Here is a 57,671-nt window from a genome sequence, read left to right on the forward strand (position 1 = left end):
TTACCAAAGGGGTCTTGTTTTCCGGTTACAGATTTGGGGCTTGAAGCAGGTGTGGTTGTGTTTTGCATGTCAGTTTCCATTCTAAATTCATCTTAGGTAATTCAAATAAGGCACTCTCCTGAAAAACAAAAGAAATGGCCTGCCAATCCATAGGTTCTAGAAGTGAACTGGCCACCAGACATTTGGTGTCTATGTAAGGTAAGGTTCTCTGTTGCTTTGCGAGAGCCGGAGATCATACCCAAAAGAACTAAGATATGCGCACCATTGAACCTCACGCCTACGGGGAAAGTGGCGACGGAAATGAACTCCTAAGGGCTTTTCAAATTGCATGATCACATGCTGATCCTGGGCATGATTGGGACCTCTTTAGATTAGACCGGGCAAAGTCCGTCCAAATTTTGGATGATCATTTTGAGGGGGGCGGCTGCCAGTACATCAAAGTTCTCTTCATCAATTCGATGAAGAGCTCCCGATTGCCGAGAGCTATTCCTACTGGTGATGCGCCGGAATTTTATTTGATACTTAATTCCGTCATCATCTATGGCGTCAAAGTCTTTCGCTGAGTTTCCTGCTGCATTCCATGAGAATGCCCTGCGGAACAACCATTCCGCATAATCCCATAGAAGGGCGTTGGAAGTCGTTAAAACTTCGCGACGGCGTATCTCTTCTATTGTCTCTGCGTTCAAACGCAGTAACTCAACAATTGATAACTTCGATAGCTTCATGATCAGGTCACTCCAGCATTTGCTCTATAACTCTGCTGCCCTTCAAGGTCTTATCGATTAGGAACCCTTGTGGGATCTCTTGTTTGACGAGATCCACATGAGAAATGATGCCTACAGACCGGCTTCCAGAGGTGAGTTCTTGAAGCGTTTGCAAGGCTTGATCAAGCGAGACTGGGTCTAGGCTTCCAAAACCCTCATCAATGAAAATGGTATCCAGGCGAACAGCGCCACGGGTATTTTGTACAACGTCAGACAAGCCTAGGGCGAGAGATAGCGCGGCTAAAAAGCTTTCTCCGCCTGAAAGGGTTTCGGTTGATCTTTGGCGCCCAGTATTGGTGTCAAAAACTGCAATGCCGAGGCCTCGTTTACCTCGGCCCTTCTCTTGTCCTTCTTCACTTCGCTGAAGCAAATAACGACCTCCACTCATCGGTGTTAGGCGGAGGTTGGCAGCCTCAAGAACATGATCGAACATAGCCGCAATTGCATACGTTTCGAGATTGATGTTGCTGCTGTTGTTGCCACGGAATTCATCCGCAATGCGTCCTAATATCTTGAACCCTTCTTCAGTCGCATCAAGTTCTTTGAATTTTTTGCGAACATTATCATCAAGCTTTTGCATGTCTGTGAGTTCTTTCTGTGCACTTGAAAGCTGAATGATTGCCTGCTCATTATTGGTTGCAGCTTTTATTTTTACATCCTCAAGAGCGGTTAAATCAGGCCGGGCGCGTCCAGCAATATATTCTTCAGCGGATTTAATTGCATTTGTAGATGTGGCAATACCGTCTTCATGGGCACGAATGCGCTCGTTATACATCTCGATTTGGTCAAGAGCAGCCTTGCCGCTCTCATAATTTCCTCTATCAATACCAAGCTCGACCAGTCGATCCTCAAAATTCTTTTGAGCAGCTGAACGGGATGCCTTCGCTTTTTCAAAATTGGTGACCGACGATGTGTGAGTGGCATTGGCTGCTGCAAATGCAGATTTTGCTTCCACATCTTCCTGATTTGCCAATGTCATTTTGGACGTCAAGTTATCAATCCAATTCTGACACTGATCTATTGCAGCAGTAATCCTGTCTTGGTCATGGTATTCTTGGGGTATTGCTGCCATAGCTTTTGCAAAGTCGCTTTCAACTATCCTGAATGCGACCTCAGCATCAGAGCAAGCTTTTCGCTGTTCAGGTTCAATGCCTTTCATTTCTTTGAAATTCTCGTCCGCGGCATCAATCTGAGCTTGGATCGCATCTGGTTCTTCGTAGACAGGCAAAGCACCCAGTAAGTCTTGATTGATATCGAGACGATCTTGTAAAGCATCTAGTGCCTCTTCAGGTGCATCCATTTCAGCAAGAGCTCTTTTCCGCTCCTCGAGAACGCCTTCCTTGGCACCGAATGCAGTGCGGGCATCCACGAACTCTGCATGAACACTTTCAACATATGCCTTCGCTTCCTCAAAGGCATCGTTTAGCCCATGCCCATGAAGGTCCTTACTGTATGGATCGGGATGGTCCTTGGACCCGCAAACGGGGCAGGGTTCCCCATCGACTAAGCTTTTAGCAAGGTGGTGGGCTTGAGCCGATGCAAGTTCGGATTTTGCTTCATCATAGGCTCCACGCGCAGCAATCAGTCTTGCCTCGACCTCAACGAGTATTTTGGAACTCTCGCTGAGATCCGCCTGGGCTGCGTCACGGTCTGAAACAGCCTTTGCATAGGCTTGTGCTTGAGTTAAAGCAGATTGGGTTTGATCGCGTTCTTTCTCGAGTTCTGAACGGCGGCGTTCGGTGTTCGTAGAGTCTTTGAGCTTGGTGTCGAGCTGATCCTTTTGTTCGTCCTGAGCAATAAGAGCACTTTCAAATTGAGACACTCTTGCCCGCGCCTCATCAAGTTTTGCGCGGGCCTCATCCATGCGAGTTTTTTGTTCAATGGTGCCATCCAAAGCCTTCTGATACCCATTTAGAAGGCGGAATTGTTCTTCTTGCTTTTTCAGTTCCGGCTTTTGGGCCTCTAGTTCCGTGAAGGTGTGCTCGGCATCATTAAAGCGCCGCTGTGATAGATCGACATTTGCTTTCGCGCTGTGGACTTCATCTATGGATTGATTGAGTGCCGTTTCAGCAGTTACACATGATTTTTCCAGGTCAACGGCTTGGCGAACCTTAAGGCCAAGTGTCTTTTTGTCACGCAGTTGATTAATTTCCTCCATCTCGTCCTGGAACTCGTAGAGCCGCGCTTCAGCATTAGCTTTTGCTATAAAGTGGGCATCCAATGACCGCGCTTCAGATAAGGCGTTTTCCGCAGCCGCCAAAATCTTAGAAGCCGTTTCTTTGGCTGTTCCCAACCTTTTAATTTCTCCAATCTTGGTGTTGGTGTGTGCAGCCAAGTCATCTAGGTCCGCGTATCCATTTTCTGTTAACAGCCCTGCCGTCACTTTGCGCTCATTGAGAATTTCTTGGCGTGCAGTTCCAGCAGAATTTTTAAGCTTCTCTGTGAGGTTGCGGAACAAAGAAACATCAAAGAGCTCTCGGAGGATATCAAGGCGCTCTTCCGTTTTTGCGGTTAGGAAGGTTTCGAACTTACCCTGGGGTAAAAGCACGATCTGTCTGAATTGATCGGCGCCATAACCAAGCAAGTCACAGATGGCCTCATTCACTTGTCGAATTTTTGGTCCAGCAATGATTTTACCGGTGTTTTTTTCTGTAATGTCATCAGCCGCCATCCCGGTGACGTCAAATAGCGAGGCAGAATGATTATCTTTAACCATTGAATCGCCACGCTTTGCCGGCCGTTCCTGTTCAGGGGTCCGGCGAATCAGATAACGTTTTGCACCAATATCAAAAATGAAGTCGACCTGGGTAAATGTTGAGGCATCTGCATGATGGGACCGAAGTGATTCTGTATCCTGTCCGCCGCGGGCAGTTTCCCCAAACAACGCAAAGGTCATCGCACTGAAGATCGAGGATTTACCGGACCCGGTGGATCCGTAAATCCCAAATAGCCTAGCACCAAGAGCTTTTTCGAAGTCGATAACTTCTGTGCCGGCATAGGGACCAAATGCACACATAGTCAGTCGAAGCGGTCTCATTGCTTTGCCTCCGCATCCTGAAGTTCATGAAGCTGTGCATCCACAAATGCCATTTCTTCATCAAGCGGGGGGGCACCACGAATCTCCGTTAGGAATGATTTGATGACGTCTTCCGGGCTGTCCAGATGAGCCTCGATGTCATCACCTGTCTCCGGGTCGGCAGCTTTCTGGTCTTGCTCATAGCGAAGCAGAAGTGCATTTGGATAATATTCACGGACTTTCGCCATGGGGTCGACTAAGGCACCATGATCGCTAAGGATTAGCTCAATGAAGTCGTCTGAAGGTGACTTACTTGCATTCTCAAGAAGCTCCTCAAATGCTCCTTTGATCCTGCGCATGTTTCGGTGTGGTTTGAATGGGACCCTTTCGATATTGACGGCGCCATCACCATCAATATCGACCAAAGACATGGTCTTGGTCGTATTGGCCTCATCAAACCCGAATGCTAAAGGGGAGCCGCTATAATGAATGTGGTCAGCCCCAGCGGATTGGGGGCGGTGCAGATGTCCCAACGCGACATAGTGAGCACCCTCGAAAGTGTCCGCAGGTACGGTTTCTACTCCGCCCACGGAAATCTTGCGCTCTACTTCGCTCGTCTGAGCGTTAGTAACAAAGGTATGTGCGACAATGACCCAACGCGCACCGTCTGGTACAGACTTCCTAGCTGCATCAACCTGTGCCTTCATTACATCTGCAGGGGATGCGATGCTGGTGTCATCGAACACTTCCCGTGCCATGAATTCATTCGCAAATGGAAGTGCCGAGAAGGCAACTGGACCATGCTCATCTTCTAAAACCAATGGCGCGTTATCGGCGCGTAAAGGGCCGCTAATCAGGGTGCGATGTTCATCTGCGAGAGTCGACATTGCATCGATCCGGTCGCCTGAATCATGGTTGCCTGCAATTAAAATGAGAGCAGCTTCCGATTGCTCGCGAAGCTGACGGATAAAACGATTAAATTGTTTAACGGCTGACGCCGGTGGTGCAACTCGATCGTAAATATCACCAGCCAATACGATTGCATCTGGTTTATGTTCATAAACGGCTTCGAGAATTTGTCCAAGAATAACCTCATGGTCCTCTTCGAGAGATTGCCCATGCAGAAGCCGACCGATATGTAGATCACTGGTATGAAGCAGTTTCATAACTATTCTCTCTTTGTTACATGACGATCGCCGAGCTGTCTGATTTCTGTGTTTACAAGACGAATATGAGCGCCAGGTGGTCGGTGCTCGTCATGTTCCAGGCGTAACTGCAATAGAACGTAAAACAGCATGGCGCGACGTACTGAGAGAATGGCAGTGCCATTTTCCATTCTGTATTCTTGTTCGATTGTTGCCGACTGCGTTTCGGTTAGATCAGGGTGCGGTGCAAATTTAACATCGGTAAATTCATGCCACTCACCATCCTCCTCAGGATCGATATGGCGTGGTTTTAAGTCCCCAACCTCTGAAATTCTTCCAAGAACAAAATCCAAAAATGCTTCGCGGTCTTCACAGTACGCCCTGACATGCCATCGACGTCCGTTATGGCCAAAGGCATGAGGAGAGATCCACCGCCATCGAGGCTCTGGACTACTCATAGACTGGTAATGAATTTTAATTGCCTGTGCCTCACGGGTCGCCATCAAAATCCAACGCATAATCTCGGGATCTACCTGACGCAGGGGGGATGGCACCGATTCTACTTCTGGAAGTGTGCCAAGGAAGCCGTCATCAAGAAGATGATGCCCGACGAACTCATCCATCGCAGGATCTTTAAAAATTGGCGAGAAACTTTCATCTGCACGGTATGTTTTGGCTGATGAGTCGTATATGGCATTGCCGGGAGCAAGCTTCTGATACAGCTTCAGGTCTGTTGAAGCTTGAGGCTGTGACACACCAAAATGATTGATGATGTCAGCTCGATTGATCCGGCCACTCCAAAACAATCGCGCCTCAATGAAGCGAAGTCTGAATTGGGCTTCCCATTTCTTTGGCACATCCGTTAAGAGAGTGGTATTGTTTTTCATCGCACCATGCTTGACTAAAGTTACTTTATGGGTATAGTTACTTTACTGGAAGGTCTCCGGCTTGTAAATGGGTAACTTTCCTTTTGATTGTATGGTTAAGGTTTAAAACATGGCCCTGTTCAGCATCCTTCATGACGACATTTTTCTCCCTTTCAGTCGGGGGAACAAATATCTTTATGCTGATGCTCTGTGCGACATCTACAACACGTTTTTCAATCAAGAAATAAAAATGCCGCGACGCGGTGATGTCGTAAAATTGATATATGTACGGCTGAAGAAAAATGCCGACCAATGGGTCGATGAGGGGGAGAAATACCTTACCTTCGATGACATCTCCGTTCGTGGCAAGCGAGTGAAACGCCGTCTCGGAATACGAAAGCGTAAAAATGAGGCTGATGTAACAGACGCGGCCTTGCAGAGGGCAAACCATATGTTTGTCCGACTGACCAATTGTGGTTGGCTAGAACAGACTGGGCGTGCAGGTCATGAAACTGTAGATATGCCCATAGGCGCTATGCGGCTTATCAAAAGCCTAGTTGATATCCGTAAAGGTTTCTCACCTCAGCTCGGTGGTTTGCTGGCGCAAGCTCGCACCACGCTGGAGGGTGTTGCCGGAAATCCGGTCGAGCTCGGTTCCTCTTTGAACAAATCGGCGAGTGATATCGTGAATTTTTCTATGTCCATGCGCATGGTTTTGACTGTCCTTCGGGATATCGAAAAGGAAATCCTTCAAAGCAAAACCGCCAAGGAACGCGCCGGCCTGTTTTTTGATAAATATGTTGGCATGGTGCTGAGGGATTTTGAAGCCCTCCACTCGACGTCCCATCCTTATGCCCACCGGATGAAGATTATATCGTCCGTCAACAAGCTCGAAGCCGATGGCATGGCCCTTCGTCATATTGCTCAGGCTTATCTGGAGACGCGCGTAGTCTCTACTGAAACAACGGAAGACGAAGCTTTAGAGGCTGTTTTGGAGGACATTGCACAAGTTCGCCTGGGCATTGACCGTATCGAAGAGTTTTTTCAGGAAATCCAAGGTTTTGGACGTTCGTTAGCTGCGCGCCTGGCGAACATGGCACGTTATTCCAGTTCAACAAGCAACAAAAACCAGGCTGAGCTGGTAAAGCTCATCAACCGTATCGAGCAAGCATCCGATTCTGGTGCACTGAAGCATGCTGAAGTCAACTTTTCAATCGAAGCTCGTCCACCTAACATGGCGGCATGGTTGATGTCAGAGCCTCGACATAACCGTACTCCTATTGGAAAACGGAAGATCTCAGAGAAGCCAAAAGATCCAATCGTCGAGTTTCTTGATGATTTGCTGACGCAATTTGCTTTGAGGGTGAATGTCACACCCCAAAAAATGGTGAGTTATCTCGATATGCGTGTCCGTCCAGGTGAAGAAATCGACGCCAGGACGCTGTCGGTGCACAGCATCGACGATTTGTTGGCGGTTTTGACCATTAACGACCGATCAATCGGCCGAACAACGGATAAGCCGTCATCTATCTCTGATGAATTCTTCATATACCGCACGCCGGAAAATGAAAATGAATTCGTGGAGAACGATTGGGCCCGATATAAAAATTTTTCCGTTCGTAGAAAACAGGTTCAAGCTAATGATTGAAGAACTTCCCGTTATTCAACAGCTCTCGGAGGCACGCCAAGAAACGCTTCGCGACATCATCGCGACGCTTTTACGCGATCAATTCATCTTTATTGGTGACCGGGGAACGCACGGTTATGACGATCTTCTGGACAGTATCAAGATTCAAGATTTTCTGGATTCATACTTCTATATGTCCGGGCGCACCTTCCATTATCACGAAGGTGAAAAATGGGCGGGTGTCATTCCAGACGAAACGTCTTCGAAATGGCAGAAGATGAAACTGGATGAAACTCAGCTGCTTCTCGTTCTAGCGGTGATGTACAACGAGCTCATTGAGAAGGGGAGTATTGATGAGCGCGCTGTGGCCTTCACCATCTACAGCGATATTGTCGATCGTTTTATTGAGATTATTGGCGGCAAGGAAGCTCCGGAAAAGTGGCAGCGTCAAATCATCAAGACGCTTGAGCTGTTTCAGACGCGACGCATTGTGAAGCTTGTGCCGCATGAGGAAAGCGAGGATTTCGACGTGGAGATCCGCGGTATGGTTCCCATCTTGTGCGCCGGCGAAACACAGGCGCGTTTAAAGATGTTTCTTGATAGCGCTGAAGCCAAAGCGTCTCAGGGACAGCAAGCTCCCGCCAATGACTTGAACGACAACGCGGTCCCGAATCATAACCCGGCCGAAGCACAGGAGATTGATCAGCAATGAGCATGAGCCTATCCCGGATTTCCTCACTGAATTGGCATTCCTATGGTCCAATTGATGTCGATTTGTATGGCTCTACAGCCTTTCTCGGTCGCAACCAAACTGGTAAATCAACTATGCTTGATCTGCTGCAATTCATCATTGCGGGCGGTGATGAGCAGCTGTGTCGTTTCAACGCCGCGTCAGGCGGTTCCAGCGGCGGGTCCGGTCGCGGGCGAACGGCGAAAAGCTACATCCTTTGCGAAGTGGACGACCAAAAATATCTGCGAGATGAAGACACTATTTCCTATATGTCGGCCACGTATATGGATCCGGAAAATAAGCGGCACCCCATTTCTATTGGTTTGGTTGTCGAAGTGCGCCTTTCGGGGCCGAAAGATATTGTCGGCTTATTCATCGCTGAGGGGCACGTCGTCAGTAAAGATGATTTTATGGAGCGTGACGAAGAGGGGGATCTTGTCGTTCGCGCACCAGATGAATTCTTCATGGATGTCGAAAGGAAGTGCCTAGAGGGCGGTGGGCAATATCAGCAATTTGATAAGTCCATGCCGTTCATTCGTTCCTATATGAAAGTCTTGTCAAACGGACGGAATTATAGGGAGCATGAAATCCGCCGAATTTTTCGTGCAAATCGGCAATCGATTTCTTACGAGAAGATCCCCAGCTCGACGAAATTTGTACGCGATTTTATGTTGGAAGAACGCCAGATGCGCATTGGTAGCTTGCGTGATCACATTCAAGATTGGCGCTTCATTAAAAAGAACATCGACAGCGTCATCGCTCGATTGGACGACCTTAGGCCCGTTCAACGTGAAGGCGTGAAATTCTATAAAGCTCTAGAAGATCTCAGCGTATTTTCCGTTATTGGCCCGCTGGCCAAATATCGGTACCACCGCCATGCTTTTCTGAAGACCCGGGAGGATATCCAGCGCCACATAACGGCGCTCAATAACATCAGTCAGGAAATTGAAGATTATGACGAACACATAGGGAAACTCAGGGAAGAAGAAGAGCGTATTCGCGTCCTTATCAACGCCGATGGTGTCGAGGACAAGAAAAACAACCTTTACCAACAAATAAAGCTGGTCCAGGCTGAAGATGCAAACAGCCGCCGTGTATTAAGCGATGTTTACCAGTCCGTCGCTGCTGCGGTAAATCTTATTCCACAGCATCCAGATCTTACTGGGTATGGTGATTTGATTGCGATTATCCAAAAAATCAAGTCCGCGACCCACGGAATGATCGTTCCTGAATGGCCACAAAATCCTACAGAAATGCAGGATTTGTTGGTCGAGCTTGCTCAATCAGCGGCTAAGGTTTCAGAAGGTCTGAAAGCAGCATACCAACAGTGTGCCGGTGATGTTCACACCATCACTCGTCAAGTAGAAGACTTACGTTCAGATTTATTCAGTGCACGCGCAGGCCAAGTATCGGTCAACAAAAGCGTTCAGTCATATCTAGATGCCCTTAACGACAAGGATATTCCATATCGTCTTCTGTTTGAACAAACGGAAGTTCTTGATCCTGAGTGGCAGGTCAGTGCAGAAGCCATTCTGGGATGGGATCGTGAGGCGGTTTTTGTCAGCGATGAAGATTATCGTCTCGCTCTTAAAATCTTGCGCCACGACCATCGCCGAGGATTTAAAATGGTCAAACTGATCAGTATCCGCAAACTTGATCTGAATAATCTCACGCCACGACCAGGAACGTTAGCCACCGTTCTGAGCAGTGATGATCCATATATCATGGCTTACATCATTCGCTCCCTGGGCGGTATTCATATGGCCAAGATGCAAGATGAAATGTCCAACTATACGCGCGCTGTGACCCAGACCGTGGTTGACGGTGACATTGTCGTTACATTCGATGATGGGAAAAGTAACAGCAACCGCTACGTAGATACTCTGAAACTCGGCAAGGGCGCTGCTGCAAGTAATGCCAAACGCCTTGAAAAAACGCTAAGCGGCCTTGAGGCCCAGGAAGCAGATTTCATATCCACCTTGTCCGATCTGGACGTTGCTCGCAAACATATCGACCACTTGATGCCCGGCGTGGCCCCTTGGGAGGGGGTGGATCTCTATAAAACACAAAGCGAAATTATTGAAGCTGATGAAAAGATAAGAGGTCTTGAAGCGCAAATCACAAGTATCGACTTCACCATCGACCCGAAGCTGCAAAATGAACTCGAAGATGCCATTGCACTGAAAGACGAGGCAAAGTCTGAACGTAAAGTCCTGGAGGATAAAGCTAAAAAAATTGAATGGGAGGCCGAAAAAGCGGAAGAGGCTTTGAGCCTAGGTCCGAATGCGCCGGGAAGTCTTGCAGCTTTACGGATAACGCGGGCAGGCATGTTCGAGGCCGTCGGCAGGTATATGGATGATTTTTCCACCGCGATTGCGGACATCAATATTCGTTATGCCATGTTGATCCCGGAAGCTGAGCGTGGAAAGCCCAGGCACAACACTATTGCTGAAAAGGCGAGCGGGAAAGCGATACAGGCAAAACAAGACTATGAGGTTTTGAGCGTGGATATTCATAACGCTGTCACCAATTATCTGTACCATTACAAGATTTCCGAAAGCTTCGACCGGGAATCCAATGTCAGCAAAATCCTCGAATATGTCGACCAGCAAATCGAAGACCTTGAGCAAAACGTGCTGGTGCAATACCAGGAGGAAGCAAAGGAAGCTGAGATCAAGGTTTCTCAGTTCATGCGAAACAACTTCCTCAACGAACTGCGTGATGCCATTGACCGTGCTAAGGAAAGCATTGGTGATTTGAACACAAATCTGAAAACGCGGCCATTTCTCAACGAGAACTACTACCACTATACGATGGAGTACAATCAGAGTTACCGGCCAATAATTGACTTGATGAACTACGTCCGGGAAAATATTGATCTGGATCTTCCGCTCTTCGGGGCCGTACAAGATGGTCATCCCTATGCAGAGGCATTGAGGATTGTGGAGGAAATCTTGCTGGATCCGGACGTGGATTTCTCTCTTTACGAAGACTATCGCAACTATCTCGAATTCAAGATTGAGGTGGTGGACCGCGTAACTGGCCGCAAAAGCGATATCACCAGAGCGAGCAGTAAGAAATCTGGTGGTGAAAACCAGACACCATTCTACGTATCGGTCGGCGCTGCTCTGGTTTCCGCATATTACGGCAGCAGCGCTGAGCGTTTTGACACGTTTGGGGTAGCCCTATTTGATGAAGCCTTCTCCAAAATGGATGGTGTTGTTCAACGTCAGGTTTTGCGCTTCTATGACGATATTGGCCTTCAAGCCATCATCGGTGCGCCGGAAGACAAGCGAGCTTCGATAATGGAAGTTATGGACGGCTTCGTGAGTATTCAAAAGCGCGGAGACGATTCATATGCCAATTGCATGGCTGTAAGCGATCGTGCGCGTGAAGCTTTTGCTATAGCAAACCCTTCCAACATACCCGAAGAGGAATTGCGGACGATGATGGGGGATAGGGAGGCTGTTCCCGTACAATGAGTAGGAAGGTCTTTACCCGCGTCAAGGCGGCGGTATCCGATATCTTAGACCGGCTTGATGCAAATCCGGATGCGTTTGCCCTATGGGCAACGCTTGATTTCAAAGGACTCAGTATCCGTGACAATGATCGCGAAGTTCTTATTCTGGAAGGTCTTGAAAAAAGGGATTTGCTCGTCGTCAATACGCGCGCTGATCAAACAGTGCGCATTAAGCTCAAGAATGCTGCTGAAGTTTATCAATACATGAATAGGTCTCCGGCATCGGTGATGGCCGACGATCAGATTGAGATGGTCAAGGGTACTCATGGATATGAGCTTTTCGCCAAAGCATTAGAGAATATGTTTTCCAATTGGCGAAAAAACAAAAAGGGGAAGTTCAATAAGTCTCCAAGATTTTCTGCCAAAGATGCTGAAGATCTCGTTCGTGCTATTACGCTTGCTAAAGCCATTTCTTCTAACGATCTGCAGACCGATTATAGAACCCTGTCTACGCATGTAGGATTGGACTCTAAGGCATTGGAGCAATGTGAAAACAGTGTTTCCGCGTTGTTGCATGTTATGGATGATTTTCCAGATGATATCCCTGCACGCGAGCACATTGGCATGTATGGAGTTGAAAAGCTTCCTCATCCCATCGTTATTTCAGGAGAGACCAACTTACAAAACCCAGATAAGCAACTTCTATATGTTGGTTATCACCCGGATGATGCATTTCACCTTTCTGCGCCAAATGCGGAATATATCCTGACCATTGAAAACTGGGTGTCTTTCGTCCGGTATGCCGACGAGGTAAATGACGATGCTCGTGGTTTGATTGTCTATACCGGTGGGTATCCAAGCCCTAGTCTCACTCGTGTTCTTGAAAGCATTTATCGAATGCATGACATACCGTTCTATCATTGGGGTGATGTCGATAGCGGTGGATTATATATTGCGCACTCAATCCAACTCGCGATTAAAAGTGCTGGTGGCATGCTCCGCCTCCACCTTATGGATGAGGAGACTGTCCGCAAATATGGACGCCCAGGAAAGCCTTCACGTTATCCACAAAAAGTTGATGATAATCCCGATATTGCGGATGCCTGGAGGCGTCTTGCCGACAAAGAACCGCTTGTCCTCGAGCAGGAAATGGTGGCGCCAGTTTCTCCTCTATAATGCACTCACTTAGGATTTTTCAGCATCTTCTTTCTACAAAGTTAGGGCTGCTATGCGGTCGAAAACATAGTGTAAGTAATTCCTGAAGAGGATTTGGAAATCCTCGGCCATTTGGTGCAAATTCTTGAGAACTTTCAAAGCAGAAATTCTTCACAAAAATAGTGCGTGACATCCGGTACGCCATTCAAAAAACTCATTCAAACACGTTCAAAAATAACGCAGGTAAGCACACCAAGAGGGTGCGCAATACGATTCTCAGAACAATATCTTCCTTGCACGGAGGCGAAGCCGACAATGCAAGGGCCCCCGGAGGGCGCAATAGGACCTTTAAGAAAACGAGTATCCTTTTCTTAAAGATTGCGCGCTTCCAGCGAGGCCCCACAGGGGGAAGAAATTGAACATGAGAACAGTCGAAGCACACGTCGATATCAACCATTACAGCACTTGCCAAAAGGAGTTTGGCAAGCCTTTAAAGGGAGAGGCGTGTGTCCGTGCTATTGCCAACATCAACTATTCCATCCGTGGTGCAAATGGCGCTGAAAGTATCGAAGTTGGCGTTCCTATGTTCGGCATGACAGTCACCGGTACGATGAAAATGCGCATCGGACTAGACGTCAACAGGTCCCAAAAACGTGTCATGGAAAAATGGATCGTTACGTTCCCAAATGAAGCTTCAGAAGATCAATGCCGCTACATAGCAAAAACTTTTCTGGAAGAATTCATTGTAGACAGTGAAGCTCTGGGTCGATGTGATTTTCATTTTAAGCCCGGAAATTATCATGGCCATATGCACTTGATCGACGGTTTGGAAACTCTTGCTTCAGCCAAAGCACGAGCAGCAGAAAGAGATGCCGAAAGAACGGACGGGAAGAAAACACGTGTGCGCAGACGAAACCAACTTCGGTTTAAGGAACTGTACTTTCGAGAACCCAGAACCCTGAGTCCCGACGATCCAGGTGTTAAAATGAAAAGCCATCTTAAGAAAAAATGGGCAGACCACGTTAATGCGTGTTGCCTAAAATTTGGGATAAATGTGCATTTTGAACACCGGTCACGTAAGGAACGTGGGCTGCCTGGAAAAGGCACAATTCACCTTGGCCCACAAAATCATGCGATGATGACAAAGCTACATAACGCAGAGATTCATGAAATGTGTACTGGGGTTATATCTGACATTAATCCTCGATTAATCGACGCAGCGGAACGTGCAATGTGCATGATCGACAAGAATAGAGAAATTCTTGCCGAACGTGAACGCATTCAAAAGGAATGGTCCTCGTCGGAGAAAATCACCACCGAATGGATAAATGATGCACGGCGAAACATTTCCGTAACGACGGAGCACGTTAACGAAAATAATCAGCATTATAAAACAAAAGCAGAGAACTCAGAGGAAGTGATAATCCAAATGGATTTGTTTGATGAAAACCGCGAACACAATGTCTCAGAGAATGTTTTGGAAGCCTTTGGCATTGACGCAAAGCCGAAATCGAACGGATCAAAAGCAGCTCACGTTCCATCTGTTTTTGAGAATATTGAAATCCAGAAAAAAGCCCAACAAGTTATAAGGCCCTTAAAGGGTAAAAATCGTGTTGATCACAAAAAAGGGTTTTATGATGCAATCCATTTGCTCGGGAAATCACTTATCAAACGTGATCGGAGAAATGCAAGAAAAGCACTCCTGCGTGCTTCGTATCACTGCAGTGGCGCATATGGAATCACGGAAATACACGATAAGAAGAACTTTATCCGTAACCGTCTAGCGGCTCCGGTAAAAGATCTACTTGATAAGTTTGTCGCAAGACTCCGGAAGTCTACTCGCGAACGAATATACCGCGCAAAACCACGTTAACGAGGTTAAGGTCTCGGTTCCCACCTCCCGCGTCATTCTTTGAACGCGGGAGGCGGTTCTCCCTCGATATATAAGAGGGAGGAAAAATGACATCTTCCAAAAAAATTGAAGTGGGTGACATAGTCCTTTGCCGGTTTCCGTCTGAAGAGAGACCGGGGATGCCCGGGGCAAAAATGCGCCCATGTTTAGTCGTTAAGGTACGTCGAAAAACCCAGTTTACACGTGGCGCCATTGAAGTCGTGTATGGCACATCAGTTTCTAAGAAGAAACCTGGCACTGCCATTCGCGTAACTTCTCAGCAGGACCTAGAGTCTGCTGGTTTGCGAAAACCATCGAAATTTCTCATGGGGAAAAGAGCTCATGTTCCCATCAAAGGGAACTTCATGGGTTCACGCATTGGTCGACTCCCTGATCATTACCTCCCGCACATTCAAAAACATCTAAATCAAGAAACAAACTCTGAACGGCTAAGTGCACGGCGTTTTGGACGAAAGCAGCAGCCGTCTAATTGGACAACTTCGTCCGAACTATTGAAGGAATTTCAACATGCTTAATGAACTTAGTCTTGCCGACATTCTGAACGCTGCTACTCAGCTTGCTGTAGCAGATATTTCAAAGTCGCCAAGCGTACATATCAAGACAAGCGTTCACGACGCTTGTGAAGCATTGATCGATGCTGGACTTGTTCCCATCGATGTCGCCCCTGAAGTGTGGCGGTGTTGTGATGAGACACAGCAGCACACGATTGATGCCTTGCGCACATATCTCAACAGCCAGTGATTTCAAAACAACCCCTGCAGTTTTCTGTCGGGGTTGTTCCTTTTTAATACATCCAATTAGGAGAAGAATTATGAATTTCGAAGATCTAGAAAACTTGACACTTGAAACTCTTATCACCCGACACCGGCAGCGTTTTGATCTGCGGTATTCAATACAGAGTGACCTTAAAAGTGTGGAATGCGATTCCTCTGACCCTGCTGATGGTCGAGTAGTCAAAGACGAATTCGTCAGCTGGGTGTTTATTACATTCGAGGACCGTGAGCAGAATATTTCACAAGTGATCCTAACAGGCGTTCGGCCTGACGGCTATGTCGGCACAAGCCCTGTTGTTCATTACAATCGAGAACAAGGCTGGGTCGTCACTCAAAGCGGTTCTTTTTATATGCTCAGTGGTGCAGCCGGTGAGGTGCCTTCGGACATCTCTAGAGTTATGTTCATCGCAGGGCTCTTTAATGCCTGGGGCATCGGCCAAGTCCTCGGCATGCCTCCAGTCTTTTTTTAAACACAAAAACTAAACTCTTGAATCTGCAATATGCGCTGATTGAAGTGATACGTGACTGTTCCGTGTTGGCACATCATTGAGCTGCCAATGCGGAACTAGCACGCACAGGGTTGTTGAAATAATAGAAATGACAGGGTGTTTAGCTTTCATTTTTTTTGTTTTTTTGACAATTCGACTTCTTTGCATTTCGGCAGATTTCTAAACCAATCTGCGGACTTGCTTGTCAACAAATTCTGCTTCTCCCATCTTCCAAATAAAAAAACACCTGACGACGTTGGTTTTATTTCGAGCGGTCATATAACTAACCATCAAACAATTTCATAAACTACACGGAGAATGTAGATGTCCCCACAAAAAATCTCTTTATATGTCAAAGCAACATACACAGCCCAAATGACAGGAGTAGACACAAAAACCGTTGTGTCTTGGATAAGGCGTGGAGACTTGCGCGGTAAAAAAATGGGGGATGTATGGCAAGTATGGAGGGAAGATCATATACGATTAATTGACCCTAATGACACTTTTGGAGCACGCAATACAACACAAAACAAGAACCTAGATGCTGTCCGAGCAAAGCAACACTTGGAACAACTTTTATCAGAGGTGGCATAATGGGAATCTATAAGCGCGGTAACATTTGTTACGTTCGTTTCCAAGTGAACGGAAAGATTTTTAACTTTTCTGCAGGCACTACCGATGAAGAGGAAGCTCGAAAACTTGAGAAAGTTATTAAAAAACGAGAGCAAGATAAAATACGTGGCATTGTCGAGGACATGCCGCTAGCAGATGCTATCGCCATCTTTGTTCGGCACATGAATGACGGTCGGACAAAATACAAACAAAGCTCAATCACACGCTACAAAACATCTTTTAAACAAATTGCCTGTTACCTTTCTGATGAGATGCTTAGTAGCGTTGATAAAGATTGGGTCGCTGGGTATGTAGCTTACAGGCGTGCGGAGAAAGAGGAGATCAGTAATAGAACGCTGCGACGGGACCTTGACGCTCTGAGTCTTGTCTTTCAGCACATGAAAGATGAACACGGGGCAATCGAACACAATCCTGTTCGCAAGTATGATGTGAACAAGTGCTTGCAAACAGCTAAAGTAGAAATCCGCATACCTTCCCACAGTGAAATCCAGATGATCATCGACGACATAGGACCGATGCTAGGCCGGTTAACGGCATTTCAAGCTTTAACCGGATTGCGCCAACAAGAGGCTTTGCAACTAGAGTGGCGTGATGTCCTCCTGGATCGAGGACGGATCATTATTCCAAAGAGCAAAAGTTCATCGCCGAGAACTGTTTTTTTGTTCAAATCAGCCAAGAAGATTCTTCAAGACCTTCCAAGGTCGCCGAAAGGTGATTTTGTTTTCTGGCATGGAGATGGGCATCGTTATAAACGTTTTGCCAATCAATGGAAAAGCTTTACGAAGCGACTAGGTTTGCCTGTGCGAGATCACGATCTCAGACACTTTTATGCTCATCTATATTTGATGAAGGGCGGGACGCTTCATGGCCTTAAAGAACAGTTGGGTCACAAATGGTTTGAGACGACCCTGCAGTATGCACACTTGAGCAATGAGCACATTGAAAGTGAGATGGAGCGTATGGGTGAATATCAACCTGACAAGAAGCCCAACGTTGATGTGAAGTTTGAATTTCCCAAAAAATGGAAATACAAGCAGCAATATCATCCAGGGTGGCCGAAATGACCAGCCTCTTCTTATAAAACCTACTCCAAAAGCCCTCGCTGATCTCATCGGGGGCTTTTTTATGTCGGCACGTGGTTGTTACAAAGTTGATACACCCCTGGCTCTGACTAAAACCGCAAATTATCATGTGTTTCCAATGCACTTAACCTGGGCAAGGGGAGTGCGCATGGGAATAAGGGAAATTGGACCCGCTACATTGTTGTTACACTACAAAAGGTCCTGAAGGTTTCATTCAGTTTACGATTGTTTCAACGTGCTGATTTTTAAGGAGAAATGGCGGAGAGAGAGGGATTCGAACCCTCGGTACCCGTGAAGGCACAACGGTTTTCGAGACCGATTAAAGTGCGTTGTTGGTCAGGCCTGTTGTATTAAAATATAATGAAAACAACACTTTGTATGGTCTGCGGTGGTTGTAGATGGTAAAAGGTAATGTATTATTTTTGCATGAAACTTGCACGAAGCGCGTCCCTCGATTGCATCAAGTGCATTCACCATCTTCAGCCTCAAACTGCCATCGGTCAAGTGCTGAGTGAGGTGGCGGATAGCCTCAGAGGAAGTGGGACGGCGAGTTGGGCCGACCTATCCAGGGGCGTTGCGCGGGGGGGGGCGCATGAAGGGGGAGCGGAAAACCGGAAAGACCGGGTTGCGGCGAATGGAAGGCCTTCCACTACTGCCGTTCTTTCTTGGCCGTATCAATCACCGCATCAACGCGACCAATAAGTTTTTCAAGCCCATCCACGTCGGGCATTCCGCCTGCAAACTCATCTGAGTTTGAATGCCCTTCAAGGAAACGGGATGTGTCGTCCTGTAATGCAACGATTTCATCCGCCAATTCGTTCGACCAGTTAACTTTGGTCAGGGCACCGAGGCGAACTTGCTCATCCCATCTCTGAACAACGCCTTTAAACAGGTGAAAAATGACCACCACCTCAAGTGTTCGACGCAACGCTCCCGCGCCGCTTCTGACGTAATCGACGCTCTCGCTACCCGTGACCTTTTTTGCCTTCGCCAAGAAATCCTTGGCCTTCGTTGTTTTGCGGTACTCCCTGGTATTGGCCGGGATATCCCCCAAATTCACATACCCAGGCACGCCCACTCGGCGTTCCACCCAATGCCGCTCGAAGGGTATCGCGGCATTCTCCGCATGGTCAGAGAGAAGCGTCAAAAACACGAGGTCATGGGTAAAAACGATCACCTGCCTCCTGGTCGCTTCATCGGCCAAACGGATGGCAATTTTTCGCTTCCGTTGATGATCCATCGACGTGACTGGATCGTCAAGAATGACGGCGGCACTGTCCGGATTAAGATTTACCTCCGTCAGAAAATCGGCGAGGGCCAATGCCCGCTGTTCACCTTCACTGAAAATGTCCTCGGGACGGTGCCCACCTTGAACCTTCAGCCCCCGCAAGGTCTGTCCGGCACTGCCTCTGGTTTTCAGTTCATAGGGCAGTGAACAGTCAAGAAGCCCGCATTCGTGATCCAGGCGCTCCCGATACGCCCCTTCGACATGCGTCTGAAACAAACTTCTTTGCTTATCGGTCAGGAAGCGCGTGTTCAGGCCTGAACGCTTTTGGGCATTGGCCGCCTTTAGCCATTTCAAATCCTCAACGTAGGACACGACATCCGCGATATTTATGCTCAGGACTTGGCGCTGTCTCAACTCGATATACTCTGCCTTCAGCTTTGCCAAGACCTCTTCAAATTTTCCATCACGCAGGGCCTTTTCCTGGTCCTCTATTTTTGCAACGGCATCACTCAGCAACTTGGCGGGGGGCAACAACTCCTCATTCGGCATCGATCCCGCCGAGTTGGTATCCAAAGCGGTTACAATCCCATCTCTGCGCTTGGTCAAGGCATCCGACACTTCATCTAACGCTGCGACAAGTTCGGGATCGATCTTGGAAAGATCGGAACGAATGCGGCTCTCTGCTGGCAGTAACGTCAGATCCAACTCGCCGAGGGACTTGATCCGGGCGTTGATCTGATCGTCCACGGCCAACATTGCCTGCCTAGCCGCATCATCCAGGAAAGCCCACATTCGCCGAATCAAAGTAGCAGAGGGCTCGTCCAGGGGGCGGTGGCACAACAGGCACGGCTCTCCCGACTGGGGGTAGGTTTCCTTTTCTGCCTGTCCTAAGTCGCGGCTGGCCTCGACAAAGGCATCCCATTTCTCCGTCCCTGTTTGTTTTAAATCCGAATGCTTTACCGCCTCGGCCCCGGCTTCAACTGCCTTGACAGTGGTTGCGGCCTGTTCGGCCAACAGCCCAAGTCCTGACTTGCAAGCCTCCTCGCTGATTTTTGGTAAGAAAGTAGCGATACTGGATTGAATTGAAGCGATGTCTGCTTTAGCAGCCGACAATGACTTCAATGCCTCGGCTGAGGATTTGGCCGCAGCCTCCTTCTCTTGCCGGGCAACCTCTTCCAGACGCTCCAATTCGGCTTTGCCGAATGTCGCACGTCCTCTCAGGGGGGCTATCTCTGTCTCGGAGCTAAGCTGTGCGATTTCATCCGCTACTGGGCCTGACTCAATAAAGAGCTTTCCAAAGTCGTTGGGATTTGTGCGTGCCTCTATTGCCGCATCAAGTTTCTTGCTAATAAGACCGATTACACGCCCCATCTCATCAAAAACATCAAACCCGACGGGTTGAAAGCCCAGAGTATTTTCCTGCGCGAGATGAATGCGAGCTGAGGAGGAGTCAAAAACACTTATTCTCTGAAGATCGTCATTTTCATCCTCAAAAGCAAAGTGAATGGTTTCGGCGCTTCCCCCTCTATCCAGGATAATTTCCATCGAAGCTGGAGAGTGAGTAGGAGTTGCGTCGTAGACGTTTCCGAATATGTTTTGATTTGAACGGCTGAAACACGCTGCGGATAACGCCCTGGCAAACCCGCTTTTCCCTGCGCCATTGTGCCCATATATGACGGTCAACCCCGGCCCGAAAGTTAGGGCCGATGTTTCCGGAATTGCATTTACACCTTTAAGAGCCTTCATCTCTTGAAGCTGAAGCACTCCAATGGCAACGGCATTGGCCCGCCCCGTCACCGAAGACGGAATGGCTGGCAGCTCCTCGGTCCCTTTATCGAGCTTGGCGGCGCGCAGAAAAAGTCTGTATGCTTCGTCAATCCGATCATCGCTAAGCTCACCATCCCTCACGGCATGTGAAACGGCAAAGCGTTGCCAATCAGGCAATGCCTTTCCCCAGGCCTCCAGCTCTTGCCAAATCGTGGATGCCGCAACGTCCTCAGAGATAACCTCTGCGTCCAGAAATATATCACCTGGATCTACGACATCAGCCACATCTGCCCCCTTGGTTGCCCAGTCATCAACATCTTGAATGTCTTTGTGAGAAGCCGGGCTCCCTCAATACTCCCTACCATTGGGGTAGCAACATACAACAAGGCAGTCAACGATAAGATGTGCAGTATCTCCAAGGGGCATGTAATGTCACGCCCCGAGAATTGACATTTACCCTGAACATCATGGCATCAGCGCCTGCGCCACAGCCTCCGGCAACACAAAACTCCCTGCCGCGATCAAGCGAACAGGGAGTCAAGTGTCGGTGGTTGCGGGGGCATGCTAGCATCAAGAGCCTACAATTATCACTCGAGTATAAGAACGGCTAAAAACTCTCGGATTCCGAACGTTTTTACGTATTTCTGGAAACCAGAAATTCAATGCCAGCTTTGCCCTTAGTTCCGGACATGTTGGCAAGGTGAGTAATATGCGTAAAAATAGCCATTTTTGCCCTTGATGCATTACGACAGTAGATGCGTCCTGGAGAACCTTTCGCAAGCGTAGTGATGGCTGGATTTCTACCGATCTGTCTAGCTATGCCCGTTTTTGTCGAGTTTGAGCTGTCCCGTCGAACACGGTGTCGAACATCAGGCTTAAGAGGTCCATCAAGCCCAAGGCATTTCCAGTCGTAGCACCTTTGTTTTTGACAAGTGCTTGTTTGTAGACGTCTGCCGGAAGGGAGCAGACCACACAATTGGAATTCGCAATCACGGATTTAACGTGTTCAGCCCCCAAACCAACGGCACGGTCCACAAATCCATCGCCGCACTCCAAAGGGGTGATGGTGGTGCTGTCTAAGTGGTTTTGAATACCCACGGCTTGGCCACTAACCAAGAAGAAAATGTCGTCGCGTCGCCCTCCGCCCATGCGGATGGTCGAACCTGACATGATTAAGCGGCACGTCATGCGCTTTTGCAATTCACGCTTCAACGCGTTGGACATGTCGCGCATGGCCGGGACTTTGATCGTTGCCAACTTGGTGAACGAATCACGTTGTTTGATGACTTTTGCTTTGCCGTTGATCAGTTGGGCCATGACACCCTCCGCTTGTCTAAATGATCCACTCGTGAGCCCTGCGGCCCTCTCTTGAATCTATTTAGCGCCCAATCCGGGGGAACATCAACGGTGCTGCGATTTCTGAGATGTTTCTGAGTTTATGGTTAAATATCAGTAAGTTATAGAGAAAAATAATGAGGCTTGCAGGTCTGCCCAAGCCTGTTTAAGAACACTCACCCCGAAACAAGGACCATTCCTCGCAGATCGCGCCGTTCGGCAGGTGGCAAAGTGTCACTTCATCTTTATCTGTCGTTTTGGTTTCAGTCTTCCCACCCAGCTTTGCGCAATTCATGGAGGCTGGGTTGGCCATCCCGATGGGTGATGATGCAAACTTCAACGTGACGATATTGCCGCCCTCACCGACGCGGACGCGGTCTTCGGTAATATCGATACGCGGCGCTTTGGCTCCGAACAGAGGATAGAGGCGCACGATGGACATCAGCAATCTCTTGGAGGGTTTCAGGCCATCACGATCATAAAGCTGATCCGTGTGAAAACGCACAAAGGTGAGGGTTTGAAAGATCCCGGTTCCGCCAGCCGGTTTGTCTTGAGTATGAAGCACATGAATGTCGTTCGCCACGCGGCCGAGATGACGATACGCATACCGCCCTGTGTCCTCTGAGGCGACTGAGACCCAACCGTCTTCATTCACATTAACGGCTCCACCAAATTGATTGCTTTCAAACGCAGCGCCGACGTCCATGGTAACCGTCATCGGCGGACGATAATCGGCGCTCCAATTTTGAAACGCTTTAATCAAAGTGGGATGGATCGGTTGGTCTTGATATGTGAAACGGGCATTTGCCTCGAACAACCCCACATCGCTACTGAGTGCAGGAGCTGACCACAACAAGATCAGGGCGAGAATGTAGCGCAGCGACAGCCTAGTCATGCGATTGACCTTTCACAGTTTCCACGATGATCAAGACCACCCCAGTGACAACAGAGAGAATTGAAATTCCGCCCCCCAAGGGCACGGACATGTACAGCAGCCAGTGATAGGTCTGCAGCTCCATGCTTCCCACCGCCATTCCGATGAGGGCGATCACCAGCGGACTGATCGCAATCGCGAAACCGACAGCGGCAACGATCCACATGCGCCGTGCCCACATACGTAAAGTCGGTAGAGAAGCTTTATCCATCCGACATCTACTTGGTATCAAAAACCCAGACACCATCCCAATCTGCGGGCGGTGGAGATTTGCGCAATTGAGAAATGCGGTTGAGATAAGCTTGAGCAGCTGTATCTCCGCGCGTTTGGGAAAATACAGTTTCAGCCCCGTCCCAGTCCTGGGCACGATAGGCGAGCAGGCCCGGAGAGAAGTCCTGTATGTCTTGCTCATCCGTCAACAATTCAAACACGCGAACGGGTTCTTGTTTGCCTTTGACGCGGATCAGATCGATTTCGCGCATGGGTAAATCTTTGCCAACCAATTCATGCGTCCGGTCCGACACCAAGATGTGTGTGCCATAGGCTTTGTTGGCCCCTTCCAAACGTGAACCTAAGTTGACCGGGTCCCCCATGACGGTAAAGTTGCGGCTGGCCGTGGAGCCGATGGTGCCGACAATCATGTCGCCACTGGATATGCCAATGCGCAGATCAATTTCGAGCCCATCTGCAGCCGCGCCAAGTTTAGTCCGCACGTCTTCGCGAAACGCATCCAGTCGACGAAGGGCCTCCTGTCCCGCTTTGCACGCCAGTGTGGCATGTGCGTCCGCGTCGCAAAACGGCGGTCCCCAATAGGCCATCACAGCATCACCCATAAACTTATCGACCACACCTTGGTGCATGGAAATGGCGTCCGTCATATGGCCGAAAAAATCATTGACCATGAACACCAGTTCATCTGGCTGCAAGGCTTCGGATATCGACGTAAAGCCTTTGAGGTCGATAAACATCACCGACATTTCGCGCCGCTCGCCGCCGGGGTCGGTGAACTCTGGATGGTCCAAAAGCCCAGAGACAATGCGCGGATCCATATATTTACCGAACGTGTCTTTGATGCGTTCTTTCAAACGCAGCCCGCCCACCATGTCGTTGAAGGCAACGCTCAACCGCCCAATTTCATCTTGGGTGCTGATCTGCACTTCTGTGTCAAGTTGACCGTCCTGGACAGCCTGCGCACCTTGCACCAATTTGCGGACATTGCGCACAATGATGCGGGTCACAAGACCGGCAAATAAAATCGACAAAACCGTCGCCAGAACCGTCAAGGCTGAGTTTACGATGAGCAACTTTTGCTCATCACGATTGACCTTCTGCACAGCTTGGTCTGTGATCGCGGCGAGATGATCGTGCAAGGCCCCAATCGCTGTGCTCAAGTTGTCTTGCTTGGTTTCCAAGTCTGCTTTTAGGCTTTCAAACACGTCATGGTCTTGCATGCCGTGCGCCGTCATCATCCCCACACTGTGCGCTTCAAACGCTTGGTAGTGTGTCTCAATGATGTTGAGGTGCTTGGCGATGTCCTCTTCTTTGGCAAGGCGCAACATTTCGCGAGCATGGTCAAATTTTGCAATGACCTTTGCCACCAGCTTTTGATGACGCCCTTGTTCCTTCGCAAGGGCTTGACGGTCATCTTCATCATCGGGGTTCATGGCCAACACACGTTCCAGCACGACGGCTTGGTCCAAAAAGGCCACGTTGATGTGGCCGACGGCCTGGGTGATGGGCAGGTCGCGTTTGGCGATGACGCGCAACTCTTCACTGATGGTCGCCGTCAGTTGAATGGAATATACCGACACGGCCACCATCAAGGACAAGACGACAGCCGCAATACCAAAAATTTTCTGACCGATGTTGAGATGCATTGTCGCCCCCGTCGCCTAGGGTTGGGCGTAACAGGCGTTGGACATTGTGCGCAATGCCGTCACACGCTGGTTTAAATCGCGCAGCCGTAAAGTGCCGATGATGATGCGGTCAACCAAATAAACTTTGTACTTATCCAACTCATTAATTTGGTCGGCTTCTCGCAAACGGATCTGCACATCCCATCTGCCACCAGGAAAATCAACGACATCCATTTGGATGTCATACCCTCCACCATGATCGACTTCGATGTTGGCATCCGGGTTGGTGAGTTGAAGGCACGCGATAAAATCGTAAACAGGCAGCAGATCTTGGTCCGGCGCATTGAGGGCATAGACGGTATCGTTGGGGACTTTGTAAAACCTCATATCCGCAAAGATGGATGAGGTCTCCTTAATGACTTGGACATCCCCTTTGGCGCTGTCCTTTACCGTCCAAGCCGCTTGGGCTGGGGCAATGCTGCCCACCATCAAGGTCACAGCGATCGCAAATGATCGAAACATGGCGTGCTTCCGATCAGGCCTAGAAGTACAAGAACTGCAAAACGCGTTCGGTCATGCGTTCCAAGCGCCCTGGGAAATTCCATTTTTCCATGCGCACGTCGCCGGACCGGAACTCGGTAAAGAACTTGCCGTTTCTCAAGTGCCAGAACACCGCATCCAAGTTCGACGCCGGTTTGTGCCAAGCTTTGCTGGCTTTCAAATCAGCCAAATGCTTTTGATCCATTTGGGCGTCCGCAGGGTTGGACATATCGACTTTGTCCGATCCATCTTCATAGGTGTAGTTCGGCTTGCGCGGCGTAACCAAGATCAAGACGGACTTGGTGTAGTCCAAAGTGTTTTCGGACGAAAACAGATACTGGACAACCGGAATGTCTTGCAACAGCGGAACACCATCGCGCAGGTTTTCCGTTTCTTTTTCGCTGAGACCGCTGAGCACCAAGGTATCGCCGAACTTCATCGTCACATTTGCGGTGACCGTGTTCTTCGTCGTTTGGGTGAAGTTGTTGAAGCCTGCGTTTGAAGAGCGCCCTTCGATGAAGGCGCGGGCGGCAGTGACTTTCAATTCCACTTCATCCGCGCCCCAGAACTTCGGCGTCACATCCAGCTTCACCCCCACAGGCACGGATTGCACCGCACCTTGAGAGCCCGAAGAGCCAGTGAGTTCGACGTGCAGAACGGCACCGGAAAAAAATTCGGATTTTTTATTGTTCAACGCCACCAAAGTCGGACGGGCCAACACTTCGTTTTTGTCGAAGTTGTCATTGAAGATGTTCAATGAGTAAGACGCCGACAGGGAGAACGACGGATTGACCGTAAACACCGTGGTGCCGGAGTTTGCGCCATAGTGGTTGACGGTGCGGCTGTCGTTCATGCTGAACAATGTGCCGGACAAGGTGGAGGTCAAGCCGCTCAACAGGTTCACACCTTTGGACGTTGCTACGCGTTCTTCGGACCGGATGATCACCACATCGACCAAAGCCATGCTTTTGTGATCGGCTTTGACTTTGGCTTTGGCGTCGGAAGAGACAGAAGATGCAGAGCTGCCATAGGAGCTTGAGCTGTCTGGTTTGATGCCTTCGGACGTGTCGCTGGACCCGAAGATATCCGACGTGCTCTGCACACGGTGCAAGATGGCATCGTTTTCTTCGTGGAATTTCTTCCAATCGTTCATGCGGTTTTTCAGGTGAGATTTGCGAAAACCGTTGACGTTTCCGGCCATGGCATTGAACGCAGCGTATTGGAACTCGGCCTTGTCGGCTTCGCCAGCGGCGGCGTAATAGAGCGCCGCGTCATACGAAATGCTTTCATCGTTGGGGCGAAGCGCGGACGCTTGTTCAATGGCGCCTAGCGCCGTGTCCAGGTCTTGGGCGTAGTAGGACGCGGTCGCAAGTGCGCGCAGAATATCGACGTTGTCGTCGTCATATTGAAGGGCATAAGCGAACGCGTCTTGCGCTTCGCGGTAACGCTGTTCGGAAAAACTGATTTGACCTTGCTGGTAAGCGGCCCAGAAGTTGGACGGGTCGTAGCGCAGTGCCAAGTCGTAGCCGACCTTGGCCATATCCAACTGGCTGGCGTCGCCTTGTGCGGCCATCAAGTGATACGTGAGCCCATTTAAGAAGTGCAGGTGCGGGTTCGCGGGTTCAAACTTCAGCGCCTTGTTGAACGCCTTGGACGCGGCTTGTAGCTCTTTGGCGTCCAGAGCTTCGAGCCCGGCGCGGATCCAAGGATCGTTCAGACGGTCGCTTTCGATGTCCTTGATCATTTCGACGAACTTCGGTTGCGCCGCTTGATCGGCCGTGCTCAACGCCGTCGAGTTCAAGAAGTTTCCGGTCGTCGCCTGACACGCCGTCAAGGTCCCTGCCAAAAACAGTACGGGAAGAATTTTTGTTGAACGGTAAACCATGATGCCCCCAAGGCTCTCGAATTACTGAGTAAAGTCTAATCACTTCACACAACACTATGATGGCAAATCGCCGTCTGGGTCAATGAAACTGGTGTTTCCGGGATGTTTCTGGCGAGAAACACCGTAAACATCCTGGAAATATTTGATTTATCCATCACCCCCACCAATTGTACGGATCGTTTTGAGGCGGGCCACCATCGCACACCCCATCTTGGCGGGATTCGAAGTTACATTGCGGGTGTTCTTTGTTGTACTGAGCCTTGGTGCACCCCTTGTTTGTCCACCAGTCTTGATAATGCTCTTGCACCATTTCATACGTACATGATGGTTTCGGTGGCGATGGCGGTGGCGGCGGTGCAGCTTGGGTATAGCTGGTGGCGAGCACTTCAAAATTCCGCGTTACCGCGCCCGACACGCCATTGACGATGTGACAGTACTTGCCGCCGATGGTCCAACCAACGTGCGTCTGACGTCCGATCATGGTGCGGCACGTGTACATCGCCACGGTTTGGCCTTCCAAATAACTGTATATACGGTTCGTAACATCGAACTTGCCGTCGGACTTATCGATATTGATGCGGCCCGTGACCACGGCGGACGACGGCAGGTACCCGCGCCCGGACGGTTGCCAGAACACATCCGTCGCATCCTGAAGCACATCGTAATACCCCCCCGTATATTTCTGTGTGCCTTCGGAATATACGCACAGGTTGTTGTTCACGACCACGCCTGGAATGTACATGGTGACGCTCGTATTCTGTGGTTGCGTTTGCACCCGACAGGCGAACCATTTGGGTTCTTTCGAAACCTGCAGGTTGGGCAATGCGTTTTTCGCCGCCAACGCATAATCGTCGTCAATGATCGGCGTGCCATCTGTCAACACGATCGGTGGCAAATGTTGAACGGGTGGCGGCGGTGGATTTGGCGCGCCAGGCACAGGCATGGAGGCCAAACCAACGGCGCCGGACGCCAAACGCGGCACCCCCTGATAGCCTGTCTGCATCCCTAAGCGATAGCAAAAAGACTTCTTCCCAGATTCGACACAGGCTTGCTTGCCCGCAGCCAAATCATTGGTATTGGCTGCCAACTTGGACTGAATCCCAGCCCAAGCCGTCACCCACGTGTTGATGGCCGACGTTGATTGCTCGTCCGGGGTAAAGGCTTTGTCCTTGGCGTTGCCGGAATAGGTTGCCCAGTTCACCCCGGCTTTGGGGTTCAAGGGCATCATCAACATGTTCCATGGGTCTGGGAATTTGACGCCAGCGCGAACCTTCACATTGTCATATGATTGACCGCCTGCCGTATTGAACAGCGTCAATCCACCCACGGTTTGAGTTGTTGCGAACCATTGAGAGGCATCGCCGGAATCACATGTCACGTAACCCATATAGAGCGCTACTGCAGCCGATTCATCGTCAAGGTAGCCCAAACATTTGTTGGGGTATGTGCGGCTGGCAAACCGACGCCGACCAAGATCATCCACGAAATAATCGAACAGATCGTAGCCCTGTGTATATCGGTACTCCTCTTTGTCATATTTGGCCCGCGTGTCGCAACTGACGAACGCAGCCCCCCCTCCGTCATCGCTCTTGCCAAAACATTTGCTGACAAGGCGGGGGCTGGAAGCGCTACCATCATCATCCTCGCTGAGTGTGACGTTCATCATCGGGAAGGATTTTTTAATTGGTAAACCGACCTTGTGGAAAACGGCTTTAACGGGGTCAGCAACACGGAACACACCCGTATTGGCGCCCACACACGGAACCATTTTCAAACTGTTCCAGACACCACCGTATCTATCTTGCTTCGATTGCAACCACAGACAAGTTTGTGTCGCGCGATTGTGCAGTTGGTAATAGTCCTCACCGTGTTTGAGGATTTTCCAGTGATTTTCAGGTCCCGATCCACAGTTCCCAAATCCTGGGTTCCAGTTTGTGCTGACGTGGAATTTGTTTTGTTCGACAATTTTTCCATCAAACAGAACTTCGTCAAATTGCCATTTGCCCGGGACTGTTAGGCACCTGCCGCCTTCCCCACTTTGAATGTACACATAACCGCTGGGCTTGCCTTTGTGCTTGCCCGTATCCCAGTTGACGCCGGCAGTTTTAAACGTCTGGCCCGTCAGCGAGATTTCACCATAGTCGGCGTCGTCGCTTTCGGTTGCGGCACAGGCGTTGTAGCCATCTTCGGCGGCCTCATTGTTGTACCTTGCGCCTGTGGTCAAACACAGCCCGCTGGACGCAATTTCGAATTGTGCACCGTCAAACGTTTCGCTGGCGGGTTCTTTGTCCAACAACGTCACGGGTGCATGCATCAGCCCGGCGACATAGTCGTTGGAGAACACAACACCATCCGTCATCAATTTCTGGGCTTGTTTACTGTAGTTCGCAAACAACGTCGCATCGGCTTGCAAATCAGTTCTCAAGGCTGTTTGTGCCGTATGGATTTTGTTGCCAACGTTTTCGCGCAGTTGACGCAAGAACGGTGTGGGAATGTCGCTCAGAACTTTGTTGAACATATGGTCCACGCCGACCAATCCCAAAAGTGATAGGTGTGCGAAGTCCTTGGCACCTTCTTTGCCCAGATTTTCCAGCTCATCACCAACATTTTGAAGTTTGAAGGCAAAGGTGTCTTCAAATTCGGAACCGAACAACTCCACATCGATCAACAGATCGACCGGGTCGTTGTGTTCGATCACACCTGTGAGCGAACCTTGGAAGCTGGCTTTTTTCACATTCACCGAACCACCGACAGCATTTTCGATGGCGTCCAGACCTTTGGTCAACATCTTGTCCAAATCCTCCAATCCTTCGATGGAGTATTCAGCCAGTTTCAAAGTGCCCATCGCGGTTTCTTTGGCAGCGATCAGCGGCCAGATGCGCGGGTCCATATCGATGGGGAAGTGTTTGACCAGCTCTTCAACCAGTTTCAACACCTCATCAGCAATGTCTTTCGCAGCTTTTTCAAAACCAATGGTAATGCCCCAACGGATTTTGCACGGCCATGGGAACCAACCGCCGCAGTGGTGATATTTTTTCCAGTCGTGTGTAATATCACCCGCAAGTTCATCAACTCTGTGCTGTGCGGCTTCGACCTTGTGTTCGACCTTGGCGCGTTCAGCGCGCACGATGGCGCGTTCGTGATTGATTTCACCATTGAGTTTATCGACCTTAGCCTGCGCGGCTTTAATTTTCTTATCCCCAGCGGCAAGCTTTGCATCGAAATCTGAAAATGCAGTGTTCAGTGTGGTCTTCATCGAGTTTTCAATGAAGGTCCCGAAATCCGCATTAAACGCACCGGAAATAAAGAAGTCCGCGTTGTCGAAACTCGGATGCGTGACCGACAGATCAACACCCGTCAGCTTCATACCAATGGATTCAGAGAAATCATTGAACAATGATTCCGTAACGGAAAAGGACATGGTTTTGTCCGTGACATCGGCCTTGATCGAAGCGCTCAGGTCGATTTCCGAAATGTCTATATCGCCGTTCACCTTGAAAAACCCGTTTAGTGGGTTTTTCGGCGGCATGGGCACCTCGAAGTCCAGCTTTGTGTGTTTAATGGTGATCGGGCCGACGTCCAAGTTGCCGTCTTTATTGCCGATGGTCGCGTCCACATAGATGCCCGATTTGGCTGTGACCGACATATCGACGGTGCCCAGCTCTTTGCCCAGCCAGTACATATCACCCTTCAACGCCACACCTTCACCTGTGATGTTCAAATCCGGGTCCGTGGCGCCCGGCGTCGCAAACGCAAATTTGACGTTTTTAAACACAGGTGCGGGCAGGCCGTTCATGAGCGTGCTGATGGCGTCGATATCGGTTTGGCTAATGCCCAAGTGTTCCTGTTTCGACAGATCGTTCGCCATTTGAATGGCGAGTTGTTCGGGGAAATCCATATCGACCTGATCGGCCGCACCGATAAACGCGATGTCTTGAGGCAGACCCAGTTCTGCGGCGTCTAAGTCCGTATCCACGGCGACACAGAAACGATCCCCGCCGACTTTGGCACCACCGGCAAAACCTAAGTGAACGCCATCATCGGTGACGCCTAAGTCCATAGCGATGTTGTAGAGCGTAAAACCGGGAATGCCGAAGGGATCATGCCAGCCCGCCGGACCTTTCGGCATTGGGTGACCGGGTGTGCTGTTCAGCGTGCAGTTCAGGCCATAGTCCTTGGTGCCACCGTCGGCCAAGTTGCCGTTCTTCAGATCCATCACAAATTTGACGTCGGCTTTTTCTTCTTCCAATTCCATGGCAAGCTTGCCTTCGAACGTCAGCTCGTCGTCATGGATTTTTGTGTTCACATCCATGGCAATACCAATTTCGACATCAAAGTCGTCACCGCTTTCCAGCGCGATGATGGAAAACAGGAAGTCGATGTTGTCGGCGAACTTCAGCCACGTGGGCATCCAGCTCGCGCGCCCGTGAGAATCCAGCACCACGGTCAGATCCACGTGCGGGTTGGAATTGCCCATGATGCCACCGATGTCACCCACCAAAACCACACGGTTTTGGTTCATGCCCATCTTGGTAAAGCCACCCTTGGCCTTACCTGTCGCCTTGTTGTGATCAAACACCGCGACCAGGTTGAGGCCTTCACCCAGAACCACTTCGTCTTCCGCGTTCGTGCCATAGATGGTTCCGAAAGCATCTTGTGCCACGGGCCCGAAGTCCGACAGTGTGCCGCTGACTTTTTGTTGGGTGAGGACAATGGCCGCCTCAGACAACTTGATGTGCTTCAGCGGCGTTTTGGCAAGCGGCGGAACGATTTCGGTCAAGGTGAAATTATTTTGTTCCAGCGCAATGACCCACTCGTTTTCATATTCAAAGGCGAAGAAATCGGTTTGATTGCCTTGGAACGTGGTCTTCGCATCGATGCCATGCTTGGACGCCGTGAGCGACGTGATCGTCAGGTCATTCACCTCAGGGATGTCTTTGATGCCCGGAATTTCGGAAAGATCGAGCGGCCCGGCCAACGTAAAGGTTGCGTTTTCATACGTGCCGTTGTTGTCCTCGACCTCCATGGTGACGGCCAAGTTGGAATGTTTGCCAATATCCGTTTTCGCCGTAACGGTCAGATCCCAGTCGGAATCATCACCCGTCACCTTTTCATCAAAGGTGAGATTCAATTTTTTCAAATCGATCCAACTCATGCCGAACGGATCGTTCCAATCCTTCGTGGTCGCGCCTGAAACTTTCAATTCCTTTTGCCCACCGCCCGAAGCGCGGTCATAGGCAAGCTCAAAGTCGAAATCCAATTCGTCGCTGGAATCAAATTTGACGGATGCATCGCCGGAAATGAGCAACTCAATCCCTTGTGTGCCGTCTGGCAATTGGCCTTTGATTTCCACTTGGCCGTTGGTGAACGTCATGACATCGCTCAGCTCCGGCACTTTCGGTGTTGGAATGGGCAATTTCAGGTCCAAGTTGGCCATAATGGCGTCTTCGATTTGGGCCGTTGGATTGCCGTGGAACATGGACTTGTCGATTTTTCCGTTCAGCGGCAGCTTAACTTCTGACACGCCAACCTTACCCAGCAACGTCTTGATCTCGCCGCCAGGCTTAACGTTCATGAAGCCAAAAATGTTCAGCCCAGGATAGACGGTCGGATTGTTCTTATTGGACTGGTAGATCCACGTATCGGCATCGTAAAGAATCCCGGTACCGGACACGATCGTCGGTTGGTTGCCTGGATAGTACAACGCAACCATGTTTGAGAACGTAACGTCGCTCAGGGGTGAGCTCTCAGAACCCGGAATCAGGTCTGACAATGCAAATTCATAAAGGTAGGCCGCAATCAGATGACCCGGTCCATGCGGATTTTTTTGAATTTGGAAGTAAGTGTCTTGACCATGAACCTTCCCATGCAAAAACCACATGTTGGGGCGTATCATGACACTGTCGAGCTCAACATCAACGAAACCCGGTAAGTTCGGACTGTCGATCAGTTGGGGAATGGTCAGGCCCGTAGTGGTGATTTCAACGCGGTAGTCTTGCCCCGGATCTTTGACATAGTTCAGGTGGACAGAGTTGTTTTTCACAGTGGCATCACCGGTCAGCCAGGTCGTCCAACCCGCCGGTTTGTAGTTGTCCATACCAAACGACAAGTTCGTAATGTCCAGGGTTTCAATGCCCATATCAGCGGTGATCGTCGAACTCTTTGTTTCCTTGGCACTGAACAACAGTTTGTTGACACCAGATTTTTTCACGATATCGATGTCGAAATCAAAATCAGCCTTGGTGGAACCGTGGGTGACATCCAGCTCACCCGCAAGGTCCACAACCATCGACCGGGTGCCGTTGTCGTTCTTGCCTTTAACGGTCAAGTCCGTGTGCTTAATGTTGACGGCATCCGGCACCCCGGGTACCGAAATAGCCGGCAGCGGAAGGTTGATGTCCAAGTTGTCGATAATTGCATTCTTCATAGCCGCTGTAGGGTTGCCGTGGAACATGGATTTGTCGATCTTGCCGGTCAGCGGCAATTTAACAGCACTGACCCCAACCTCACCCAGAAGTGTCTTCATTTCACCTTTAGGATCGATGTTCATGAAGCCGAAGATGTTTAAGCCAGGCTTGAGCATCTCCCCACCCGTGCTTTTAATCGAGGATACTGCAGTAATCGGCCAGCCTTTATCATGAAGCGTGTAGATGGATTTCTCAGTCTGCCCCGGAAGATACACCGCCATCATCTTCTCAAAGCTGACATCCTTGAGCGGGGTCGAACTTGAACCCGGAATGAAGTCGGTCAAGGTCACGCTATTCAAACTTACAGTCACAACGGGCTTTGTGATGTCATCGAATTTTTGAACTTCGAGAAGGATCTGCTCACCCTTGAACGTGGCGTACAACGACCACACCTGCGGGCCGAAGGTAACGTTCGTCAGCGCCACATCGTTTAACCCTGGAACGCCATCGGCACCAATGAGGCGCCCGAGGGTCAAACCCGTTGGGGAAGCCGCAATATACTTGCCGCCCCCGGGGACGTTTTGGAACCACACGGTCATGTTCTGGATCGTGCTTCCGAGAGAGGCCTTCGCCGTGACGGTATAGCCCCAGCCCTTGGGGTCATAGTTGCTCATATTGAATGTCATGGACGACAAGGTGAACGTCTTAACCATGTCCACCGATAAGCTTGAGCCTGGGACTTCCGTCGCTGCAAAGCTGATTTTTGCTTTTTCCCCAGCGGATTTTTTGACGTCCATTTCAAAGTCAAAGGCGGCGGTGCTGGAGCCTTCTTTCACGTCCAGCTCGCCCTTAAACGCCACATCAAGAACGCGCGCGGTGCCATCCTTTTTGCCCGTGATGTGCAAATTGGTTTGCTTCAGCGTCACAGCACTCGGCACGCCCGGAAGAGAAACGGCTGGCAACGGTACGTTGATATCTAAATTGTCGAGAATTTGGTTTTTGAAATCAGCCGCAGCCGTTTTTGGATTTTGTGAAAACAAGCTTGTGGGAAAGCCACCAGAAAGCGGCAAGTTGAGTTCGGTGATGCCCACGGGGCTTAGCATTGTTTCAATGGCCGAGCCCGTGACATCCATCTCGCCATAGAGATGGAGCCCAGCTTTCAGGTTCACGCTGTTTCCACTGGGGCTGAGGGCGCTGGCGACATCTGCGGGCAAGTTTGCCACAGTCACATCAGATTTCGCGCCACCCTTAGGCACGATAACAAACGCCATATTTTGAAACGAAACGTTGTCCAGCGGTGTGCCGGACGGAATGGGGGTGATCTTGGTGAGGTCGAAACTGTCGGGAATGATGGCCGCCATTTTCTGGCCATCGACCGTGAAGCCAACGATGGTTGCCCCTTCGCCATGCAACGTTACATGTGCAGATGTGTATCCATCTCCGGTTTGAATGTCTGAAACCGGAAGGTTTTCGACCCCCGGAATGCCACCTAAGGCGTCCAGCAAGTCGGCTGCCGTTTGCTGGGTAGATTGTGCACTCGCTACAGAGAATGTGGCGATGGATGCGACAATGGTGGTAGCGCAGAGTTTTAAGAAACGTTTCATCATGGCAATAGCCCCCTTTAGGTCCTGTTACTCTCTCACCCCACCACCGGGTATTCAACAATAGGGATATTTCGCAGATGTTTCTGAACAACGCTCTTGGAAACAACAAAGCCGCCCCAAGGGGCGGCTTCATTAAGATCTAGGCGTTGTCTTCGTCGTATATTCGGTCATATTCGGCTTGCTTCCACAATGCGAGGGACAAGGCGAACGACATCACCACCACTGCACCGATCAAGACCCAAATGACCAGCTCCATCGCGTCCGTGTCCATGGCGGTTGCCAGGTCAAATAACAGTCCATGTATGTTGGTCATCATCCTGCTCCTTCAATGGGCCAGCCGGCTTTGTAGCCCACATGCGGCACGGTCAAGACCGAAGCCTTGTCGCCAAGTTTTTTGCGAACACGGCTGACCAATATGTCGACCGCCCGAAAGTTCATGGGCCCGTCACCCGTTGACACCGCATCAACCAAATCGTCGCGGGACTGAACCTTTCCGTCCGCGTGGGCCAAGACCCACACCAATGTGAATTCAGCCGGGGTAAAATCAACTTTGCTGCCGTCTTCGCGGGTTGCGGTCCGGCGCAAACGGTCCAGCGTGACACCGCCCATGACCAGCATATCGTCGCGTGATGGTCCTTTATCGACCTGTGTGCGGCGCATCACGGCCTGGATTCGGGCAATCAATTCGCGTGGATCAACGGGTTTGTTGACGTAGTCGTCGGCACCGACGTCAAAACACGCCAACTTGTCATCCACGCCCTCGCGTCCCGTCAGCACGACGATGGGAATGTCGGACCGTGCACGCACTTTGCGCACCAAAACGATGCCGTCTTCGTCGGGCAGTGTCAGATCGACGACCATGCAATCGAAGCTCTTCGTATCGATGACTTTGAACAAGTCCGCGCCCGTGGCAACGCTGGTCACGTCGTATCCGTTCTTCCCCAGGTACGTCACGACGAAGTGAGCGAACTCAGGATCGTCTTCGACCATTAATACGTTGATGTCTGTCACGGCCTTGCCCCTTGAACCTATAATCTTCTGACATCATCAACTTACGCACATCCCCACAACGCAACAACCTTAATGTGACGTTAGAAACATCCAGGAAACACCAAGGTCATCGTCGTGCCAGCACCCGGTTTACTTTGAATATCCAGATGTCCGCCGTGAAGTTTAATGAAGCGGTCTACGACAGTTAAACCGATGCCACTGCCGCCTTTACGCTTGTCGCTCGATCCCGCTTGACCAAAGGTTTCACGCGCGATTTTAATCTGCTCTGGCGTCATGCCTTCGCCTTGGTCAAGGACTCTAACCAAGGCGTCCTTGCCGTCCTGAGCGAACTGCAAGGTGATTTCACCATGTTCTGAGGAATGGCGGATAGCGTTTGACAGCAGATTGATGATCATATGCTTCAGCGCGATGGGATCGGCTTCGAATGTGGGGATTGTATCCGCGCCTTCGACCCTGATCTTCACCCACCGTTCCGTTGCGGGACCGACAGATAGGCTCAAGCTTTCTTTGGCGATCAACTCTGCATCTATGGGTTCCGGCGTGATTTCATAGCGCCCGGATTCCACCCGCGACATGGCGATAATGTCGTCAATAATGCGGTGGAGATGCCCGCTGTTGCGGTTGATGGCTTTTGCGCTGTCACGAATTTCCTGCGGCACGCCATCATCATCGGCGTCCTCTTCCATCATCAAAGCGTAGCCCATGATGGTGTTCAGCGGCGTGCGCAAGTCGTGGCTCATCATGGTGAGGAACTTCGATTTTGCGTCGCTGGCCTCCAGCGCTTTCAAGCGTTCTTCATTGGCCTGAGCCTCCGCTCTTTTACGTTGGTTCACTTCGATTTTAAGCCGTCGGTTCCACATCAAGATCAGCACCAAAATCAACACCGACACGCCCGCAACTTGCAAGCCGACACGCACCAGGGCTGCTGTGTCCACAGCGTGTTCAAACCGCAGGGACACCCATTTCGCGCGCATGGCACTTTTGTCTTCATCGGGAATGGCGGCCAAGACTTTATCCAAAATCGAAACGAGCTCCGGCCAGTCTTTGCGCACGCCCATGCGTAAGTCGGCAGAGAACGGGGTGGGTGCGGCGACTTTAACGTTGCTCATGTTCAGCTGTTCGATGAAGTAGGTCGCCGTGGCCAAATTGCCGACATAGCCATCCACCCGGCCCACAGAGACAGCTTCCAACGCTTCGGCAACGGTTTTGGTCTCGACAATTTTAACGTTCGGAAAGTCTTTTTGAACGAAGTGAACAGCTGCATAATTTTCCGGGATCGCGACCGTGCGCCCATCCATATCTTCAAGCCCCGCAACAAAATCCGCATCGTTTTGCGTAAACAGCATGATCGGGAAGCTCATGTAAGGTTCCGTGAAATTCATCAACTCTTCACGAGCCGTCGTGTGGAAAGCGGAGGGTAAAATATCGATCTCACCCTTCTCAAACAACTCAAACGCTTCGGCCCAGGTTCGGTTATCACCTGGGATAAATGACATGCCGAAGGTGCCGTTGATGTGATTGATGATATCAGCCGACAGGCCTTGATAAGTTCCATCATCAATGAATTCCAGCGGGTGAAATTGCGGATCGATGCCCAGGCGGAATGTGGAATGCTGTTCTAACCAAGCCCGTTCATCCGCACTTAATTCGACAACAGCTTGGGCCGGGGCTTTCGCCAAGACATCCCCCAACCACTTTTGTTGCAGGCGGCGGATTTCACCTTGGTCTGCGGCATCAATGGCTTTTTGCAAGATGTCGCGCAGCACCGGCCAATCGTCACGCACACCCAAACGCAGGCGGTTGGCAAAGGTTTCTTCGGGGAGCTCCCCGATAAAGCGCAAGTTGGTCAAAAACAGCTTGCGCATCAAATCGGTTTGAATGGCAATGCCGCCAATGGTCGCGTCCGCCTTGCCAACAGCGACGGCCTTTAAACAGTCTGGCTGCCCGTCCAACAGCATCAAATTGATTTCGGGAAATTCACGCTCGATGATTTCTTGATAAAAGAACCCATCGGGGATCGCCAACGTTTTGCCAAACAGGTCGTCAAACTTTTGAACGCTGGTGTTGTCATCTTTGATCACCAACACAGGCGGGTTTTCCACGTAAGGTTCCGTGAAGGCGATGTATTGATCGCGTTTGGGCGTCTTGATGATGTTAAGCATCACGTCCAAGTTTTTGTTTTTCACCAAGCCCAAAAACTCACCCCACGTCGGCCCGGTGACGTATTCGACCTCTACGCCGATGTCGCGCGCCAACATATTCATGTAATCGATGGAAAAGCCTTGCGGCCGGCCCTCTTTAAAGAAATTGAACGGTTCCCAATCACTTTCGTTGTGCACACGAATTTTGGGATGTGATTTGATAAAGGCATGCTGCTTTGCCGTTAAAGCCAGTTCTTGTTTGGAGAAAATCTGATTGTCCGGGTTGAGCACCCAACGGGCTTCGATCTCAGCCAATTCTTTGCGTGAGATCAAATCCAATCCCCGCTCGATGAGCGTTAGCAATTCGCCGTCACCTTTGCGCACGCCGAAGAACAAATCGTTTTCCAAAACCGGTGGGCCCGTGCTCACAATCGCGCCTTGCAAGCCAAGCCGACCCAGCATGGCTTCAACCGTTGCGTCTTCGCTGAGCGATACATCGATGTCCCCTTGGGACAGGGCGCGAAAGACTTCTTCGTCATCGCGATAGCCTAAAACATGGGCTTTGGGTTCAGTTTCACGCAAGTACGCTTCTTGGAACGACCCGAACATGGCACCCATGTTCACGTTTTGAAATGTCTGGGGTAGGTCTGCACCGACACGGTGGTAATGGCTCGACGTAATTTGATAGACCGGGCGGGAAAAATCGATCCATTGTGCCCGCGATGCACTGCGGAACAAACCGGAATGTATGTCCGCTTCGCCGTTGCGCAGGGCGTAGAGCGTGTCAGCCCAACTGCTTTGTTTGAATTCGATCTTGCGGCCCGTCTTGCGCGACCACAGCCGCCAAATATCCACCAACATGCCAGCAGGCGCACCGTTCACATCCGTCACAGTAAAAGGTGGATAGTTGCGTGATACGGCGATCACCAAAGAATCCGTCGCTTGTTTGGCGACCGGGCCCAGCCAGGCTTTGGTCAGCTTGCGCCGATCATTTGGCGTGATTTGGTTCAAGCCCGCGTTGACGGTCTCGACCAGATCCGAACGGCCTTTCTTGGCCGCGACATAGAGATAGTTTTCCGCCAATGGTGCACTGGCGTTGTATTGATAAAGCCCGTCAAGATTACGTTCGGCTAAGAAGAACAAAGCCGTTTGTTCAACATCGGCAAAAAAGCGTATCTCTTTATTCAGCACTGCGTCGTAAAGGGCGCCTGTCGTCGGATAGGCTACCACTTCGGCCCCGGGTGCAACGCGCGGCAGGTGCGCATGCTCCAACGAGCCATCCAACACGCCAATGCGAAAACCTGCCAAATCTTTGAAGTCACCCGTCAGGTCAATGCCTTTGGGGCTAAAGATATAAATGTTGCTGGTCAACAGAGGCTCGCCGTAATTCAGATAAACTTGGCGTTCGGGTGTTTTGTTCAAACCGGCGTGAACATCGGCACGACCATCCTTGACCATATCCAACGTTTCGCTCCAAGGAGCAGACTTGAATTCAATGGGCGTCCCGGTCCGTTTTGACCAAAGTGTCCACAGATCGACGATCAACCCTGTCGGGTTTCCGTTTTCATCTTGGTATTCAAAAGGTGCAAAATCATTTCCAACGGCGATGCGAACGGAGTCTGCGGCATGCGCGCTCGTCGCCATAAAGAGGCCGGCCAGCACTATGGAAACATAAGCCCAACCGCCAAACCTTCGTAAAACCGTAACCATCGTCGCCCCCGTTGAGCCAAGTTTTCGAACTTGGACGGTGCGGTTCTTCAGTATCGCTTCTCGTAACAAACATGACCGCACAGGTCTGATCTTATAAAAGATCAGTAAGAATCCCAGGGGGAATTTTTATCTGTGCTGTAATTGGACCAAAGGCCGCCGATGATAAACCCGGCAATGACGATGGCGAAAATCGCCAGACCAAGATATTGATCCGTGGTTATCGGGCCAGAAACCGCTTCGGATATTTTGCTTAAAAACACCTGTTGATGTGTCATCTGCGCCTCTCTCTTACTTGTGCTTCGATACAGTTAGGGTGCGCTGGAGCCTGGAAAACATCAACGATCTCTTGATTTCTGAGATGTTTCTAGAATTCGGCTTCCAACAAGGACTGCCTCGCTCAAGTATGCTCGGGGCCTATTTGGCCCGTGGTGCAGAAACGCTGTGATAACAATTTGACGCACTTAGCGTCTTGCATCCTGAAAACACTAGGATAGCTGTTTAGTCGTTTGTGCCTTCAAGAGTGACTCGGAGTGTTAAAAATGAAAAAACTATTGGGTTGTTCTTCAGAATCCCACATATGGAATTGTTACACGCTGAATAGGCGGTTTAAATAATAAAGTAAGCAGTCATAAGAACTGTAAGTTTGAAGATAGTTCGTACACATTTTAAAGCCGCCTTCGGGCGGCTTTAAAATAATCATGCGGCTTTCTGTTTGCTGAATGTCAAAGTGATCTTATTCACTTCTCTAGTCCGCCTTCTCCGCTCGGTTTCAAATTTGATATTAAGGCCAGTCCGGTCTTGAATTTGTTTGATCGCAGGCTCAAGTGCCCGGCCCTTCAGGGCGGTCCAAGTCGGCAGTGAGTTCCCAACGCCCAGAAGAAGTCTGAGCTCATCCGGCGTTGTGTTCCGGAAATTCAGTTTGCGCCTGTAGTAAAGGCGAGCAAGCTCATATAGTGACAAAGCGTACTTGGACGTCAGCTTCAAGCTTTCCGCCATATTGATCATGCCCCATTTGTATTCATCAGAAAGGGGTAGGCGCAGTTCGTTTTTAAACTTCCAGAATGCGTATTCGCCACACTCCGAGACGCCACCCACTTCAAGAAGTGAGACAGACACATTTCCAAAACTCGGGAACACCATATCTACTGAGCTCAACTGGTCGAAGGCTTTCCGAAGCCGTTGATTGCCACAATCTGCTCCATTGCCAATTGACCGCCGGACATCCGAAGCGTAGGCGTAAAACACGTAATCGGCTTCAGGATTGCTCAACCAGTCCCAGGACAAGCAAAGAATGAAGTTTTGCAATCGCCGCACCGCCAGGGGGAAACCTTCAACGACAGGGCTTGCCTCAATCAACCATGCTGGTTTTGGAAACTTGACGCTTTCGGGCTTGGCAATGGGGTTATCGAATGGAATTGGCCAAAATGCTTCGCCGCAAACATCATTTACAAAATTCTCGGGGTAGACCAGTACATTGCCGATATCGTCAAAAAAAACTTCAATGTGATCAGTCATGTTATATTCCTTATCGTTATTGGGCCGCATTGCCGTTGAAAAAAAACAGTATGTTTTTTTTGGCCGTTTCAATTGTGGGGCATCCCTAAAATTTTGGATCATTCCCGGGGTGGCATTTGTGTTTTCGGGGTGCCGAGTTGTTTTCGTAGACTTGCAAAATGTTTTTCCGTATTGTTGTAATGCATTGTTTTAGAACACATTTTTGCATCCCTGAAACTTATAGAAACACTTTGAAAACTCAGAAAAACCTTAAAAAGCACCATGTGCAGGATTGGGGGAGGGATTTAGGAGGGCATACGCCCAACAACACCAGAATGAACAGCTTTGTTCTCCATACATGGGAGTGCGGTCAGAGACCACGCTAATGTCGCTGCCATAAACCCTCTTTCTACGGCTATAGAGTCTCAGCTTCCCTGAGATATCGTTCGACGGCCTCAAGCACCAAATCGTTGGCCCTGACCTTTCCGCGACAACTGCCTTGATCATCGACAGTGTAGGACTGTTGAGAAGCACGCATCTCAAGGGTCTTGTATTGCCCCATGGGGATGTAAAGGCTGGTCTTGTGCATCTGCTTTGCAGGCAATTGCTGTGGAGCCGCCGCAGTCGTCTCATCGGGTATGATATCTGCAACTTGCTCCTGCTCGACCTTTTCCACGTTTTTCTGCTCAGCGACAGTGGGTTCTGTAACTTCCGGTTCAACGGGGTGGTCGAAGGCATCCAGGTTCATTTTTGCCATTGTTCAAATCCTTTCTTTAATGAAGTTCCATAGGTTGCGAATTTCATCCGCAGCCTTGCTTTTGGGGGCTGCTTCGAGAACCCCATAACCATCGTTTAGAGACCGGCTGTAGTCCCGGCGGTTGCGGATGATGGTAGGGGCCACAGTGAGGCCGTAGCGGCGGAGGATTTCGAGCGCCTCGAGCGTATCGGGATTTTCCGCCATGCCGCGTTTTGCCGGCGCTTGGGAAATCACGAACACCGTTCGCTCCAGAGCATCCGCGTTCTTGAGAATTGTGTATGTGTCACCCGCGGCTTCGAGATCGAGAACCGTAGGACGGATTGGCACCACGATCAGGTCGGAGTGCCCTGCCAGTTCTTGATAGCGCTCGCTACTGCGCGGTTCTGTATCGAGGAAAACCAGATCCTTGTTCGTGTTCTTGACGCTGCGCACCACATCCGAGATGGCCATGGAACGGGGCACGTCGCCAAACAGTAGATCAGCAACAGTGTTATCGCGCTTTTCGAAGCGGCGAATAATGCTGCTCTGCGGATCCAGGTCAAAGATTGCCGATGAAATGCCGTCGTAAACGGCACAGGTATAAAGGTTCGCGGACATTGTGGTTTTGCCGCTTCCGCCCTTCTGCGCGTGTGTCATAATGAGTCTAGTCATAATTGATCCTTAAAAAAGTTTTTCAATAATTCCATGTATGGCCAAGCTCTATGACTTCCCAAGGGCATGACCCAAAAAAAAATGTAGATCCGCGCATTTTTATATCTTCGGCGTCATGACATCCTAGCGTTCGATGGTCACAACGACAGCAGGTCTTAAGGCCGTGACGCTTTGACTTAAGGCTGATGTATGGCCATAGCCCCATGGAATTCAAATGCCCCACCAACAGAGCGTCAGAGAGACGCCGCGCTGTGACGTCATGAAGCCCGAGGGTCAGAGCACAACGCAGCCGGAATGCCATGACGTAATAGCACTGCGGCTGCGTGGAGGGAGGTCTTCAGACGTCATGACGTCACGACTTGAATGATGATGTCGGTACCGGTCAGGCGCCGCTCCAAGTACGTCTTGATCGCGTTGCCCTGATACCGGGTCCAGCGCTTGCCGTCCCGGGTGATGTCTTTGGATTTCTTGAGACCGGCTTCTCGCAGGATCGCAGAAATGGAGCGGCCGGGACGATCTGGGATCAGGACTTCCAAGGGTACGGGTTTTCGCGCTTTAGCCAAAGCGGATTCACCATTTCTCTGGAATGCTGCCGTTCGGCTCTGATCCTTCTGCATGGTTTCTGCCCCACGGAGCAGTATCCCGGCAATAACGGTATCTTCTAGGCTATCCAGACCGATTTCATAAACAACGCGGCCAATGCCGTACAACCGATCAAGGTGTGTCCGCTGGTGGTGTTTCTTTAGTTCCTGTTCGGCATCACGCTTTTTTCCCCGTGCCTCTTCCGCCGAGGCAATCGCCTTGTCTGCTTCGGCAATAATTTTCTCTAATTCATTCTGCGATTTCCCCATGGTGCTCTCCTTTGATGAGTTGTCCCTCATGAAAGGAAATTGACGTGGCGTAGAAATTTCCTAGGCCCGTCGTGAAGTTTTTTTGCGTATCGGAGGTGATCCGCAGCCATTGCATTGTGATGGAAAAGCATCGGCGCGAAGCAGCCGTGGCATGCCTGTATGGGAATGTCTGCAACACTATACAAATTTGTCGGGGTCAAATTCGTGTGTTCGCTCCCGCGGGGTAGGCAAAACAAGTTCTCACTTCAATCTCCTCCATCAGGAGGAAATGAAATGAGCACATACTTTAATCTCAGAATCTTAGGCGTCGATGACCGCGAACATTCCAGCGTTGTGGGTGTCATCGCCTATACCATGCGGTCTCGATTGCACGACGCTGTCTTAAAAGCATTGGGCCACAAGAAGCACACTTTCGACTTTCGCGCCAAGCGAGGCGAGCTGTACGAAAGTGTGCTTCTGGTCCCGCCAAACGCTCCGGATTTCTGGCAAGAGAATCCGGAAATCATCTGGACAGAATGTGAGCGTGCTGAAATCGCCGCGTCCACCGGGAAGTTCCGCAAGGGTGCGCAACTGGCAAAGGCCGGCACAGTCCATTTTGACCGTGTGGCAGGCATTCCACTGTGGGAGCAAGTGGAATGCCTAAAGGCGTTCTGCAAACAGAAATTCGTCGACCATGACCTAGTCGTGCAAATCGATGTTCATCCGTATGGATCTGCCTTGCTTCCAGATAGCAATGACGATGACCGACAAAAGTTCGAGAACGAGCTTCGCCTGCATCCAAATACCCAAGTATTTTACGTCGATGAAATCCCGGCAAAACCACCGTGTAATAAGGAACATGTCCTGCGCCTGCCGGACGGGCGCGTGTACGTATATATGCCCCATGGACATCTCACTATTTCCACCCGAACTGTTGGCCCTGAGGGCTTTAGCAAGAAAAAAGCCCGCCATCTCAACCCAGGCTTTGCCAATGGCCGTGTGACAGATGGTGACGATTGGACAGATACATGGGTGAACCATCAAAACGAATGGTACGGCGCCCGTGGTCACGAGTTGCGCATCGTTAAAGCCAACTTCTTCGAGCGTCGACAGACTGGCAAAGCATACCGGACCGAAACCGGCCGTGATGAAGCCGACGCCATTCGCGAAGAGACGCTAAGGCGTCTATGCGATCCTGACGCTTTGATCGAGGTGGCGCTGGAGCACCAAGCCACCTTCAGCGTTCTGGATCTGCGCTATCTGTTGCGCCGTGCTGGCATGACGCCAGAGGATGCCGAACGTCGTGCAGACGAAGCCCTTCAGCATCGTGACGTCGTGCCACTCTATGACGTTATGACGTCAGAGCCGCGTCGGATCTACACCCGCACAGACGTGCGGGAGCAAGAACGCATGGTGCTTCGGCTGTCTGACGTCATTGCTTCTCAGCGTTATGACGTCACAGGAGAAGCAATCCAAAATGCCATAGCGTCACGGACTATGAACGCCGAGCAGATCGCGGCGTTTCAGCGTCATGTTGGTGGTGATGGCATAACGTTCACCCAGGGCCGTGCCGGAGCAGGCAAGAGCTACATGCTCAGTGCTGTCCGTGAGGCCCACGAAGCTTGCGGCTACCGTGTGATCGGTCTGGCGCCCACCAACACCGTCGCCGCGGATATGAAAAAGGACGGTTTTGGTGACGCCTTTACGGTCCATGCAGCCTTGTTCAAGGCCGAAAAGGGAAAACTGGGCTGGACAGCGAACAATCTGATTGTCGTCGACGAAAGCGCGATGTTGGATTCCGTGACCATGCTCAAGCTGTTTCGTGAAGTGGCGCAAAGCGGGGCCAAGTTGGTGATGGTCGGCGACGATCGCCAGCTGTCGTCAGTTTCCCGTGGCGGTCTGTGGCCGCTATTGACCGATCGTCACAGTGCATCGTTGATGAACGAGATCAATCGGCAAGAAGCCGATTGGCAAAAGGCCGCATCTGTCGCCTTCTCCGAAGGACGGATTGGTGATGCCGTGCGCGCTTACGACGACAAGGGCTACGTGCACTGGGACGATACCCTCGACAATGCTTTCGACGCATTGCTCGAAAAGTACGAGCAGGACCTCGATGAAATCCCGGATGCCGTGCGGTTCATCTACGCCTCGACCAACGTCACGGTCAATGCCGTCAACGCCGAGATTCATCGGCGGATGGTACAGCGAGGGCAGGTCAGAGACGTTCAGGAGTTCCTGACGAACCGCGGACGTATCTCCATGGGTATCGGTGACCGGATGCAATTTTACGACAACAAGAAACAAGACGCCATAATCAATGGCCTCATGGGAAGGGTAATCTCGACATCGCCCGATGAAATTCGTGTCCAGACCGATGCCGGAGACGAAGTTGCCATCGATCCCTGTGACTATAAAAACTTCGGCCATGGATATGCCGGGACGGTATACCGCGGACAAGGAAAAACGGTATCTCAATCCTATTGTCTGTATGACAGCAAGTTCTCCTGGTCAGCGAAATCTGCTTACGTTGCGATGACACGCCATAAGAAACAGGTGGACCTGTTCGTGCCACGAGAACTCGCACCTGACTTTGAACATCTTGTTCGTCAAATCAGCCGGGAAGGTCGTGACGGCGCCTCCCTGAACTGGGCCACTGAGGCTGATCTTCAAGAATTCAAGTACGTCACCAAAACTCAGGCTCCGGCCAGTATAGATCCGTTTAAGGCAACCTGGTCGAAGCTTTGGTCCACCTTCGTGGCGAAAGTCTCAGGCGTCTTTGGTGAACGAAGTGAGCCTGAGCGCATAGGCGTCCAAACAATCCTCGAAACGACAACCAGCGCACCTGCAGAAAATGACAATTTTGATGCCGCGGCGTATCGCAGGTCCATGTTCAATCGGCCTCGCTATGACCATCTGGACGAATTCTCCAGTCTATCTGATTTGGCTGAGGTGTTGGAGGATGAGGCCAGACTATCGTTGATCCATCAAAAGATCTACGTGCTCCAGAACCTTGCCCAGGAGAAGGGCTGGGATCTCACGGACGATCCGAGGACGGATCGAAATCAGGCATTGGAACATGCCCAGCAACAGCAGCGCCTCCGCGAAGCTCAGCGCGAGAACGAAGTAGAAGAGAAGTAAAAGGTCATCGTCAGTCGCCTCCACCGCCCGGTTCTGCGAGCGGTGGAGGCGATCTCCCTCGCCCAAAAATAAGCGAAGGAAGAAAGATGACATTCAAACATCTCATATCCGTAGGTGACATTGTCGTATGTCGGTTCCCGATGGAAGAAACCCCAGGCGAGCCCGGACCGAAGTCCCGTCCGTGTTTGGTGACGCGGGTATATCCGCAACGGAGTTTTCGCGCCCACCGCGTTGAAGTGGCCTTTGGAACATCGGTCCAGAAACCGAAACCCGGGCCGAAGGTTTTTCTCAGAACGCCTGAAGATATTGAACGTGGAGGTGTGAAAGGACCGACGCAGTTTCTTCTCCACAAACGGGCCATCGTTCCTCAGGTCGGTCGGTTCCTATGCCGTTCAAAAAAAGACGAGGTCCAACTTGGAAACCTGACCAGTGCAAACCGTGCACGGCTTGAGCATTTGCTTCATCGCGAAACCGCAGATGAGCAGGTCGAGGCCTGCCGGTTTGGTCGGAAACCCACCCCATCTATCAACGTCTTTGAAAAGGAAACCTCATATGTCTGAAACCCTCATACGATCCGAAATTCTGCGTGCCGTCACTGCGCTTGCCGTTGCTGAGATGCAGCGCAGTCGAGGTGTGTCTCTTGTTTACGCTGTTCATGAATCAACAGATGCATTGATTTCTGCAGGACATATTACCGAGACAGATGCGCCAGGGTTCTGGGCACCCCACGCGTGTGAGGCGAATTAATCCTTCAGGCGCTGACAGCGGCTTCAGCTGAGAGCTTCGGCTGATATCCCGTTCTCTCCCAGCACCTTAAATCTGCCTTTGGCAGTTTTTCCCAGTTCTGAGTGCTGGAATCATCCCGTTTTACAGTGTTCAACCCAAACCATTTAAAACTTACGGAGTAGATCCATGCCCGAAAAGACTTTTACCCTTGAAGACCTAGGCGGTCTCAGCTTCAGAAAATTGAACGACAACAGATACGGTGTTTTGTTCGGTTTGATGGATACCGATCAAATCGAAGTCGCCGACGAAGAAACCTGGAATAGGGTTGCGTCAGAGGCCAATGACAAGTGTCTGGATATAAGTGAATGGCATCTGGTCACAATGACAATCAAGGATCGCACTCACGGGCCTCATGTGCTCGGGTTTTCTGCGGATGGTTGTTACACCACGTCCGCTGTCAAGTATATTGCTCCTGACCGGAGCGCCGTTGTTACACAATCGAACTCACTGTATCGCATCGGCAAACCCAGCGATGCGGATGAGCCAGAATTCTCTCAATTGCTGTTCTGGGTTTATACGCTTCGCTACTGGGGTATGGGCGTTGTGGTCAAGGACTGGCCGCACGTCTTTTTCTAGGGGCTGGTGAAGAGGTCAAATGCATTAGCGCATTCCCGGCGATGTGGCCCATGTCCATTCAGAAATGTACTTAGCCTTTTAAAATATGAAAGCGAGATACGTCTTTGAGCGTCTTATAGCGTTCCTCTGAAATAGGGGATTCCCCTGCTTCATGTCTGCAATATTGCCGATGGGTGATTTTCAGGATTTTTGCAGCTTGCTGTTGGGTGAGGTCCTTATCTTTACGCAGTTGTTTTAGGTCTTCCGGGGTTGCAGCTCCGTATGCCTGGGCCTTATTCCAGAGGCATAAACAACTCAGCAAGCCTTTGAACAAGCCCGTATTGCACTGCTTTTTCGTAGATAGAACTTCGAGTGCAGTAGCAATTACCGCCGCTTCCTTTTTTGTTTCGATCTCATATGCGCCGACAACTCGCTGTGTGGATGCGGACCTATCCTTGTATCCGCATTTACGAAGCGTTGAGCCAATACCCTTTGCAACTGTATCTGCTTTATCAGGCGTGTAACGCCACCATGAATGCACTTGGGCAAGTGTGTTCTCAACCCTGTCACGGCTGATTGCAAGATGGAGGATGCCATGACGGTCTGAATGGTCTTTAACATCGTTGGTTAGGCCGCGATCGACAAGCAGGGCCATGGCGATGGTTTTTAGTTCATTATTATGCACATCCCAAGGCACAGGGTGCATCTCGAGGAAGGAATTTGCCTTACGAATGAGATTTTTTAGCTCTGACATATCAACACCTTGGTGAAAGTTTTACTGCAAATTATGACAATATGTACTTCATAGACAAGAAAATTTTTTCTACTTCATAAAATCGAACCAATCTTCTTATTAGGAACAAAAAACAAACGGAGATTTGGTTTTGAATTTAGCTCAGAAAAATACCGGCACCGGATGCGCATACCTGACGCGCATGCAATTGGTGAAAGAGTACCCGATCAACACATACGAAGGCTGGCGTCGAGTTTCTCCTGATCGGTTGCCTTACGTCGTGCGCGGTCGAAATGCGGTTTATCGCCGTGATGATGTCAATCATTACATCGAATATGGATGTGCTCGACGCAAGCGCGGGCGGCCAAGAAATTTTGATAAACGCTAAAAAGTGCTCGGGCGTTAGTTCTGGGGATGGAAAAGCCCAGTTGCGTCCGGCGAAATCGCAGGCTTAGCAATATTATTTTGGAGATGAATGATGTCAGATAACGAACGCACAAACGAATATTTCGAACAGGTATACCTTGAAACTGCGGAGTATTTTATCGACGGTGTTGCGCCCGTGCTAAACCGGGTATTCACGGAACAGGACAAGCACAATTGCATGGTTGTCATCTCGAACTCCGTGCGTATGCGCCTCATGTTCGGAGAACAGATTACGGACCTCCCATTGCCCCATGAACTTGCAATGACGGCAATCGCTGAACTGATTGAGGATCGTCCGTACAAGCAATCCTCAGCAAGCTAAGGCGCAATCAAGAACGATAATAAAAATAAGCAACTATTGTGTCCGTGAAGGCATTTAGAATTGGTTCCTTCATCTTTACATATGTTGCTCAGAGGCTAGGCAAAGGAATATCCGTATGTATATGGTCACTGTTGGACAAGCATCTCCATATGGCGCCCTCCCGGAAGGCGCATCTTTGATTATTGATTCAAACCAGATCTCCATGATCGTCTCAATGCCGGGACTGATGTCATCTGAAAAACAGGTGTTTCGAAACGGCCCCATGAGTGCCGGTATCGCCACGCTGGAAAATGTCAGCAACGCATTGTTTGTTGTGAAGTTCAGCGGGGGCGTTCCTCTGATTTTGGATGCTCCGTTTAACGTATGCGTAAATGAAAAGGAACATTGGGGGACGCCGCAAAGGGCCCCTCATGAGCATGTCCAATTTTTAAATATTCTTCAGGATGAAAAAGGCATCGTTCAAGCTGTTCAGGGCGTCACCATCCCTCCCAAACTCATGGACACAGTCGAGTCTGTTTGCGATGCACAGATCCTGGCCTCGAACAAGGGGCGTTGGTCCGCGGCTGATTATGACTCAGATACGGACAAACTGTACAGCCATTGGCCATCTCCAATGGCGATTACTCAGGATATCGACCTGGTCAAACTTGGCAGCAAACGGTGACGATCAGCCTTATTCAGTGAAACACTGAAACAGCATCATAATGACCGATGCAACGGACCGCGTCGTTTCCTTTTATGGCCATGCGTAGATATGTGCTTATCTGAAGTAGTTCTGACCATTCATTGATGATGAAACGCCAATTGCATCTTTAGCAAATCCGGTTACGCAGATTCATGAAGCTAGTTGCGGGAAGGCTGCTGTTTCCCGTGTTAGGTTTGAGGTGTTACCTTCAATCTAGTCCTTGGGTGGCCCCCATGACGTCTGACTTGTCGTACACCGTTGATGAGCATGGACAGGATCGCGGAAAGGTGAAGTTCGCTGAAGCCTTCGACCAGCATTCTGCCGGTTGCTGGGCGGCTGTCGTGATTAGCGATTTTCGCTGGAGATACTCATGAAGCAGCCCTCCTGTGTTATGTGGAATAGCCGCGTGGGAACAAGTCCAGGAGCTCTTCATAAGGAATTCCGGCTGAGAAAGCGCGATAAACCAAGCTGACAAACTCAGTCTTTATGACGTCAATGTCATCGGCCATGCCCTCTGTGTCTTTTATTCTGGCGAGCACCTTGACGGCAGGATAGTGCGTGTAGCGGTCCAGCATTTCATTAGTTGTGTGACCGGTTATGCTCATAACCTGTACGGCGTCTAGGCCGCGTTCAAAGAGACGGCTTGTCGCCTCGTGGCGCAGGTCGTGAAAAGTAAAATTTTCAATTTGAGCTTTTTCCCGGGCAACACGAAAATGGTGTTCGACTTGGTCCGTTGAAATCGGGAACAGGTACGGGCCGGGGGACAGCTCTTTGAGTTCCGATAGAATCTGGGCAATTTCTGGAAATACCGGAATAGTTCCCGCACGTTTGGTCCGGCTTTGCAAGGATCTGGGAATGGAAATGATTTGATGGGCATTTCCACCGACCGTAATGTCTTGGATATAGCTCCACTTCAAATCCAGCAACCGTCCTTGACGGAGAGCGGTGAATATTGCCATACGGATTAGTGGCTCGAGATGGGGTAGCGAAGATTCCTTTGCCGCGCCTAAGAGCAATTTTTGTTCATCATTGTCTTCGGTTATTTGCAAGCGGCGCTCACGTCCCGGGCGGCTCGGCGGCATGGTCGTTCCGGGCACCGGGTTTACAAAACCTTCGACACCTTCGCCGGCGTATTTGAGGGCTGACGACAAAAGCGTCATTTTGTTTTTGACGGTGGTTGGAGCCGCTTCGGAAATTTTCTCACGTCCGGCGATGGTGTTGATTTGGGACAGTATGTCATCACGGCTCCGGTGATCTTTCGTCGTTTTGAGTTGCTCTTTCATCTTGGGCAGTTTTTTAATGTCATTTAAACGGGATTTTATGTCCAGGCGTTTGGTGGCATCTGCTGTCTCAAGCGCCTTTTCGAGCCGTTTGACAGCGTGCTTGGTCGAGCGTTCCCAGCCTCGTAACTTGAGAGCTTCGCGAAAAGCGACAATGTCAGCTTGCTTCAATTCCAGAAGCTTTTTATCCGCCCACGGCTCTTTATTCATGGACTGAATGCGATTGGTATCGTTCTTTCGGGATGTCGCAGATGTTTTGGCGCTGACCACATCGTGCAAATAGCGATCTAACGCCATGTGAACGGTTATTGTGTCTGCGGGGCCTGCGACCGTGAAGGTTCCGTCTTTCAGCGCTTGGCGGGTTTGAATGGCCCAGGCTTCAGCTTTCGCGATAACGTGATCACGGTTCTCTTTCGTATCGCGACCGATAAATTCGAATGTTTTGCGAATTGGATCATCACCTTTGTGACTGATCTGGACACGGTATGAACCAGACGGCAGTCTAGAAATGCCCTTTGGCAATTTCTCTCGTTTCTTTTTTCCGTTCTGTTTTGACGTCGCCATGAGTGCTCCCTCACGCAAGAATGATTTGCATGAAGTTTGCACGAAAATAATAGAATTAAAAAGCGAAAATGACTTAAGTCATTGAAATGGCGGAGAGACAGGGATTCGAACCCTGGGTACGCTCGCGCGCACAACGGTTTTCGAGACCGCCCCGTTCGACCACTCCGGCATCTCTCCGCAGTCTTAGAAATCCTGTGGTACAGGGCGGGCGGAGACTAACTTAATCGTTTCGCTCTGGCAAGCGGTCCCTGGGCCGCCTAGGCGGTTTTTTGGCCTACATATATATAAGGTGTCTGGGAAGCATTTGCGGTTGCCCAAATTCGCCATAAACCGTTGACATACGCGGGTTTCGGGGTATATTGCCGCCTTCCTGAGCCACTTTTAGCGGTTCAGGGCGTTTTTAATGCGCAGTTCGCGGCGGCTTTAAGCCTTTGAAAAGTCCAGGGTATTTGCCTTGGCGCCACAGGACGCGGAACAGATAAGAAGAGAGCGATACAATGTTCGCAGTGATCAAAACCGGCGGTAAGCAATACCGCGTCACGGAAAACGATGTGTTTACCGTTGAAAAGCTGGCAGGCGAAGCCGGCGAAACGATACAATTTGACGAAGTCCTGATGATTGGCGAAGACGGCAAGGCCCCCACCGTGGGTTCCCCCGTGATCGAAAAAGCCGCAGTCACCGCAGAAGTCTTGAAACAGACCCGTGGCGACAAAGTGGTGATCTTCAAGAAACGCCGCCGCCAAAATTCCCGCCGCAAAAACGGCCACCGTCAGGAACTGACCTTGGTGAAAATCACTGGCATCAGCGCCACAGGTGCAAAAAAAGCTGCACCGAAAAAAGCTGCTGCTGAAGACAAGCCCGCTGCAAAAAAAGCCCCGGCTAAAAAAGCCGCCGCTAAAAAAGCAGCCGCGAAAAAAGCTCCGGCCAAAAAAGCCGCAGCTAAAAAAGAAGACTAAGGAGTAAACACAGATGGCACATAAAAAAGCAGGTGGTAGCTCCCGTAACGGTCGCGATTCCGCGGGTCGCCGTCTCGGCGTCAAAAAATTCGGCGGCGAAGCCGTGATCCCTGGCAACATCATCATCCGTCAACGTGGCACCAAGTACCACCCGGGTGAAAACGTCGGCATGGGCAAAGACCACACGATCTTTTCCTTGGTCGAAGGCAAAGTGGCTTTCTCCGAGAAAAAAGGCCGCACCGTTGTAGGTGTGGACCCGGCTGCGTAAATAGACGTACAGCCCGAACAAAATTCCAAAAGGGGAATGGCGCGGGCCGTTCCCCTTTTTCTGTGGCCTCTTTGTGGGCCCAATAGGTAATGTGACGTATGAAGTTCCTGGATGAAGCCAAGATATTTGTCAAAAGCGGAGACGGCGGCAATGGTTGCATGTCGTTCCGCCGCGAGAAATACATCGAATTTGGCGGGCCCGACGGCGGTGACGGCGGGCGCGGCGGCGATGTGGTGGTGGAGTGCGTCCAGGGCCTGAACACGCTGATCGATTATCGCTACCAACAACACTTCAAGGCCGGACGCGGCAACCACGGCATGGGCCGCGACCGCACCGGGGCCAAGGGCAGCGACATTGTCTTGAAGCTCCCCCAAGGCACCGAAATTCTGGCTGAAGACAAAGAAACCGTACTGGCCGATTTGACGGAAATTGGCCAACGCATCGTCTTGTTGGAAGGCGGTGAAAAGGGCATGGGCAATGCGCGCTTCAAAACGTCCACCAACCGTGCGCCGCGCAAAACCATACCCGGTGGCGCGGGCGAAGAAATGTGGATTTGGTTACGCCTGAAGCTTATCGCCGACGTCGGCCTGGTCGGCCTGCCCAATGCAGGCAAGTCGACGTTTATTTCCGCAGTCTCGCGTGCGAAACCCAAAATCGCCGACTATCCCTTCACCACCTTGCACCCCAACTTGGGGCTGGTGCGTCGCTTGGACGGGGAACTGGTCCTCGCCGATATCCCCGGTTTGATCGAAGGGGCAAGTGAAGGCCACGGCCTGGGCACGCGCTTCTTGGGTCACGTGGAACGTTGCGGTGCTTTGCTGCACCTGATCGACGGAACCGCCGAAGACGTCGCAGAAAATTACCGCGTGGTGCGCACAGAGCTGGATAAGTACGGCGATGTGCTTCAAGACAAGACGGAGATTCTCGCGCTCAATAAATGCGACGCGCTGTTGGACGAAGAGATCGAAGAGAAAAAAGCGGTTTTGGAAAAAGCCAGCGGCAGAACTGTGCATGTTATTTCGGGTGTTGCTCAAATGGGCGTGGACGATCTGATGAACGTTCTGTTCGACGAAGTCGCCAAGGCCCGCGAGGCCGAAGAAGAGGTTGTCGAATACGAGGACTACGAAATCGACGAGGAGTTCGAACTTTGAGCGATAATCCTCTCACCAGCGCAAAACGTGTCGTGATTAAAATCGGCTCGGCCCTGTTGGTGGACGAGGCGCACGGCACCGTGCACCGCAAATGGCTCGAAGCTCTGGCCCAAGACATCGCGCGTATGAAAGACCGTGGGCAAGACGTTATCATTGTGTCTTCCGGCGCCATCGCCGTCGGGCGGCGCTATTTGGGCCTTGCCGACGGGGATCTTATGTTAGACGAAAAACAAGCCGCCGCCGCCACCGGGCAAATCCGCTTGGCGCATGCGTATCAAGACGTCTTGGGTCATCACGACATCACTGTGTCGCAAATGTTGGTGACGTTGCAGGACACGGAAAATCGTCGGCGTTATCTCAATGCGCGCTCTACGCTCGATGCGATTTTGCGTTTGGGCGCGATCCCCCTGATTAACGAAAACGACACGGTCGCCACCGACGAAATCCGCTTTGGCGACAACGACCGGCTGGGTGCCCGCGTTGCGGCCATGGCGTCTGCGGACGCTTTGGTTTTGTTGTCCGACATTGACGGCCTTTATACTGCAAACCCGAGCGAAGACAGCGCGGCCCAACACATTCCCACGGTGGCGGCCATCACGCCGGACATCGAAGCCATGGCGGGCGGCAGCTCCACCAATGTGGGTTCCGGTGGTATGGTCACCAAGTTGGCGGCAGCCAAGATTTGCCTGCAAAACGGTTGCGCCATGGCGATTACGTTGGGCGAGGGGGACCACCCTTTGAAACGCTTGGAAGACGGCACACGCTCCACGTGGTTCATACCGTCTTTGACGCCTGCGAAAGCGCGCAAGCGCTGGATTGCGGGTTCGCTGAAAGCCCACGGCCAGTTGGTCTTGGACGCTGGGGCTTTGTCTGCGTTGAAGTCCGGAAAAAGCCTGCTGCCCATCGGTGTGACGGCGGTGGAGGGTGTTTTTGATAAAGGCGATGCGGTCGCCATTGTCGATACGAAGGGCCAAGAGCTTGCGCGCGGGCTGTCTAGCTATACATCTGAAGATGCAAAGAAGATCATCGGCAAGCGCTCCGGTGAAATCGAAGATATTTTGGGCTATCGCGGTCGCGACGAACTGGTCCACCGCGACGATATGGTTGTGAAGGAATAATAAGATGAGCGAACAATTCATTCCCGACTTGATGAAGTCTTTGGGCGAGGCCGCAAAAGCTGCCGGTCATGCCCTGGCCATAGCCACGACGGATGCCAAAAACCAAGCGCTCACAGAAGGGGCCAAAGCTATTCGTGCGCGTAAGGCCGAAATCATCGAAGCCAATGAACTGGACGTTGCCGCCGCCAAAGAAAAAGGCCTGACGGGTTCTATGATCGATCGCTTGGTCCTGAACGACGATCGCATCGAAGCCATGGCAAAAGGTCTGGAAGACATTGCGGGTCTGGACGATCCCGTGGGCCGCGTGCTGAGCGAATGGGACCGTCCCAACGGTTTGAAAATTCGCCGCGTGTCTGTGCCCTTGGGTGTTATTGGTGTCATCTACGAAAGCCGCCCCAACGTAACTGCGGACGCCGGGGCTTTGTGCTTGAAGGCCGGTAACGCTTCAATCTTGCGCGGTGGGTCGGAAAGCTTCCGCTCATCGGGTGTGATCCACAGCTGCTTGGTGGATGGTTTGAAAGCGGCAGGCCTGCCCGAAGACGCCATCCAACGCATTCCCACTACGGACCGCGCCGCCGTGGGTGAGATGCTGACCATGGTGGGGCTCATCGACGTGATTGTGCCGCGTGGTGGCAAATCTCTGATTGAACGGGTGATGAACGAAAGTAAGGTGCCTTTGTTCAAACACTTAGAAGGCATCTGCCACACGTACGTGGACGCCGGCGCGGATATGGACAAAGCCATTGATGTTGTGCTCAACGCCAAAATGCGCCGCACCGGAATTTGTGGTGCGACGGAAACCTTGTTGGTGGACAAAGCGGCGGGTGAATTTGTGTTACAGAACTTGGTCAACAGCTTGTTGGACGCCGAATGCGAAGTGCGCGGAGACGCGGCCGTTCAAGCCACGGATGAACGCGTAAAAGCGGCCCAAGCAGAGGACTGGGATACGGAATATTTGGATTCCATCATCTCCATTAAAACCGTGGACGGTGTGGACGGTGCCATGGCGCACATCGCGGCGCACAGCTCGGGCCATACCGATGCCATCATCACCGAAGACAAAGGGATTGCGCAGAAGTTTCTCAACTCCGTGGACAGTGCCATCGTCATGCACAATGCCTCCACCCAGTTTGCCGACGGCGGCGAGTTCGGCATGGGCGCGGAGATCGGCATCTCAACCGATAAAATGCACGCGCGCGGTCCGGTGGGTGTGGAGCAACTCACCAGCTTTAAATACCAAGTCATCGGAACGGGGCAAACGCGCCCCTCTTAGAATGGCGTCTTAAATCATGACACGCGAGATACGCACCGTTGGTCTGTTGGGGGGCTCGTTCAATCCAGCCCACGAGGGGCACGTGCACATTTCGCAAATGGCGCTGGACCGTTTGGGGTTGGACCAGCTTTGGTGGCTGGTGAGCCCGCAAAACCCGCTGAAAAGCACGGACGGTATGGGTTCGTTGTCCAGCCGTCTGAAATCCGCAAAGGCCGTGGCCCAAGCCGAGCCGCGAATCCGGGTTACGGACGCCGAATCGCGCCTGGGAACGCGTTATACGGTGGACACACTGGCCGCATTGCAGCAGCAAAACCCTAATTTGCGATTTGTGTGGATAATCGGGGCCGATAATTTGCGTCAAATCCCCAAATGGAAGGGCTGGCAGCGGATTTTCCGCACGGTGCCCATTGCGGTTTTCCCGCGTGCTCCGTATTCTTTAAGGGCCCTGAACGGACGGGCGGCAAAGCGCTTTTCGCGCGCGCAAATTCCGTCCCGACAGGCCCATGGGTTGGCCCTGAAAACGCCTCCGGCTTGGGTTTTTTTGAAAGCCCCGCTGAACGCGCAATCGGCCACTCGCATTCGTCGTCTTTCAGGGACGCCCGAATATCGGCCTTA

At 50.8% G+C, this 57,671-nt stretch carries 44 protein-coding genes, 1 tRNA gene and 1 pseudogene (1 of these 46 running past the window's edge); 23 read left to right on the plus strand and 23 right to left on the minus strand.

Translation table 11 applies throughout. From position 1 onward, the window contains the following. Positions 1-371: 371 nt before the first annotated feature. The 4 genes from V5T82_RS15200 to V5T82_RS15215 are packed head-to-tail and all read right to left on the minus strand — an operon-like array spanning position 372 to position 5,812. The gene (locus V5T82_RS15200) at positions 372-725 is read right to left on the minus strand and encodes a hypothetical protein (RefSeq protein ID WP_332896515.1); all 354 of its coding nucleotides are present in this window, start codon (positions 723-725) and stop codon (positions 372-374) included. Positions 726-732: 7 nt separating this feature from the next. After that, on the minus strand, positions 733-3,801 hold the full coding sequence (locus tag V5T82_RS15205) for an AAA family ATPase (protein WP_332896516.1): 3,069 nt from the start codon (positions 3,799-3,801) through the stop codon (positions 733-735). Continuing rightward, the gene (locus tag V5T82_RS15210; RefSeq protein WP_332896517.1) at positions 3,798-4,946 is read right to left on the minus strand and encodes an exonuclease SbcCD subunit D; all 1,149 of its coding nucleotides are present in this window, start codon (positions 4,944-4,946) and stop codon (positions 3,798-3,800) included. The genes V5T82_RS15205 and V5T82_RS15210 overlap by 4 nt, the downstream gene beginning before the upstream one ends. A 2-nt stretch (positions 4,947-4,948) precedes the next feature. Further along, positions 4,949-5,812, minus strand: coding sequence for a BrxR family helix-turn-helix transcriptional regulator (locus V5T82_RS15215; protein ID WP_332896518.1), 864 nt, complete (start codon positions 5,810-5,812; stop codon positions 4,949-4,951). A 109-nt stretch (positions 5,813-5,921) separates the two neighbouring features. Here V5T82_RS15215 and V5T82_RS15220 point away from each other — a divergent pair, with 109 nt between their 5' ends. The 10 genes from V5T82_RS15220 to V5T82_RS15265 all read left to right on the plus strand — a co-directional run bounded on the left by V5T82_RS15220 (position 5,922) and on the right by V5T82_RS15265 (position 17,633). Further along, complete coding sequence (locus V5T82_RS15220; protein ID WP_332896519.1) at positions 5,922-7,439, plus strand: Wadjet anti-phage system protein JetA family protein; 1,518 nt, start codon at positions 5,922-5,924, stop codon at positions 7,437-7,439. Then, positions 7,432-8,130, plus strand: a complete 699-nt coding sequence (locus V5T82_RS15225) for a DUF4194 domain-containing protein (protein WP_332896520.1) — start codon at positions 7,432-7,434, stop codon at positions 8,128-8,130. Before V5T82_RS15220 ends, V5T82_RS15225 begins: the two co-directional genes overlap by 8 nt. Further along, positions 8,127-11,630: an SbcC/MukB-like Walker B domain-containing protein gene (locus tag V5T82_RS15230; RefSeq protein WP_332896521.1), complete on the plus strand. Its 3,504-nt coding sequence runs from the start codon at positions 8,127-8,129 to the stop codon at positions 11,628-11,630. The genes V5T82_RS15225 and V5T82_RS15230 overlap by 4 nt, the downstream gene beginning before the upstream one ends. Then, entirely contained in the window at positions 11,627-12,784 is a 1,158-nt protein-coding gene (locus tag V5T82_RS15235; RefSeq protein WP_332896522.1) for a Wadjet anti-phage system protein JetD domain-containing protein, read from the plus strand. The genes V5T82_RS15230 and V5T82_RS15235 overlap by 4 nt, the downstream gene beginning before the upstream one ends. Positions 12,785-13,184: 400 nt before the next feature. Then, complete coding sequence (locus V5T82_RS15240; RefSeq protein WP_332896523.1) at positions 13,185-14,636, plus strand: MobA/MobL family protein; 1,452 nt, start codon at positions 13,185-13,187, stop codon at positions 14,634-14,636. Positions 14,637-14,722: 86 nt separating this feature from the next. After that, complete coding sequence (locus V5T82_RS15245; protein WP_332896524.1) at positions 14,723-15,190, plus strand: type II toxin-antitoxin system PemK/MazF family toxin; 468 nt, start codon at positions 14,723-14,725, stop codon at positions 15,188-15,190. After that, positions 15,183-15,416, plus strand: coding sequence for a hypothetical protein (locus tag V5T82_RS15250; RefSeq protein WP_332896525.1), 234 nt, complete (start codon positions 15,183-15,185; stop codon positions 15,414-15,416). Before V5T82_RS15245 ends, V5T82_RS15250 begins: the two co-directional genes overlap by 8 nt. Before the next feature lie 70 nt (positions 15,417-15,486). Next, positions 15,487-15,918 (plus strand): hypothetical protein, encoded by a 432-nt coding sequence (locus V5T82_RS15255; protein ID WP_332896526.1) that lies wholly within the window; start codon positions 15,487-15,489, stop codon positions 15,916-15,918. Between the two features lie 342 nt (positions 15,919-16,260). Further along, on the plus strand, positions 16,261-16,530 hold the full coding sequence (locus tag V5T82_RS15260) for a helix-turn-helix domain-containing protein (RefSeq protein ID WP_332896527.1): 270 nt from the start codon (positions 16,261-16,263) through the stop codon (positions 16,528-16,530). Next, a complete protein-coding gene (locus V5T82_RS15265) occupies positions 16,530-17,633 on the plus strand; it encodes a tyrosine-type recombinase/integrase (protein ID WP_332896528.1) in 1,104 nt (367 codons plus the stop codon). Before V5T82_RS15260 ends, V5T82_RS15265 begins: the two co-directional genes overlap by 1 nt. 667 nt (positions 17,634-18,300) lie before the next feature. Here the strand turns inward: V5T82_RS15265 and V5T82_RS15270 are convergent. The 16 genes from V5T82_RS15270 to V5T82_RS15345 all read right to left on the minus strand — a co-directional run bounded on the left by V5T82_RS15270 (position 18,301) and on the right by V5T82_RS15345 (position 43,822). Next, positions 18,301-20,931: an AAA family ATPase gene (locus V5T82_RS15270; RefSeq protein WP_332896529.1), complete on the minus strand. Its 2,631-nt coding sequence runs from the start codon at positions 20,929-20,931 to the stop codon at positions 18,301-18,303. Between the two features lie 531 nt (positions 20,932-21,462). After that, the gene (locus V5T82_RS15275) at positions 21,463-21,963 is read right to left on the minus strand and encodes a cyclic nucleotide-binding domain-containing protein (RefSeq protein ID WP_332896530.1); all 501 of its coding nucleotides are present in this window, start codon (positions 21,961-21,963) and stop codon (positions 21,463-21,465) included. Between the two features lie 184 nt (positions 21,964-22,147). Beyond that, positions 22,148-22,876 (minus strand): putative hemolysin, encoded by a 729-nt coding sequence (locus V5T82_RS15280; RefSeq protein WP_332896531.1) that lies wholly within the window; start codon positions 22,874-22,876, stop codon positions 22,148-22,150. Continuing rightward, a complete protein-coding gene (locus V5T82_RS15285; RefSeq protein WP_332896532.1) occupies positions 22,869-23,126 on the minus strand; it encodes a hypothetical protein in 258 nt (85 codons plus the stop codon). Before V5T82_RS15285 ends, V5T82_RS15280 begins: the two co-directional genes overlap by 8 nt. A 7-nt stretch (positions 23,127-23,133) precedes the next feature. Then, on the minus strand, positions 23,134-24,792 hold the full coding sequence (locus V5T82_RS15290; RefSeq protein WP_332896533.1) for an adenylate/guanylate cyclase domain-containing protein: 1,659 nt from the start codon (positions 24,790-24,792) through the stop codon (positions 23,134-23,136). A gap of 15 nt (positions 24,793-24,807) precedes the next feature. Next, positions 24,808-25,293 (minus strand): hypothetical protein, encoded by a 486-nt coding sequence (locus V5T82_RS15295; RefSeq protein ID WP_332896534.1) that lies wholly within the window; start codon positions 25,291-25,293, stop codon positions 24,808-24,810. Between the two features lie 19 nt (positions 25,294-25,312). Further along, a complete protein-coding gene (locus V5T82_RS15300) occupies positions 25,313-27,196 on the minus strand; it encodes a secretin GspD/PilQ domain-containing protein (RefSeq protein WP_332896535.1) in 1,884 nt (627 codons plus the stop codon). 154 nt (positions 27,197-27,350) lie between these two features. After that, the gene (locus V5T82_RS15305) at positions 27,351-35,210 is read right to left on the minus strand and encodes a hypothetical protein (RefSeq protein WP_332896536.1); all 7,860 of its coding nucleotides are present in this window, start codon (positions 35,208-35,210) and stop codon (positions 27,351-27,353) included. A 136-nt stretch (positions 35,211-35,346) separates the two neighbouring features. After that, complete coding sequence (locus V5T82_RS15310) at positions 35,347-35,523, minus strand: hypothetical protein (protein WP_332896537.1); 177 nt, start codon at positions 35,521-35,523, stop codon at positions 35,347-35,349. Beyond that, a complete protein-coding gene (locus tag V5T82_RS15315; protein ID WP_332896538.1) occupies positions 35,520-36,218 on the minus strand; it encodes a response regulator transcription factor in 699 nt (232 codons plus the stop codon). The genes V5T82_RS15310 and V5T82_RS15315 overlap by 4 nt, the downstream gene beginning before the upstream one ends. Positions 36,219-36,298: 80 nt before the next feature. Beyond that, on the minus strand, positions 36,299-40,069 hold the full coding sequence (locus V5T82_RS15320) for a transporter substrate-binding domain-containing protein (protein WP_332896539.1): 3,771 nt from the start codon (positions 40,067-40,069) through the stop codon (positions 36,299-36,301). A 101-nt stretch (positions 40,070-40,170) separates the two neighbouring features. Next, positions 40,171-40,344, minus strand: coding sequence for a hypothetical protein (locus V5T82_RS15325; protein WP_332896540.1), 174 nt, complete (start codon positions 40,342-40,344; stop codon positions 40,171-40,173). Positions 40,345-40,765: 421 nt separating this feature from the next. Then, a complete protein-coding gene (locus V5T82_RS15330) occupies positions 40,766-41,584 on the minus strand; it encodes a replication initiation protein (protein ID WP_332896541.1) in 819 nt (272 codons plus the stop codon). Positions 41,585-41,978: 394 nt separating this feature from the next. Next, a complete protein-coding gene (locus V5T82_RS15335; RefSeq protein WP_332896542.1) occupies positions 41,979-42,320 on the minus strand; it encodes a hypothetical protein in 342 nt (113 codons plus the stop codon). Positions 42,321-42,323: 3 nt separating this feature from the next. After that, entirely contained in the window at positions 42,324-42,971 is a 648-nt protein-coding gene (locus V5T82_RS15340; RefSeq protein WP_332896543.1) for a nucleotide-binding protein, read from the minus strand. 344 nt (positions 42,972-43,315) lie between these two features. Beyond that, the gene (locus V5T82_RS15345) at positions 43,316-43,822 is read right to left on the minus strand and encodes a hypothetical protein (RefSeq protein WP_332896544.1); all 507 of its coding nucleotides are present in this window, start codon (positions 43,820-43,822) and stop codon (positions 43,316-43,318) included. A gap of 273 nt (positions 43,823-44,095) precedes the next feature. Here V5T82_RS15345 and V5T82_RS15350 point away from each other — a divergent pair, with 273 nt between their 5' ends. From V5T82_RS15350 to V5T82_RS15365, 4 genes are all read left to right on the plus strand, one after another. Continuing rightward, positions 44,096-46,939, plus strand: coding sequence for an AAA family ATPase (locus tag V5T82_RS15350; RefSeq protein ID WP_332896545.1), 2,844 nt, complete (start codon positions 44,096-44,098; stop codon positions 46,937-46,939). 86 nt (positions 46,940-47,025) lie between these two features. Next, entirely contained in the window at positions 47,026-47,499 is a 474-nt protein-coding gene (locus tag V5T82_RS15355) for a hypothetical protein (protein WP_332896546.1), read from the plus strand. Further along, on the plus strand, positions 47,492-47,686 hold the full coding sequence (locus V5T82_RS15360; protein WP_332896547.1) for a hypothetical protein: 195 nt from the start codon (positions 47,492-47,494) through the stop codon (positions 47,684-47,686). The genes V5T82_RS15355 and V5T82_RS15360 overlap by 8 nt, the downstream gene beginning before the upstream one ends. Before the next feature lie 165 nt (positions 47,687-47,851). Next, positions 47,852-48,301, plus strand: coding sequence for a hypothetical protein (locus tag V5T82_RS15365; RefSeq protein ID WP_332896548.1), 450 nt, complete (start codon positions 47,852-47,854; stop codon positions 48,299-48,301). 70 nt (positions 48,302-48,371) lie between these two features. On the opposite strand, the gene V5T82_RS15370 is transcribed toward V5T82_RS15365, so the two are convergent. Continuing rightward, positions 48,372-49,034 (minus strand): hypothetical protein, encoded by a 663-nt coding sequence (locus tag V5T82_RS15370; protein WP_332896549.1) that lies wholly within the window; start codon positions 49,032-49,034, stop codon positions 48,372-48,374. 130 nt (positions 49,035-49,164) lie between these two features. Here V5T82_RS15370 and V5T82_RS15375 point away from each other — a divergent pair, with 130 nt between their 5' ends. The 3 genes from V5T82_RS15375 to V5T82_RS15385 all read left to right on the plus strand — a co-directional run bounded on the left by V5T82_RS15375 (position 49,165) and on the right by V5T82_RS15385 (position 50,425). Then, the gene (locus tag V5T82_RS15375) at positions 49,165-49,401 is read left to right on the plus strand and encodes a hypothetical protein (protein ID WP_332896550.1); all 237 of its coding nucleotides are present in this window, start codon (positions 49,165-49,167) and stop codon (positions 49,399-49,401) included. 90 nt (positions 49,402-49,491) lie between these two features. After that, positions 49,492-49,761: a hypothetical protein gene (locus V5T82_RS15380; protein ID WP_332896551.1), complete on the plus strand. Its 270-nt coding sequence runs from the start codon at positions 49,492-49,494 to the stop codon at positions 49,759-49,761. A gap of 115 nt (positions 49,762-49,876) precedes the next feature. After that, positions 49,877-50,425 (plus strand): hypothetical protein, encoded by a 549-nt coding sequence (locus V5T82_RS15385; protein ID WP_332896552.1) that lies wholly within the window; start codon positions 49,877-49,879, stop codon positions 50,423-50,425. Between the two features lie 410 nt (positions 50,426-50,835). Here V5T82_RS15385 and V5T82_RS15390 read toward each other — a convergent pair whose 3' ends face one another. Further along, positions 50,836-52,290: a site-specific integrase gene (locus tag V5T82_RS15390; protein WP_332896553.1), complete on the minus strand. Its 1,455-nt coding sequence runs from the start codon at positions 52,288-52,290 to the stop codon at positions 50,836-50,838. Between the two features lie 87 nt (positions 52,291-52,377). After that, a tRNA-Ser gene (locus V5T82_RS15395) sits at positions 52,378-52,467 on the minus strand. Positions 52,468-52,787: 320 nt separating this feature from the next. Between V5T82_RS15395 and rplU the strand changes: the two are divergent. The 6 genes and pseudogenes from rplU to V5T82_RS15425 all read left to right on the plus strand — a co-directional run. Then, positions 52,788-53,099, plus strand: a pseudogene (gene rplU / locus V5T82_RS15400) (50S ribosomal protein L21); the annotation flags it as partial. Positions 53,100-53,259: 160 nt separating this feature from the next. Continuing rightward, complete coding sequence (gene rpmA, locus V5T82_RS15405; RefSeq protein WP_332896555.1) at positions 53,260-53,514, plus strand: 50S ribosomal protein L27; 255 nt, start codon at positions 53,260-53,262, stop codon at positions 53,512-53,514. Between the two features lie 98 nt (positions 53,515-53,612). Further along, positions 53,613-54,665, plus strand: a complete 1,053-nt coding sequence (gene obgE, locus V5T82_RS15410; RefSeq protein WP_332896556.1) for a GTPase ObgE — start codon at positions 53,613-53,615, stop codon at positions 54,663-54,665. Continuing rightward, positions 54,662-55,783: a glutamate 5-kinase gene (gene proB, locus V5T82_RS15415; protein ID WP_332896557.1), complete on the plus strand. Its 1,122-nt coding sequence runs from the start codon at positions 54,662-54,664 to the stop codon at positions 55,781-55,783. Before obgE ends, proB begins: the two co-directional genes overlap by 4 nt. A gap of 4 nt (positions 55,784-55,787) precedes the next feature. Then, the gene (locus tag V5T82_RS15420; protein WP_332896558.1) at positions 55,788-57,056 is read left to right on the plus strand and encodes a glutamate-5-semialdehyde dehydrogenase; all 1,269 of its coding nucleotides are present in this window, start codon (positions 55,788-55,790) and stop codon (positions 57,054-57,056) included. A gap of 16 nt (positions 57,057-57,072) precedes the next feature. Next, on the plus strand, positions 57,073-57,671 hold the 5' portion of the coding sequence (locus V5T82_RS15425) for a nicotinate-nucleotide adenylyltransferase (protein ID WP_332896559.1). 1 nt of this gene lie beyond the right edge of the window; the window shows 599 of its 600 coding nt (coding positions 1-599); the start codon lies at positions 57,073-57,075; its stop codon straddles the right edge of the window (only 2 of its three bases are visible, at positions 57,670-57,671).

The organism is Magnetovibrio sp. PR-2 (assembly GCF_036689815.1).
In the GTDB taxonomy this organism is placed as follows: Bacteria; Pseudomonadota; Alphaproteobacteria; order Rhodospirillales; family Magnetovibrionaceae; genus Magnetovibrio.

Excerpts from the sequence above, each read along its gene's own strand:
- V5T82_RS15200 (WP_332896515.1), bottom strand. The coding sequence starts at position 725 with ATGAAGCTATCGAAGTTATCAATTGTTGAGTTACTGCGTTTGAACGCA.
- V5T82_RS15205 (WP_332896516.1), bottom strand. The coding sequence starts at position 3,801 with ATGAGACCGCTTCGACTGACTATGTGTGCATTTGGTCCCTATGCCGGC.
- V5T82_RS15210 (WP_332896517.1), bottom strand. The coding sequence starts at position 4,946 with ATGAAACTGCTTCATACCAGTGATCTACATATCGGTCGGCTTCTGCAT.
- V5T82_RS15215 (WP_332896518.1), bottom strand. The coding sequence starts at position 5,812 with ATGAAAAACAATACCACTCTCTTAACGGATGTGCCAAAGAAATGGGAA.
- V5T82_RS15220 (WP_332896519.1), top strand. The coding sequence starts at position 5,922 with ATGGCCCTGTTCAGCATCCTTCATGACGACATTTTTCTCCCTTTCAGT.
- V5T82_RS15225 (WP_332896520.1), top strand. The coding sequence starts at position 7,432 with ATGATTGAAGAACTTCCCGTTATTCAACAGCTCTCGGAGGCACGCCAA.
- V5T82_RS15230 (WP_332896521.1), top strand. The coding sequence starts at position 8,127 with ATGAGCATGAGCCTATCCCGGATTTCCTCACTGAATTGGCATTCCTAT.
- V5T82_RS15235 (WP_332896522.1), top strand. The coding sequence starts at position 11,627 with ATGAGTAGGAAGGTCTTTACCCGCGTCAAGGCGGCGGTATCCGATATC.
- V5T82_RS15240 (WP_332896523.1), top strand. The coding sequence starts at position 13,185 with ATGAGAACAGTCGAAGCACACGTCGATATCAACCATTACAGCACTTGC.
- V5T82_RS15245 (WP_332896524.1), top strand. The coding sequence starts at position 14,723 with ATGACATCTTCCAAAAAAATTGAAGTGGGTGACATAGTCCTTTGCCGG.
- V5T82_RS15250 (WP_332896525.1), top strand. The coding sequence starts at position 15,183 with ATGCTTAATGAACTTAGTCTTGCCGACATTCTGAACGCTGCTACTCAG.
- V5T82_RS15255 (WP_332896526.1), top strand. The coding sequence starts at position 15,487 with ATGAATTTCGAAGATCTAGAAAACTTGACACTTGAAACTCTTATCACC.
- V5T82_RS15260 (WP_332896527.1), top strand. The coding sequence starts at position 16,261 with ATGTCCCCACAAAAAATCTCTTTATATGTCAAAGCAACATACACAGCC.
- V5T82_RS15265 (WP_332896528.1), top strand. The coding sequence starts at position 16,530 with ATGGGAATCTATAAGCGCGGTAACATTTGTTACGTTCGTTTCCAAGTG.
- V5T82_RS15275 (WP_332896530.1), bottom strand. The coding sequence starts at position 21,963 with ATGGCCCAACTGATCAACGGCAAAGCAAAAGTCATCAAACAACGTGAT.
- V5T82_RS15280 (WP_332896531.1), bottom strand. The coding sequence starts at position 22,876 with ATGACTAGGCTGTCGCTGCGCTACATTCTCGCCCTGATCTTGTTGTGG.
- V5T82_RS15285 (WP_332896532.1), bottom strand. The coding sequence starts at position 23,126 with ATGGATAAAGCTTCTCTACCGACTTTACGTATGTGGGCACGGCGCATG.
- V5T82_RS15290 (WP_332896533.1), bottom strand. The coding sequence starts at position 24,792 with ATGCATCTCAACATCGGTCAGAAAATTTTTGGTATTGCGGCTGTCGTC.
- V5T82_RS15295 (WP_332896534.1), bottom strand. The coding sequence starts at position 25,293 with ATGTTTCGATCATTTGCGATCGCTGTGACCTTGATGGTGGGCAGCATT.
- V5T82_RS15300 (WP_332896535.1), bottom strand. The coding sequence starts at position 27,196 with ATGGTTTACCGTTCAACAAAAATTCTTCCCGTACTGTTTTTGGCAGGG.
- V5T82_RS15305 (WP_332896536.1), bottom strand. The coding sequence starts at position 35,210 with ATGATGAAACGTTTCTTAAAACTCTGCGCTACCACCATTGTCGCATCC.
- V5T82_RS15310 (WP_332896537.1), bottom strand. The coding sequence starts at position 35,523 with ATGATGACCAACATACATGGACTGTTATTTGACCTGGCAACCGCCATG.
- V5T82_RS15320 (WP_332896539.1), bottom strand. The coding sequence starts at position 40,069 with ATGGTTACGGTTTTACGAAGGTTTGGCGGTTGGGCTTATGTTTCCATA.
- V5T82_RS15325 (WP_332896540.1), bottom strand. The coding sequence starts at position 40,344 with ATGACACATCAACAGGTGTTTTTAAGCAAAATATCCGAAGCGGTTTCT.
- V5T82_RS15330 (WP_332896541.1), bottom strand. The coding sequence starts at position 41,584 with ATGACTGATCACATTGAAGTTTTTTTTGACGATATCGGCAATGTACTG.
- V5T82_RS15335 (WP_332896542.1), bottom strand. The coding sequence starts at position 42,320 with ATGGCAAAAATGAACCTGGATGCCTTCGACCACCCCGTTGAACCGGAA.
- V5T82_RS15340 (WP_332896543.1), bottom strand. The coding sequence starts at position 42,971 with ATGACTAGACTCATTATGACACACGCGCAGAAGGGCGGAAGCGGCAAA.
- V5T82_RS15345 (WP_332896544.1), bottom strand. The coding sequence starts at position 43,822 with ATGGGGAAATCGCAGAATGAATTAGAGAAAATTATTGCCGAAGCAGAC.
- V5T82_RS15350 (WP_332896545.1), top strand. The coding sequence starts at position 44,096 with ATGAGCACATACTTTAATCTCAGAATCTTAGGCGTCGATGACCGCGAA.
- V5T82_RS15355 (WP_332896546.1), top strand. The coding sequence starts at position 47,026 with ATGACATTCAAACATCTCATATCCGTAGGTGACATTGTCGTATGTCGG.
- V5T82_RS15360 (WP_332896547.1), top strand. The coding sequence starts at position 47,492 with ATGTCTGAAACCCTCATACGATCCGAAATTCTGCGTGCCGTCACTGCG.
- V5T82_RS15365 (WP_332896548.1), top strand. The coding sequence starts at position 47,852 with ATGCCCGAAAAGACTTTTACCCTTGAAGACCTAGGCGGTCTCAGCTTC.
- V5T82_RS15370 (WP_332896549.1), bottom strand. The coding sequence starts at position 49,034 with ATGTCAGAGCTAAAAAATCTCATTCGTAAGGCAAATTCCTTCCTCGAG.
- V5T82_RS15380 (WP_332896551.1), top strand. The coding sequence starts at position 49,492 with ATGTCAGATAACGAACGCACAAACGAATATTTCGAACAGGTATACCTT.
- V5T82_RS15385 (WP_332896552.1), top strand. The coding sequence starts at position 49,877 with ATGTATATGGTCACTGTTGGACAAGCATCTCCATATGGCGCCCTCCCG.
- V5T82_RS15390 (WP_332896553.1), bottom strand. The coding sequence starts at position 52,290 with ATGGCGACGTCAAAACAGAACGGAAAAAAGAAACGAGAGAAATTGCCA.
- rpmA (WP_332896555.1), top strand. The coding sequence starts at position 53,260 with ATGGCACATAAAAAAGCAGGTGGTAGCTCCCGTAACGGTCGCGATTCC.
- obgE (WP_332896556.1), top strand. The coding sequence starts at position 53,613 with ATGAAGTTCCTGGATGAAGCCAAGATATTTGTCAAAAGCGGAGACGGC.
- V5T82_RS15420 (WP_332896558.1), top strand. The coding sequence starts at position 55,788 with ATGAGCGAACAATTCATTCCCGACTTGATGAAGTCTTTGGGCGAGGCC.